Source organism: Hyphomicrobium sp. (assembly GCF_036262015.1).
Lineage (GTDB): Bacteria > Pseudomonadota > Alphaproteobacteria > Rhizobiales > Hyphomicrobiaceae > Hyphomicrobium_C.
On sequence record NZ_DATAJR010000007.1, the window covers coordinates 113,337 to 167,527 of the forward strand.

Consider the following 54,191-nt stretch of genomic DNA (forward strand, 5'->3'; position numbering starts at 1 on the left):
CGCAAGTGGGCGTACAGCCGACGCTCGCCGTCGGCACCGATCTTCTCTTCGCTTCCATTACCAAAGCGTCCGCCGCCGCGCCGCATCACACGTACGGCAACGTGAACTGGCGCATCGTGCGTTGGCTTGCGGCGGGCAGCGTGCCCGGCGCCGTGGCGATGCTCGTGCTCATCGATTGGCTGCATCCCGACATCGCGGCGATGGGCCACGTCATCAAGATGGCGCTCGTGTCCGCGCTCGTTCTCAGCGCGCTCGCGATCCTGATCTATCCGTTCATTGTTCGCGGAAAGGCTATTGCTGGCCCTATCGATCCCCATCAAGAGGCGCGGCCGTTCTCGACGCTCCTGCTCGGTCTCTTGCTGGGTTCAATCGTGACGCTGACATCCGTCGGCGCCGGCGCCATCGGCGTCGTGGTGCTGACGCTGCTCTATCCGGCGCTGAGGACGCGGCACCTGATCGGCACGGACATCGTGCACGCGGTGCCCCTGACGCTCGTTTCCGGGCTGGGCCACCTCAGCATGGGGAATACGAACTTCACGCTGCTCGGGCTTCTGCTCGTCGGCTCGCTGCCCGGCATAGCCATAGGCTCGCGCCTAACCGGGCGCCTGCCCGATTGGCTCCTCCGCGCTGCTCTCTCCCTCATCCTCCTGTTCGCGGCCCACACGCTTTACTCGAAGCTGTAAGGCACGGGCCGCCATCCTAGGCTCAAGCCTAGGATCCAGTATCGCGTTGAAGCCGAGACTGTCCTTCGCGCCTCCGATGGATCCTCGGGACAAGCCCGAGGACACAGTTATTGTGCACGAAGGCGTCAGGCGAGCGTGACGTCGCTGTGGAAGCTGTTGCCGCCGAGGGTCGGTTTCACGACTCCGGCGCGGATGACGAAATCACCAAAGCGCTCGCCTTCGTTCCGCTCTTTCGCGTAGCGTGCCAGCAACGGGTCGAGCAGCTCCACGATACGCGCCTTGCCGACATCCTGAGCATAGAGCTTGTTCAGACGCGTACCGTCGAAGGCAGCCCCCAGGTACAGGTTGTAAAGGCCAGGGGCGCGACCGACGAAACCGATTTCAGCCATGTAGGGACGGCCGCATCCGTTGGGGCAGCCCGTCATGCGGATGACGATGTCGTCGTCCCTGAGACCGGCTTTGTCGAGCGAGTCCTCGAGCGCGGTGATCAGCTCCGGCAGGAAGCGCTCGCTCTCGGCAAGCGCGAGAGCGCAGGTCGGCAGCGCGACGCAGGAGATCGAGTTGCGGCGCATGCCCGATGAGGTCGCAATGGCGATGCCATTAGCCTTCAGGATCTGCTCGATCTTCGTCTTCTGCTTTGCCGAAACGTTGCAGATGATGACGTTCTGGTTTCCGGTGATGGAGAACGTCACGCCGCCCGCCTCGGCAATCTCGCGGATCGCCGTGCGCAGATGGTGGTCGGGCGTGTCCTTAATGCGGCCGTTCTCGATGAAGAGACCCAAGTGCCACTTCTTGTCCGGCCCCTGATACCAGCCGATGGGATCGCCCATGGACGTGAACTTGAACGGCCTTGCCTCGCCGAGCTTGTAGCCGAGACGGCTCTCGACCTCGGCGCGGAACTTCTCGATGCCGAAGCGCTCGATGGTGTACTTCAAGCGCGCGTTCTTGCGCAGCTCACGGTTCCCCCAGTCGCGCTGCACGAGCATGACCTTCTCAGCCACGTCGACAGCCTGCTCCGGCGTGCAGAAACCCATCACGTCGCCCGTGCGCGGGAAGGTGTCGGTTTCGCCGTGCGTCATCCCCATGCCACCGCCAACGGACACGTTCCAGCCGACGAGCGCACCCTTGGCATCCGTGATGGCGATGAAGCCGAGATCGTGAGCGAAGACATCGCCGTCGTTGTGCGGCGGCACCGCGATGACGACCTTGAACTTGCGCGGCAAGTAATGGACGCCATAAAGCGGCTCGGTGTCCGGAACGGCCGGACGCGTCATGTCCGCGACTTTCTCGCCCTCGAGCCAGATCTCGTGATAGGCGCTGGTTTTCGGGAGCAGGTGGTCGCTGATCTTGCGCGCAAGGTCGCCTGCTGCAGCGTGCACCGGCGAAACGAAGGGATTGCCCACGCACATCACGTTGCGGTTGACGTCGCCGCACGCCGCGATGGTGTCGAGGCAGGCGCCGTTGATCGCCTGCATGGTGCGGCGCAGGTTCGACTTGATAACGCCGTGGTACTGGAACGTGGCGCGCGTCGTGAGGCGTAGCGAGCCATTGGCGTAGGTACCGGCGATGTCGTCGAGCTTCAGCCACTGGTCGGGCGAGACAAGGCCGCCCGGCAAGCGCAGGCGGATCATGAAGCTGAAGGCTTTCTCCAGCTTCTTTTTCGCGCGCTCGCCACGGACGTCACGGTCGTCCTGCATGTAGGATCCGTGGAACTTAATGAGCTGCGTATCGTCATCGGCGATGGCACCGGTCTCGACGTGCGAAAGCCCATCAGCGATGGTGCCGCGGAGGAAGTGGCTCTCTTCCTTGAGGAACTCGTTCTTGGAGCGCTTGTCGGTCATGGGTTGTCTCGGCAGTAGGAAGCAAGGCTGTCGGCAGTCGGGCAACGGCGCGTTTTACGACGGCCGACTGCCTCTCACTCACTGCCTCTAATAAACGTCGCGTTGGTAGCGGCCGGCTTTCGTGAGTTCCTTGAGCTTGGCGCGGCCGGCTTCCTCGTCTCCCTTGGCAGTTTCAGCGAGGATCTTCGCCAGGGTGGTATCGACGTCTTTCGCCATACCCTTCTCGTCGCCGCACACATAGATGTGTGCGCCTTCGTCGAGCCATTTCAGAAGCTCCTCGCGGCGCTCCCAAAGGCGTGTCTGAACGTAGATCTTCTCCGGCTGGTCGCGCGAGAAGGCAACGTCGATGCGCGAGAGCGCGCCCGAGGCAAGATGATCCTGCCATTCGAGCTGATAGAGGAAGTCGTAGGAGAAGTTGCGCTCTCCAAAGAACAGCCAGCTCTTACCCTTGTCACCGTTCTCAGCGCGTTCCTCTATGAAGCCGCGATAGGGGGCAACACCGGTACCCGCACCGATCATGATGATCGGGCGATCGCCGTCCGCCGGCAGGCCGAAATGGCGGTTCGGCTTGATGTAGACGCGCGCCTTGCCACCCGTTTTGCAGCGGTCGGCCAGATACGTGGAGGTGACGCCCTTGCGCGTGCGGCCGTGCGACGTCCAGCGCACCGCGCCGACGAGCAAGTGCGCCTCGCCCGGATGCGCCTTGAGGCTGGATGCCACGGAATAGAGCCGTCCCGGCAGCGGACGCAGCAGTTTGACGAACTGGTCGGCCGACAGTTTCTCAGGGAAGGACTCGAACAGATCGACCAGCTGACGGTCGGCAGAGAAGCGCGCCAGCTCGCCGTCTTCGAGCAGCTTGGCCACGTCCTTGCGCCCCGTGAGCTTGGCATAGCCATCAACGAGCGGACGCGAGAGCGTCGTGATGTCGAAGCTATGGACGAGCTTCTGCTTCAGCGCGGCATCGCTTTCGAGGCCAACGGCCTTCAGCAGATCGCCGGCGAGTTCGGGGTCGTTTTCCGGATAGAGGCCGATGGCGTCACCCGGCTTGTAGACGAAGCCCGGATCGTCGACGGCGAACTCGGCGTGCCAAGTTTCGCGCGTGGAACCGGTGCCGTTGAGATTGATCAGCGCGGAAATCTCGGCCTCGATCGGATTTTCGGCCGTAAAGCGTGGCTCGTCGTCCTCATCGGCTGCTGGCGCACCCTTGAAGTCCACGTGCACAACCGTGTTCGGTGCTGTGTCCGCAGGCGCGAGAACCTCGAGTGCCTTGTCGGTCCAGGCCGCTGCTGCCTTCTGGAAATCGAGATCGAGATCCTCACGGTCCGCCACGCGGGTGGCGCCGAGTGCCTCGAGGCGCGCATCGATCTGCTTACCCGTCTGGCAGAAGTTGACGTAGGCGGTGTCGCCCAGCGCGAGAACTGCGAAGCGGACACCGTCGAAGCGCGGCGCGTCGTCGGACATCAACGCCTTGTGGAAGTCTACGGCGCGCTGCGGCGGGTCGCCCTCGCCCCAGGTCGCAATGTAGACGATCAGGTTCTTAGATTTGGCGATGGTCGCAAGATCGGCGTCCGCCATGTCGACGACTTTGGCGTCGAAATTCTGCTTCGCGGCGAGCTTCTTTGTTTTGAGCGCGAGGCTCTCACTGTTTCCGGACTCACTGCCGTAGAGAATGGTGAGGGGCTGACGGGGACGCGCCTGGGCGGCGGGCGCTATAGCTGCGCCCGCAGAAGACTGGCCCTGGGCCGCGTCGAGGCCAGCCAGGAACCCCGACAGCCAGCTCCGCTGCAGCGGCGTCGACTTCTGCACCAGCTGGTTCAGCAAATTGATCTCTTCGGCCGTGAACGGCGCATTTTTCGGTAAAAATGGGACCGCGGTCACCCGCTCCTCCTCCGTCATTCTCCGGCTTCACGGGCGCAAATATCGGCACCGCGCGATCAAACGGAGACCTTATCAGTCTTTGGTAAAGTGCGCCCTACGACGGCCGCCTGCTCCCTGGCGCAGGTCGTATACCAATGTGGAATTATTTTCCATTGGTTTAAGGTCGCAAGGTGCAAATCGCAAATTCGTTTCTGTTATTAGATGACAATTGGCATGTCTTTACAGAAATGTGCCCTTAGCCTCACCAATTTTGAGCCTACCCCGTCCGAAAGCCAATTCCGGAGCGCTAAGCAGGGCTAGTTGCAGCTACTTCGCAGTCCTCTATGCGTACTCGCGCGATAGGCCGCAAGTGCTGCCGCTGTCACACGAAGTCGTGACGCACTGTTACTTTCCGACGTTGTCGGACTGTGGTTACCTACCCTCATCGGGATCGTGCTTGACAAGCAAGGCACCATCCGCAGACTGAGGCGGTCTAACCAAGACTGATATCCTCAGGGGGGCCCTCGGCGGGGTGCTCCAAAAAAGGTAAGCAGCTTGCCGATTGAAGGAGGAATCTATGAAGATCTGGACCAAGCCCGCAGTTCGTGAGCAGGAAGTTGGCCTCGAGGTTACCTCGTACATGCCGGCTGAGATCGATCTCATCTAAATCGATCCGCTCGCAACGCGTTTGAGCAATTCTGGCGCGGCGGTCGAGATGTTCGGCCGCCGCTGCTGTTTGCAGCCCGAGATACATGGCTTCTAGATACAGTCTCGAGTTGCAGCCTCAATCTGTTCTTTGGCCTCCGGCGCCTTCGGCGAGGCACGCCGACAAATAGCGATAAGACTTCATGCTGATCAGGATCCTGGGGGCGGCTGCTGGCGGCGGTTTTCCTCAGTGGAACTGTAGCTGTCGCAACTGCGCCGATGTAAGAGCCGGGAAACCTGGGTTCCGTGCCCGGACCCAGTGCTCACTCGCGGTGTCTGCGAACGGCTCGGATTGGGTGCTCCTCAATACGGCGCCCGATCTCCGCCAACAAATCAACGAGACGCCCGAGCTTGGCGCGCGGGCCGACGGCGGACTGCGTAACAGCCCCATCAAAGCGGCTGTGCTCACAGGCGGCGACGTTGATTTCATCGCCGGGCTTCTCAACCTGCGCGAGCTGCAACCGTTCACGGTGTACGGATCGTCACGCGTGCTGGCGACGCTCAAGGCGAACTCCGTCTTCAATGTGCTCGATGCCTCGGTCGTGCCCCGGCGCGAACTGCCGCTCGGCGCCGCGACGGCCATCGACGGTGCGGGGCGCGACACCGGCCTCGTCATCGAGGCCTTTGCCGTCCCGGGCAAGATCGCGCTCTACCTCGAAAGCTCGGCAGCTTCCGACAACTATGGAAGCCGCGAGGGTGACGCCATCGGCCTCAAGATCACGGCGCCGGCTACCGGCAAGTCCTTCTTCTACGTGCCCGGCTGCGCGGTGGTCGACGAGGACCTTGCGGGACGGCTCAGCGGCGCACCGCTCGTGTTCTTCGATGGCACGCTTTACACGGACGACGAAATGATCCGGCAAGGTCTGATGAAGAAGACTGGCGCACGGATGGGGCACATCAGCATTTCCGGCCCCGAAGGATCCATCGCGTCGTTCGAAAAGCTGAACGTTCAGCGTAAGATCTACGTGCACATCAACAATTCCAACCCGGTGCTCGACGACAATTCGCCCGAGCGCCGCGCGACGGAAGCCGCCGGCTGGGAGGTCGGCTACGACGGAATGGAGATCAGGCTATGAGCGAGCGTCGATTGGGGAATGAGGCCGGCGCGCTGTGGAGCCCCGAAGAGTTCGAGGCAGCCATCCAGGCGGTCGGCGCCGAGCGCTATCACGACAAGCACCCGTTCCATAAGCTGCTTCACGGCGGCAAGCTCAACAAGGGCCAGGTTCAAGCCTGGGCCCTCAATCGCTACTGCTATCAGTCGGCTGTACCCCGCAAGGATGCCGCCCTCGTCAGCCGCGTGCTGGACCGCCAGTTGCGGCGCGACTGGATTCATCGGGTGCTGGAGCACGACGGCATGGGCGAGGATCCCGGCGGCATCGAGCGCTGGCTCGTCCTGACCGACGGTCTCGGCCTCGACCGCGATTACGTGATCAGCATGAAGGGCGCGCTTCCCGCGACGCGCTTCGCCGTCGAAGCCTACGTGCGCTTCGTCTACGAGCAGCCGCTGACGGTGGCCGTCGCGTCGTCGCTGACCGAACTCTTCGCGCCCAAGATCCACAAGGAGCGGATCGCCGGCATGCTCGAAAACTACGACTTCATCGACGACAAGGTGATGGCGTACTTCAAAAAGCGGCTCGTGCAGGCGCCGTTCGACGCGGACTACGCACTCAACTACATTAAAACGCATGCGCGCACGCGCGAGGAGCAGGAAGCCTGCGTGGAGGCGGTGCGCTTCAAGTGCAACGTGCTCTGGGCCCAGCTCGATGCGCTGCACCATGCCTATGTGACGCCAGGCTGGATACCGCCGGGCGCCTTCAATCCGGAGACGCTCGATGGCTGAGACGTCCGAGCCCAGGCAAGTACCGACCCGGTTGATCGTCACCGGTGAGACAGTTCTCGTGCTGCCCCGGCACATCAAGCTTCGGCACGACCCGGGCCGCGGGCGCTGGATTATTCTGGCGCCGGAACGCGTGTTCAACCCGGACGAGACGGCCGTCGAAGTGCTCAAGCTCATCGACGGACAACGCTCCGTGAACGCCATCGCGGAAGCCTTGTCTCAAGAATATCAGGCCCCACTTGAAGTTGTAACAAACGACATTTTGGTCATGGCCCAGGACCTTGCCGACAAAGGCGTCCTGGTGAAGGCCCAGAGGAGCGACCCATGAACGAGATCGCACCACCCACCCACATCACCGAAGCGGCCATGCCCATGTGCGCGCGGACGCCGGATGGGAAGCCCGCATCGGACGAGGTGACGGATCCTGCGCTGTGCGCACGCGCACCCATCGGCATGCTGTGCGAGCTCACCCATCGGTGTCCTCTCCAGTGTCCGTACTGTTCGAACCCGGTCGAACTCGAACGCGCGAATACCGAGCTGACAACCGCCGAATGGCAGGACGTGATGCGGCAGGCCGCATCGCTCGGTGTCCTGCAGATTCATCTCTCGGGCGGCGAGCCGACGGCGCGCAAGGATCTCGAGGACATCGTCAAAGTCGCGGCGGAGGTCGGTCTTTATACGAACCTCATTACCGCGGGCGTCACTCTCACCCGGGAACGCCTGGCGAAGCTGGTCGAGGTCGGCCTCGATCACGTGCAGCTTTCCGTGCAGGACGTCGATCCGGAGAACGCCGATCGCATCGCTGCGTATAAAGGCGGCATGGCGAAGAAGATCCAAGTGGCGGGGTGGGTGAAAGAACTCGGCTTGCCACTCACGATCAACTGCCCGATCCATCGTCAGAACATCCACAACGTGCCGCGTATGATCGACTTCGCGGTCGAGATGGGGGCGGGCCGCGTGGAGATCGCCCACGTGCAGTATTACGCGTGGGCCCTGTTGAACCGGGCGTCGCTGATGCCGACCAAAGAGGCTTTCCTCATCGCCGCCAAACAGGTCGAAGAGGCACGCGAGAAGTACAAGGGCGTGATCGTCATCGACGCTATCGTGCCCGACTACTATGCCAAGTTCCCGAAGCCCTGCATGGGCGGATGGGCGCGCGGCATCGTCAACGTGACGCCGTCGGGCCGGGTCCTTCCCTGCCATGCCGCCGAATCGGTCAAGACGTTGACATTCGACAACATCAAAGACAGGCCGTTGGCTGACATCTGGCTCAAGGGCGCCGCCTTCGAAGCCTATCGCGGCACCAGCTGGATGAAGGAACCTTGCCGGAGCTGTCCGCGCAAGGAGATCGATTACGGCGGATGCCGGTGCCAGGCGTTCGCGCTTACAGGCGACGCCGCCAACACCGATCCGGCCTGCTCACTGTCGCCGCATCATGCGCAGTGGCAGGCTGTGGCGGAGGTCGAGAGTCATAGCGCACCTCCGGAGTTTACCTACCGGCGCGTGGGCGGTGCAGCAAAGAAGCCTGAGACTCACAACGTCTCTTGAGCGGAACCTATCGGTCAAGTACAGGTTGGGAATGGGCTCGGGTGCGGCATCATGTTCACCCCGGGTTCAGGCAAATCTTGCCAGTATGCGACACTTGCTGAGACGCCTCGGGAGGCCGTTCGGCAGGTCTTGGTTCGAATAAAGATTTCGGAGGATTCGGAAGATGCTCAAGTGGGTTGTGGCGGCTGCTGCGCTGGTGGCCGTGCCCGTTACTGCGTCGGCACAGGATGCCGAGGCGGGCGCTGCGGTGTTCAAGAAGTGCGCGGCGTGCCACCAGGTCGGCCCCGACGCGAAGAACGGTCTCGGTCCGTCTCTCCAGTGCGTTGCTGGCAAAGCGGCTGGCCATCATGAGGGCTTTACGTACTCGGATGCCGTGAAGAACTCCGGCATCACCTGGACCGACGAAAACCTCCTCGCTTGGTTCGAGAAGGATGACGCCGTGATCAAAGGCAACAAGATGATCTTCCCGGCTGGCGTCAAGAACGAGGACGATCGCAAGAACCTGCTGGCTTACATCAAGTCGCAGTGCAAGGAATAAGCACGCGCTTGCTGTTGTGAATTGGACGCCGCGGATGACGCCATCCGCGGCGTTTTTCATTGCGATTCCCGCTCGAAGGGAACGACGTCGCGTGCATCCACCCGCGCGAGCCAATTCGCGACCGGCTCTCCCGCAATCTTTATGTCGGGCGCGACATCGCGCATCGGAACCAGCACAAAGCCGCGCTCCTGAATGCGGGGATGCGGCAATATCAGGTCGTGCTCGTTCATCGCGACATCCCGATAAACAAGCACGTCGAGATCGATCACCCGTGGACCCCAGCGCCGCTCGCGGACGCGTTGCATGGTGTCCTCTACGCCAAGGCAGCGCGCGAGGAGCTCGTGAGGGGGGAGCGCCGTCGCAATCGCAATGCAGGCGTTGACGAACCAATCCTGATCGAGAACGCCCCACGGTGCCGTGCGATAGAGCTTCGAGGACCGAAGCAGCCGAATGTCCCCTGGCGCAGTCAGCAGCTCGACGGCGCGCGCGATGTTCGCCGCCTTGTCGCCGACGTTCGATCCGAGACCAATCAAGGCATCGAAATCCGATGGTCGCGCAGCGTTTCCGTTCATGACACGAACCGGACGAAGCTGAACCACCGATCACGTGTCACATCAGTCATATTTGATGTACGCGAACCGCATGTCGCCTGTCGGCGTGCCTTCGAGCTCGTTGTCTTCCTTCGCCGGCTGCCAATGGATGACGTCTTCAATCTTTCTCGCCAGCGCCAAATCCTTGCCGGTGATGCCTTTGGCGGAATGGGTCACAAGCCGGACCTCGACCCAGGCATAGGACGCCGTGATGTCGGGATGATGCCAGGCAGCCTCGGCGAGATGGCCAACAGTATTGATGACCATCAATGTGCCTTTCCACCCAGACGTCTTGTATGTGCGTCGAATCCAGCCATCCTCCAGGCGCCATTCCGGGAGATTTTTTGCAAGCCACTCTTTGACTTCACTGTCAGGAAGCGCCTTTTCGCGCGGGCTGCTCATATTGCTCTCTCCTCGCCTTTCGTAGAGAAATACCCTTTGGGCGGAACCCTAGTCGCCGTCCCCTGCCGACGCAATCGGCCAACCCAATCTTCCAAGGAAGCCCCGCACGATGCATGACACCTCCCCGGTCAAAGGCTGCCGCGTTTCTGCACCTGCGCGCCTGCACCTGGGCTTCCTCGACCTCAACGGCGGGCTCGGACGCCGCTACGGATCGATCGGGCTCGCGCTCGACTTTCCCAGTACCGATGTCCAGGTCGAGCGCGCAGAGACGACGTCCGCGTCGGGCCCGGAGCATGATCGCGTCCTGACCGTCGTCCACCGCTGCGTGGAGGCCCTCAAACTCAAAGGGCATTACAAAGTCGATGTCGCCCAGGCCATTCCTGCACATGCTGGGCTGGGTTCAGGCACCCAGCTCGCGCTCGCCATTGGGTTCGCTCTCATGCGGATCGAGGGGCTTTCGCTTTCGCCGCAGCAGATCGGAGACCTTGCAGGGCGTGGCGCGCGTTCGGCCATCGGCATGGCTGCGTTCGAGGGCGGCGGTTTCATCGTGGACGGCGGTCGTGGGACGCTCGATCGGCCGCCACCGGTCCTGATCCAGATGCCGTTCCCCGATGCGTGGCGCTGCCTTCTCGTGCTCGACCCGCGCGACCAGGGCGCACACGGCGACCGCGAAACGAAGGCTTTCTCCGCGCTTCCACCGTTCCAGGACGCATTGGCCGACCGGCTTTGCCGTCTCGTACTGATGCAGCTCGTCCCCGGCCTCAAAGAGCAGGACATCACCGCTTTCGGCGCGGCGTTAACTGAGATCCAGCGGATTGTCGGGGGGCATTTTGCTGCGGCGCAAGGCGGAAGTCCCTGGACTTCACCGGCCGTCGGCGCGTTACTTCAACGTGCAGGTGAGCAAGGCGCCACCGGCATTGGCCAGACCTCGTGGGGGCCGACCGGCTTCGCCTTTGTTCGCTCTGAGGATGTGGCAGCTCGTCTCTATCATTCTTTAGTCGAAGACGCTAAAGCGAGTGGCCTTGAAATCGTGATCGTTCGCGGCCGCAACGCCGGGGCCACGATAGCGACCTACCCCTAGCGCCGGATCGAAGAAACGAGCCGCCCACCTGACACGAACGGGAGACGACCTATGAGTGACGCCACGCCAATTCTGCACATGCTCTCGCCGCAGAAGCATATGAGCCCGTTCGACGTGAACATGGCTGCCGACGCCGGCTTTAAGGTCATCGTCCCCTATATCAACGTCACGCTCGAAGAGACGACCGCGCTCGTGCAGGACGCCATTTTCTCGCGTCCGCCGGAATACGGTGTGCGCACGGGCGTCTTCATCGGCGGCAAGGACGCCATTCTGGCCCTCGACATGCTCGAAGCGGCGCGCAAGGCGATGGTTCCGCCGTTCCAGCTTTCGGCGTTTGCTGATCCGGCCGGCTCATTCACGACGGCGGCCGCGATGGTCGCCTGCGTCGAGCGCGTGTTGAAGTTCAAGTTCGGTCGCGGCTGGAAGGGCACGAAGGTCGCCGTATTTGGCGCGACCGGCGTCGTCGGCTTCGCGTCGTCGATCATCACGGCGCTCGAGGGCGCAGAAGTTCAGCTCGTCGCGCATCGCGGCGTCGATCGCGTCATCAAGTCGGCTGCGGTCTCGAAGGAGCGCTTCGGCGTCGACCTTACGGCTGTCAGCGGCGAGACCGAGGCCCAGAAGCGCGAGATTCTCGCCAATGCCGAAGTCGTGTTCGCAGCGGCAGCAGCAGGCGTTCAGGTGATCTCGAAGGCAGACAAGGAGTTCGCCAAGAACCTTCTCGTCGTTGCCGACGTCAACGCCGTCCCGCCGGCAGGTGTCGAGGGCATGGAGCTGTTCATGGATGGCGCGCCGCTGCCGGACTGCAACGCTCTCGGCGTTGGCCCGCTGGCCATCGGCGACATCAAGTACAAGACAGAGTCTGGCCTCTTCAAGCAGATGATCGCCTCCAAGGAGCCCCTGCTGCTCGACTTCCGGCACGCCTTCGCGCTGGCCCGCCAGCTCGTGGCTTGAGCGGCGAAACTGTCCTCATCGCGGCATTCTCCGCGCGGGCGCTTGCTGCGTCCGCGCGGAGGGCCGGTTTTCGACCTCTCGTCGTCGACTGCTTCGGCGACGACGACACACTCGCGCTCGCGGAATCTGCCCGTTGTCTACCAGCCCGCGTGCAGGTCGGCTTTACATACCGTCCCTTGCTCGCCGCCCTCGAAAGCCTCGTTGCCGAAGCGCCATCGCCGCCGATCGGTCTCGTGCTTGGCGCGGGTTTCGAATGCAATCCGCGGCTCGTCGCAAAGCTCGGCGAACGCTTCAACCTGATCGGCAACGACGCCGAGACGATCAGCCGGGCCAAGGATCCGCAGCAGTTCTTCTCGGTTCTCGACGATCTCGGCATTCCGCACCCCGAGACGCGGCTCGACGCCCCTGCGCACTCCGACGGCTGGTTGATGAAGCGAGTCGGCGGCAGCGGCGGACTACACATTCATACTTGTCCTGCAAAGCCACGTCCCGACGCGCGCCGTTATTTCCAGCGTCGCGTCGCAGGGGAGCAAATCTCGCTCATGGGCCTGGTGTCGGACAAAAGCGCAGCCTTCGCTGCGAGCCGTCAATGGACGAATCCGCTTCCCCGGCGCCCTTATCGCTATGGCGGCGCCGTCGGCTCGCTGCCACTCGACGAAGATCTTGAAGCGCGCTTGATCGAAATGTCACTCGCGGTGTCGGAGGCCCTCTCGCTCAAGGGTATCGTGTCGTTCGACTATCTCGTCGACGATGGGGCCCCATCGCTGCTCGAGGTCAATCCACGGCCAGGAGCGACGCTCGACGTGTTCGACGACGCGTCCGGCACCGTGTTCAAAGCTCACGTCGAGGCTGCCCTGGGTGGCGATCCCGCGGCCCTTTTGGCTGCCCAATGGCATCCTCACATTGCCCGCGCGGCGGCCTTTCTTTACGCAGACAATGGACCACTCTCCGTCGCTCAAGTCGACTGGCCCGAGTGGGCGGCCGATCGGCCACGCCCCGGAAGCTCGATCGGTGCCGGCCAACCGCTCGCCACCGTCTTTGCCGAGGGCGATGCCGTTGACGAAGTCCAGGCCCTTTGCGTTCAGCGCTTGGGCCAGCTCGAAACTTTGCTGTATGACACTTCAAACAAAAAGGGAGCTCAACAATGAGCAGCACTCACGGCAGCGCGCCGAGCGTCAATGCGCGGGCGGGCAAACTGGTCGACGATCTGGCTGCGGATGCCCAGGCGCTCCGCTGCTCCGTGACGACCGGCGAGGCCGGCGAGCGGCGCATCGATCTTGGCGCGAGCGTGCCCGGCTGCCTTGAAGCCGGACGGCGCCTCGGCGAGATCTGCATGGGAGGCCTCGGCACTGTTTCTCTCACGTCGTCCTCGGGTGTCGAGCGCTGGCCGCTCGGTGTCGTGGTGCACTCCTCAAATCCAGTCATCGCCTGCCTCGGCAGTCAGTACGCGGGGTGGACGATTACGGACGAGAGCGGGTTCTTTGCGCTCGGTTCGGGACCAGCTCGTGCGCTCTCGCGCGTCGAGGAGCTCTACAAGGAGCTCGGCTACATCGATCATCACCACAAGGCCGCCCTTGTCATCGAAGGCGACAGCGCGCCGCCGCCGGCAGTCGCGACCAAGATCGCGGCGGCATCCGGCGTGAAGACGAGCGACCTCACGGTGCTCTACGCGCCGACGGGCAGTCTCGCCGGCACGGTGCAGATCGCCGCGCGCGTGCTCGAAGTCTCGCTGCACAAGGCGCACTCGCTGCATTTCAACCTCGACAACATCATCGACGGCTACGGCGTCGCACCGATCGCGCCGCCGATCCCGGATTTCGTCAAGGCGATGGGACGCACCAACGACGCCATCATCTACGGCGGCCGCATTCAGCTCTTCGTGCGCGGTAGCGATGCGGAGGCACAGAAGCTCGCCAACGAGCTTCCCTCGAACACGTGCTCGATTTACGGCAAGCCGTTCGCAGAGATCTTCTCGGAGGTTGGCGGCGACTTCTACAAGATCGACGCGTCGCTCTTCAGCCCGGCCGTCGTGACGGTTTCCAACCTTGATACCGGCTCCTCGTTCCATGCCGGCAAGCTTGCGCCGGACATCGTCGACGCGAGCTTCCGGTAAACAGCCAATCCGCTCCTAAAGCGGGGATGTCATGAACAAGCCTGTGCCATCGACGGATTTGCGCGACGCGACCCCTAGCGGGCCGCGGATTGCGCTGTTCGTCGAGGACGGTTCGGGCGACTGGCATGCGCGCCGCCTCCGGAAGGCGATGGAGGCGCGCGGCGCGCACGTCGTTACGACGACGCTCAGCGCTTGCGCCTTTGACACGTCCTGCCCCAGCGGACTCGATATTCCGGGCTTCGACGGCATGCTTCCGGACGGCGCGTTCGTGCGCTCGGTCTCCACAGGCTCGCTCGAGCAGATCACGTTCCGCCTCGGCATCTTGCATGCGCTCCGCGAGAGCGGCGTGCGGGTGTGGAACGATGCGCGCGCGATCGAGCGCTGTGTCGACAAATCGACGGCGACGTTCCTGTTTCAGAAGGCTGGTCTACCGACGCCGCCGACACGGGTGGTCGAAACCCGCGATCGCGCTCGCGCACACCTCACGGCCGTTCCCACGCCCTTCGTGCTGAAACCCTTGTTCGGCAGCCAGGGGAACGGCGTGCGGCGCGCACATGGTCCCGACGAGCTGCCACCGCCGGAAGACGTCGGCGACGTCTATTACATGCAGCACTATCTTCGCGCGCCGGACGCGACGCTGTTCGAGGACTGGCGCGTGTTCGTCTCGCAGACGCGAATCCTCTCCAGCATGGTGCGTCGCGGCAAAAGCTGGATCACGAACGTGCACCAGGGGGCGGAACCGATCGCGCACGAAGCTTGCGACGAGATGAGCCGGTTGGCGCTCGCCGCCGTCGCCGCCATCGGGGCCGACTATGCGGGTGTCGATCTCATTCGCGACCAGAGCGGCCGCCTTATGCTGCTCGAGATCAATTCGAACCCGGCCTGGAAAGGCCTGCAAAGCGTCACCGCGACCGACATTGCCGATACTCTGGCCGCGGATTTTCTTCAGGCTGTCACAAAGGTCACGGCGTGACGCAATGGGATTTCCGCTCGACCGCGCAACCATCGAGGCGGCTTTCCTCAGGGCCTGCCACGCAGAACTCGAAGCGCTGAAACCCGGCAACGTCCACATCCATGGCGCGGGCCATGGTATGGACACGGAGCATTTCGAGCGAGCGGCCGCGGCGGCAGCGCCGTTTTTGGCCGACCCGACCCGGGGCGTAGGCGCCCGCATCCTCGGAGCCGTCGGAGCCAGCGTCGCGGAGACCGGCCTCAACACCAACCTCGGCATCGTTTTGTTGTGTGCACCGCTGGCCGCGGCGGCAGGACTGCGCGACGGGGCGCCTGATCTCCGGGACCGTCTTGCCCGCGTTATCGACGCTCTCGATCGCTCGGACGCGGATCAAGCCTTTCAGGCGATTGTCATCGCCAAGCCTGCTGGGCTCGGACGCGCAGAACAGGGCGACGTCAACGTTCCGCCGACGATGACGCTGAAGGAGGCAATGGAGATCGCATCAAAGCGCGACCGCATTTCCCGTGCCTATGTCACACGCTTCGAAGACATCTTCGAGCATGGCCTGCCCGAGCTTTACGCAGCACGCCGCGCTGCCGAAAACGAGAGCCTGGCCATTACTGCGCTGCACATGAGCTTCCTGGCATCGTTTGCCGACAGTCATATTTCTCGTAAGTATGGGATTGAAGTTGCAGAGGCCGTGCAACGGGAGGCACAGGAGGCGGAGGCGCTGTGGCGCCCCGCGCCGCGGCCCGAGACGTGGCCTGGACTTCTCAATTTGGACCGGAGCCTGAAAGCCCGCGCCCTAAATCCCGGTACGACGGCCGACTTCGTCGTCGGCACCCTTTTTGCCGATATGCTCATTCGTCAGAGTGCGACCAACAGGCTCTCCTAACCTCTTGTCGAACGCGCAATCCTGAGGCTATTAAGGGGCGGCGCTCAGCGCCGCTATCTGGCCAACCGGACCGGTGACCCCAATCGCCGTTCGCTGCAACTGGGATAGCTTCAGACTACCGCCGGCCCCCACACCTCGGGCAGACGCTCCATGCGAACGTTTCCAACGGACGCAAGGGGGCGTGTCGGTTTTCGTTTAATCAAGGAAGGGAACCCCCTAATGGCCAAGATCAATCGCGTACTGGTCGGCGAATCGCTCGTCGGTGACGGCAACGAAGTCGCTCACATCGACCTCGTCATGGGCCCGCGCGGCAGCGCTGCCGAGACCGCGTTCGTTAACGCTCTCGCCAACAACAAGGACGGCTTCACGACGCTTCTCGCCGTGATCGCTCCGAACCTGCCCTGCAAGCCGAACACGATCATGTTCAACAAGGTCACCATCAAGGACGCTCGTCAGGCCGTCCAGATGTTCGGACCTGCTCAGTACGGCGTCGCTAAGGCCGTTCAGGACTCGGTCGCTGAAGGCGTCATCCCGGCTAACGAGGCTGACGACATCTACATCCTCGTCGGCGTGTTCATCCACTGGGAAGCTGCCGACGACGCTAAGATCCAGGACTACAACTACCGCGCCGTCAAGGAGTCGATTGCTCGCGCAGTTGCCGGCAAGCCGACGGCTGCTGAAGCTACCGCTCAGCGCAACTCGGTCGCACATCCGTTCGGTGCGAAGACTTGAAGCGGAAACCGTCCACAGCAGGATAATGCCCCTCCCATGAAGGGGGGTCTGCTGCAGCGATTGGGAAGACTACTCTCCGGCCGTTGGAACGGCTGACACTACCGGGTGGACCTTCACTAGCCACTCGCAAGTGGACTAAAACTTCGGAGCCTGACTGCGAAAGCAGTCAGGCTCTTTTTCGTGGCCGCGTGTGTGTTCAGCCTGCGATCTCTTGCAGATCGCGACGCGCGATTTGCCCGCGATGCAGCGCCGTCGCGACGAGCGCGCCTGCCGCACCGATATCGCGAAGTGCGCGCAAGTCATTCGCATCACGGACACCGCCTGCAGCGAAGACTTTGCGAGCACCGGACCGTGCGATGATCGATCCGAGGCGCGCCAGATCCGGCCCCTCACCGCTGCCCACGCGCGCGAGTGTCATGACGATTAGGCGATCGGGCCAGAGCGTTGCATCTTCGAGTAGCTCGGGCGGGCCGAGAAAAGCGTCCCCGCGGAAATCGAGCGAGAGTGGTGCCGAGGCTCCTGTTGCCGAGCGGGCGCAGGCGTAGTCGTCAACACTGCCGAGCGATTCAGATCCGAGCACATGACTTTTGGTCACGTGCCCGAAAGATGTCGCTTCACCCGCATCCCCGTCGTCGATCCACACCTCGCGACCGGGCCAGGATTCGCTCAGGCGCTGTTGAATGGCGACTCCTGCGCCACGCCCTTCAATTCCATCCAAATCGGCAACGTAGAGCGTTTGAAAGGGAAAGAGCGTTCTCAGGCCCAGCGCGACGGCGACGGGCTCCGGGCTGGCGGCGAGAGGACTTTCGAGCGGGCGGTAGCGCGCGCGATCGCCCCGCACGGCCGCGACCGCGACGCCTCCGCGCACATCGATGACCGGAATGATCTCCATTGGGCTTTCCTCCGGTCTTCCTTATGTGCTTCTTGTCGGAAAACCGCTTCACACTCTTCCGGAAGCACTCTTGCGGGTGATGTAACACAGGGGGCGGCTATCACCAGAGACGAGCTTACCTCGCCATGACTTTGACTGCCGGACTCGACGTGGGGGGCGCCCATCTCAAGATTGCGCTCGTGGAACGCGGCCGCACGATCGATGTGCGCCAATTCCCGTGTCCGCTGTGGCAGGGGCTCGACAAGCTCGATGCCGCGCTCGCTGCTGCCCGTCCCCTGCTCTCGCGCGCCTCGCGTTTCGCCGTGACGATGACGGGTGAGTTGTCGGATCTGTTTCCAGATCGGGAGACCGGTGTGGCGACCCTCGTGTCGCGGCTTACAAAGGAGTTGGTTGGCGAGGTTCAGTTCTGGATGGGACTGCGCGGGTTCGGAGACGCGAACGCCGCGCGCCAGCATCACACGGATGTGGGCTCGACGAATTTCCTCGCGACGGCAACGCTCGTGGCGCGTGAGCTTCGAGATGCGCTTCTGATCGATTTCGGATCGACGACGGCGGATATCATTCCGGTCGTGGCCGGCAGCCCTCGGCCGCGTGGCCTTTCGGACGCCGAGCGGCAGATCACGGGCGAACTTGTCTACACGGGCCTTACGCGAACAGCCGTGATGGGCGTGACGACGGAGACCCTGTTCCGGGGGCAGCGCGCAGGCCTTGCCCGCGAGTATCTGGCGACGATGGCCGATGTGCGCCGCATCCTTGGCGCGGATCTTACAGATATCGATCAGCACGCAACGGCGGACGGGCAAGGCAAAACTCTCCAAGAGAGCATTACCCGCCTCGCCCGGATGCTCGGGCGCGATGCCCGCGACGGCACGGAGTCCGAGTGGCGCAAGGTTGCTGGCCAGATCCGCGAGATCCAGCTCCGCTCGCTCTACGATGGAGCGGCGCAAGTTCTTTCCGCGGTCGATCTTCCTGAGGCGTCCCCGGTCGTGGCCGCCGGTATCGGGGCAGACGACATCGCCGAAATCGCCCAGCGCCTGGGCCGAGAGGTGATCCGCTTCGGCGCACTCGCCGGCGCGGACCCGGCAGTGGAAACCTGGTCGACCGGGTGCGCACCGGCCGTCGCCGTGGCGCTTCTTCTCGATCCGCAGGCCAGCTCCTGAGAGCAATTGTCAGCGCTCGTTCTTAGTGCGGCGCAATCGCAACTTCTTGAAGAAGTCTTAAAAGTTTTCCTCTGATACGTGCGGCCATCTGAAGCGGCCTCTAATTCCTCTCTGCTAGAGTTTCTCCAGAATCAAGAAACAGCCTCCAGCAGGGAGGGGCCATGAAGACGGCGCTTACCATTCTTGCAGCCATTGTCATGCCGGGCGGATTTATTGTTCTGGGCGTTGCACTGGCCACGTTTTTTGTCACCCGCCACCGGGCACGGGCCAGGATGGCCCAGCCAATCCCCGCCTGAACCAAGCAACCACCCTTACTTTTTCCGTGCAGCCTCGGCGTTACCGCTGCGGAAGGCTGTCACACGGTCCATCAGCCAGCCCCAGGCCTCAAGCTCGCGCGGGCCGGCTGTCTTCGAGATCGCGATTTCCAAGTATTTCAGCTCGGCGTCGATCTTCTCCGGCGGGAGCATGTTGAGGCGCGTAGACAGAACAGCCAGCTCCAGCACCGCGGCCTCGGCACGGTTGTAGCCGCTCCAGACAGCATGGCTTGCTTGATGGACGAGCCGGCAATGGAAGCGCGGGCGCTGCGGGTCCTCGGCTACGTGCGCGACCTCCAGCTCCCAGTGCGAGACGGCCTCTTTCAGGCGCACGCCCTTCACGACATCTGCCGGAACGGTGGGCCAGTCCCTGCGACCGGTCACGCAACCCGCGATGACACGCACATCACCGGTGTGCGTTGCAACAGCGTACGGATTGGCGATGAGATTATCGAGAGTCCGCGATGGCCTGAACGGCGCGATGATCCAGTGATCGCCGTCCTGAATTAGTCCAAGCGGCGCGATGTGCGGGGTCCCGGATGCGTCGATGGTGGTGACGACGGTCTCGACGATGCGTGGCATCTGTCAGCTCCTATGCTCGTGCGGCCGCCCGGCTGCTGCTCTTTCGGCGGACCGGCGGCAGCGCGCGTTGCTGCGACGAAACACGCGACGGGACCTTTGCCGCAACATCCAGCAGCTCGGCGAGGACGGCTGCATCGTTCCGGCCAAGCACACGCCACGCGAGGCCCGCCCGTTCGACAATCGCCGGAAAAATGGGATCGACGATCCCCTGACGCGCGAGCGTCTTGGCGGTGGCTCCGCGCTTCACCGCGCATGACTTCAGGAGCACAAGCTCCACATCGCCCAGCCGTTCCGCCAACCGCGCGGCGAGGCCGTCGGAGGTGATCGTCCAGTTGCGCGGAATGCGGCGATCGCCAGCGCAGAGCTTCATGGGCTGCCAAATCGGTACTCGACGCCGGCGCCAGGCGCGTTCGATGCCAACGAGCGTGTCGGCGCATTTCAAGCGTGGCTCAAGAGCGGCCATGGCTTCCGCCATCTGGTGCATGGCAAGAAGCGCCATGTCGTGAGCGGCTTCATCGGAGAAGCGCAACTCTCGCTGCATGTCCCGCACGGCGTCAGCGAACGGTCCGCCGCCCGGCACAACGACAACGGGACGGCGCGCGCGTTTCACCAAGCCAAGAACCGTGCGGAGACGACCGCTTTCCGCGAGGCTGCCTCCGAGCTTGAGAACAAGGGGTGTCATTTTGACGATGCGCGCGTGCGGAAGATCTCGACGCCGCGCACCGGGCCGCGTTCAAGCTTCTCGATGCGGATGCGCATGGCGCTGAGGCGCGGATCACGAAGGCATCGCTCGGCGATTTCCTCCGCGAAGGTTTCGATGAGGTTGATATGGCCGCTGGCTGTGATGTCGTTCACTGCATCGATGATGTCGGTGTAGGACGGCACGGTATCCATGTCATCGCGCGCGGCGCGTACTGCTTGGGCGAGATAGGCGTCCACCGTGAGGCGCACCTTCTGCGTGACACCTTTCTCCTCGGCGTAGACGCCGATGTTGCAGTCAATCACCCAATCTTTGAGGAAGATGCAATCGCGCCCCAGGTCTTCAGTCGCTTTTGCTGTGGTGGCATCCTTGAAAATCGGCGCCGCTTTCGTTGTGGTCATCGTGTTTTTTCCAGCGCAAGTTCAGCAGTTGTCCGACGAATTTGAGGAATGGCGCGACGCACCGATGCGAGAGCCGATGCGCTCAGCGCGCCCCGGCGATCTGATGCTTCGCAGAGAGCACCTCGGAAGCCGAGCACGTCGGGTTCGAATTCTAAAAGCTGTGGGATCTGATGAAGGCGTAGCGAGCCCGCCAATCCGGCGAACAACCCGGCGGCGCGTGCGGCGGCGATAAAGGCGCGGATCTCGTCGGTGCTGCGATGGTCCAGCAGCGTGCGGCCGTCCTTCGACGCCGTGTCGAGCATCACCCCCTCGAAACCCGCATCCCCCAGCGCGGGCACGAGCGCGAGATCGAGCGGGGCATCGGCGATCAGGACCGCGACCAGCGATGTTGCCGGCGTCAGCTCTTCACCCAGGCGGCGAATGGTTGTGTGCGCATCGCCTCCTGGGAAGACGCCGATTTTAACGATGTTGCAGCCCGTCTCCGCCATAGCGCGGGCGGCTCGCGTCACGCGCTCAGGGTCGGGCTGCAGATCGCCGATGGTGGCGCTGACGAGGATGTGTGCGGGGACGGCCTTGTGGATTGCGGACACGACGGCGGGCGGAAGCGCGCCCAGCGCGCCTTCCGATGGATTTTTGCAATCGATGATGTCGGCGCCCTGCTCGGCAGCAAGGCGTGCCTCGGCTTCGGAGGTCACGCTGGCAAGAAGGCGGACCATCCGATGCGTCGTCGTCGTCATTACCAGGGGCTCACGTCTCGCGGAATATGCGCTGCTGCTCGGCCAAAACCTTGTCCCGGTCAGTCCGTTCGGATGGGGACAGGCGGACGGTTTCGTCCTGAACGATAGTCGCATTTGCGCCGGACATGCGCAAGATACGGGTGCCCAGCATCACCGCCTCGGTCCGGTCGTGCGTGATGAACACAACCGTGGTCGGGCGGCGATTCCAAAGTCCTATCAAAAGCTCGCGCAGGCCCTGAGCCGTCGGATCATCGAGCGAAACGAAGGGCTCGTCCATGAGGAGGACATCGGGCTCGCTGATGAAGCCGCGGGCCAGCGCCGCGCGCCTCTGCATGCCAAGGGACAGGCGCTCCGGATACTGCGAGGCGAAGCCTTCGAGGCCCACCTGCCGCAGCGTCTCATCGATACGGCCGTGCCTGGGATCGCCATCGGGCAGTGCGAGCGCAATGTTCTGTCCGACCGTGCGCCAGGGCAGGAGACGCGGCGACTGGAAGATATAGCCCACCTTGGTGTCGGCGCCTCCGAGGACCACCTCGCCTTCGTAGTCCTTGTCGAGTCCAGCGATGATGTTCAGCAGCGTCGACTTTCCGCACCCCGACGGGCCGGTGATGACGACGAACGAGCGCGGCTCAATGTCGATCGCGATATCTTTCAGCACGGGCTGCGCTTCGCGCACACCCGAGGCCGGATAGATCTTGCGTTTGACCCTGACCTTCAGGCTGCCGCTCGGGGCATCATCTAGCGGCGCCATCTGTTCACCCGTGCCGCAATCGGTTGAAGAATGCCGAATTCGATCAACTGGACAATGATGATGAACGCCAGGGCGTAGGCGAGGATCATCGATACGTCGAACATCTGGAAGTAGGTGCCGAGCTGGAAGCCGACGCCGTTGGAGCGGCCGAGCAGCTCGACGACCAGCACGATCTTCCAAACGAGCGAAAGCCCGGTGCGGGCGGAGGCGAGGAAGAACGGTGCAAGCTGAGGCAGCGTGACGTGGCGCAGCGTCTTCCACCAGCCGAAGCGATACATGTGCGCCATCTCGGCGAGATCGCGCGACAAGCTGCGCGCGCCTTCGCGCACCGTAACGGCAACGTTCGGAATCTTGTTCACAGCGACGGCGGTAATGGCGGCGACTTCCGTGCGCCCAAACCAGACGTAGCAGAGAATGATGATCACAAGAGCCGGCAGATTGAGGAACAGGATCAGCCAAGTGTCGAAGAACCTATCGATTCCGCCGTTGCGCCCCATCACGATGCCGATGGTCGAGCCGATCAGCATCGCAATCACGAAGGCAACTACGACGCGATAGAGCGTCATGCCGATGTGGAACATCAATTCGCCGCTCGCGAACTCACGCGCCATGGCAGAAAAGACGGCAGTCGGCGGCGGCAAGTGGCGGTGCTGAATGAGCAGCGCCATCACCTCCCAGAACAGGAGAAAGCCAACGATCGATCCGACGCCCCAGGCGATCCTGAAAAGCGGGCTTTGAGCGGCGCTCGTGCGCGGAGCCGTATTAAGTCGCTGCATTGTGGAACAGCTTGGCGTCGAATGCTGTGCCGTGACCCATCAACTCGGCGTCACCGGCGTCGATGAGGACTTGCATGAGTTTCTCGGCCGACTTGAGCTCACCTGCGCCCCAGGGTTTTGGAATACCTGTGCGGTAGGCCGCGATGATCGCCTTGAACTCTCCGTCGGACGCAGGCTTCACGAGCGGCCGCAACGGCTCCCATGCGCTATCATCGCTGGCAAGGATCGCATTCGCTTCTTCGACTATTTTCAGGAGAGTTGCGATGTCATTTCCGTGCGCGGCCTCGTAGTCTTCTTTCCAAACAAAACCGACCAGCGACGGCACGGGATCGATGCCGAGGTTCTTCATCACCTCGTTGATCGACAGGATCTCCTTGAACCCACTGCCGGTGAGGCGCGCGGCATACGTCCAGAAATTCAAGACAGCATCGATACGGCCTGAGCGGATCTCTTCCGCCAGGAGCGGCGCTGCACCGAAAGAGGGGTGCGCGTATTGGGCCATGTCCTGCCCGATGGTCTTTTTTGCGTAGGCGCGCAGCAAGAGCCAGCTCTTGTCGATTGCGGAGCCAGCGACACCCAGCGCCTTTCCTTGCAACCCACCGATGTTGGACACTTCACTTTTTGCCGGCACGACGACCGAACCAAGGGCGGACGAGTACGGCGAGAATTTCAGCTTTTCACCGAGGGCGCGCTGCCGCATCGCCCATGTCCAATCCGACACGATGACATCGGCGCCATTCGCAAGGAGTGCAACTGGGCCGGCCTGATTGGACGCGACATCGACAACTTCGATTGTGAGACCGGCCTTCTTATCGAGCTCCCGCTTGCGGATCGTATCGATCACCCACGACAGAGAGCCGAACTTGACCGACGCCAGGCGCAGCGGCGCACCGGCCGCACGCAGCGGCACCGGCAAGGCGGCGGCAGCAAGTGCTAGCCCCGTCCCGGCCAGAACCCGGCGACGATCGATCATTGGGATTTTCCCTCTCCCAGGAGACGGTTCTTGCTGAGCCAGCGCACGCCGTGCATCCAGGATTCGTCTGTATTGCCCTGAATGAGCACGCTGTCATTGCTGACCAGCTTGCCCTTGGCCACGTCGACGATCGCAACATTGAGGCTGAGGTGCGTTTCGGAAATCTTGTCGACCAATCCGGTCATCACGAGATCGGCCTTCGCTTCGCTACCAAGGTCGACCTCGCAGCCGTTGCAGGTGTAGAAGGGGCGCACAGCCGTCATTTTTTCAGTCAAAGCGGTGGTATCGACGATATCGTAGCGTCCGTTCGCACCCAGCAACTTCTTCAGTTCCGCCTGCACCATATCGAGCCTGCGCTGCTCGTCAGGAGTCGGCCCTTTCGTTCCCGAGAAGAAATCCTCCTCGCTCTGCGGAAACGACATATCGATTGGGAAAACTGCCAGTTTCTGTCCGGCATCGGCGACCGCCGTAAAGGCCGTCATCGACGCTATCAACATCGCTGGCCAAGCCGCCACTCGACCCATTCTCATCTCGATTTTTTGCCCTTGTTGGTGCCCGGAGTGCTTACACTATAACGTGCGTTCGATGCACCCAGATTTGCAAGGCCATTGTCCCCCTAGTGGCACTCACGGGCTGTAACAAAACCGCGAGGGCGCGAGGGGGCGAACTTGACAATTGGCAATTCGATGCGATCTTCCGGGGTGAGATGTTACAATATACCGGTTATGCGGCGCTGCCGTAAAAACTGCCGGGAGGAAATGGAATGATGGTGCAAGCTGGGCCGGCATACCGGCCCGCCCGGTCTGATGTGTGTTGCCTGCGCGGATCTTCCCTTAGGGGAGTTTCCCTCCTCGGAGCAGTCCTCTTCCTTCTCGCTGCGCCGATCGCTGCGCGCGGGCAAACCGACAACCCACCCGCAGAACCAGCTCCCAAGGAGGCGCCCGCCGCGCCTTCGCCCGCTCCGTCCGCCGCTGCGCCGAACGAAGAGGCGAAGAAGGACGAGGCAACGCTGAAGATCCGTATTTTGATGGCGCGCGAAATCCGAGAGGACCGCCTCCCGCCGCTGTCTCTCCTGGATATCCCTCCGCCTGACGACGGCGTTGCGGGCGCTAAGCTTGCTATTTCCGACAACAATACGACCGGCCGTTTCCTCAAGCAGGAGTTCGACCTCGACATCGTGCAGAGCGCCGTTCCGGCGGAATTGGTGGCAGAGGTCACCAAGCGGGTGGACGGCGGCGTTGCTTATGTGGTGACAGACGCTTCGCCCACTACGCTGCTGGCGCTCTCGGACGCACTTAAGGACAAAGATGCCGTCATTTTTAACGCTTCTGCGCCGGACGAAGCGCTGCGGGAAGAACAGTGCCGCGTCAATATCAAGCATACTGCGCCGTCGCGTTCGATGCTTGCCGACGCGCTCGGCCAGTACATGGCGTGGAAGCAATGGCGCAAGTGGCTGCTGGTGGTCGGTCCGGCACCCGAAGATAAGCTCTATGCAGACGCGATCCGGCGCACGGCGAAGCGCTTCGGCCATAAGATCGTGGAAGAGCGAACGTTCAACTACGACCCCGGCAGCCGCCGCTCGGATGGCGGTTTTGAGCAAATTCAGCAACAAATACCTGGCTTTATGCAGGGTGCGCCAGAGCATGACGTGGTGGTCATCGCCGATGAAGGCGACCTGTTCGGCGAATACTTCCCGTACCGCACCTGGATCTCTCGGCCTGTTGTCGGAACGGCTGGCCTGATCGCCACGTCTTGGCATCCGGCCATCGAGCTATGGGGCGGCACTCAGTTCCAAAACCGCTTCAAAAGACTGGCCGGGCGCACCATGCGTCCGCTCGATTACAACGTGTGGGCCGCGGTGCGGTCTGTCGGAGAAGCGGCGACCCGAAAGAACACGGCAGATGCAAAGACCCTGATCCCCTACATGCGATCTCCCGAGTTCGAGCTCGCGGCGTTCAAGGGCCAGAAGGTGACTTACAGAGCCTGGAACGGCCAGCTGCGCCAGCCGATCCTGCTTGCAACACCCAAGATCCTCGTTTCGGTCTCACCGCAGCAGGGCTTCCTGCATCAGGTTACAGAACTCGACACGCTTGGTGTCGACCAACCCGAAACGAAATGCACCGCTTTCAAAAAATAGTTCGATCCGAAGACCAAGGAGCCTCGACGTGACAAGACAACGGCACGGCCTCGTTTTTGCGCTGGCTGCTACCCTGCTGGCGCTGACCGGAACAAACGCGCTGGCCTATAAAGTGTTCATCTCGAATGAGAAAGAGAACACCATCTCCGTCATCGACAGCGAGACCCTGCAGGTTGTTCACACGATCAAGACCGGAAACCGGCCGCGCGGCATCATCCTGGCCAACGAGGGCAAGTGGGTGATCGTTTGCGCGAGCGACGATCACAAGATGCAGGTGTTCGACACGAAGACCTACGAGTTCGTGAAGGACCTCCCGTCGGGTCCGGATCCGGAGTTGCCGATCCTGCATACATCCGGGAATCCGCTTTACGTCTCGAATGAAGACGACAACCTGGTGACGGTCGTCGACATCTTCAAAGGAACCATCATCACGGACGTGCCCGTCGGCGTCGAACCCGAGGGCATGGGCATGAGCCCGGACGGTAAGATGCTGGTCAACACCTCCGAGACCACCAACATGGCGCACTTCATCGATGCGCATACATATAAGAGCATCGATAACGTGCTCGTCGACAACCGACCTCGTGTTGCTGAGTTCACCTCCGACGGCAAGCAAATCTGGGTCAGCGCCGAGATCGGCGGCACGGTGACCGTCATCGATACCGAGACGCGCAAAGTTCTCGGCAAGGTGAACTTCGAGATCCAAGGCATTACCAAAGATGCCATTCAGCCTGTTGGCGTGCGCATCACGAAGGATGGCAAGAAGGCCTTCGTGGCGCTTGGCCCAGCCAACCGTGTTGCGGTTGTCGATGTTGCGACGCGCAAAGTCGAAAAGTACCTGCTGGTCGGCCAGCGCGTTTGGAACCTCGGCTTCACGCCGGATGAGAAACTGCTATTCACAACCAACGGCACGTCGAACGATGTATCGGTGATCGACGTTGCATCTGAGAAGGTTACGAAGTCGATCAAGGTGGGCCGTTATCCCTGGGGCGTCGTCGTCGCTCCATAGCGATCGACGAGCACCGGGATTTCGGTCAGTTTTTCGACACGATCTACGTACGCAAAGTGGAGATCAACACGGTCGAGGTAAAGCAAGCTGGGCTCAAGGAGGAGAAAGGGGCGACGCCGCGCTTTTCTCTTTGTCGCGATCAAGCCGGGCGAGTATCCCTGGACCTGCCCTAATCTCGCGGAGAAGGGCTTGACCGGAAAGTTCGTTATCAAGTGAGCAGCGCCAACATACAAACCATCGCTCCCGCTCCGTCGACCTCAACGGGGCAGCCGGATGCGCTTGTCGTGAACGGCGTCAGCCACAGCTTCGGCGACAAGCGCGTGCTCGATAACGTCTCGCTGACCGTGCCGCGCGGCACATTTGCCGTGCTGCTCGGCCTCAACGGCGCGGGCAAGTCGACACTCTTCTCGCTGATCACGCGCCTTTACGACAACATCTCGGGTGAGATCCGCATTCTCGGTAGCGACGTGCGGCGCAAGCCGGGCGCAGCGCTTCAACGCCTCGGCGTGGTGTTCCAGTCAAAAACCGTCGATTCCGATTTGTCGCTGCAGCAGAACCTTCTCTATCACGCGGCATTGCACGGGATCGGCCGCAGGGATGCCAAGCGCCGCGCGGTTGAAGCGCTGACGACCGTGGGGCTTGCGGATCGTGCACATGAGAAAGTGCGTAACCTTTCCGGTGGTCAAAGCCGGCGCGTGGAAATCGCGCGGTCGCTGATGCACCGTCCCGGCTGCCTGCTCCTCGATGAGCCGACCGTTGGCCTCGATATCGGCTCGCGCGAGAGCGTGATCAATATCGTGCGCGGCCTCGTCCAACGCGAAGGTCTCGGCGTCCTCTGGGCCACCCACCTTATCGACGAGATTGCGGAGACAGATCAAATCGTCGTGTTGCACAAGGGAAAGGTCATGTTCACCGGGCGACTCCCAGGCTTCCTGGAGCACACAGGGGCCAGTTCGCCGCGCGAAGCGTTTCGAATCCTGACCGGAACGACATCGAGCGAGGAGTCCGCATGAACGTCGATATCGTGCGAGCAGACATGGGGCTTCAAGCACAGTACGTCAACGATGCGCCGCGCCCGCTCGGCCTGCTCGGTTATCTCGCATGCTTCCGCGGGATCGTGTGGCGCGAGGTGCTCCGCTTCCTTCACCAGCGCGAGCGCTTCTTCTCGGCGCTCGTGCGGCCGCTGGTCTGGCTCTTCATCTTCGCAGCCGGTTTTCGGACGGTGCTCGGCGTCTCGATCATTCCGCCCTACGAGACGTACGTTCTCTACGAGGTCTACGTCGTGCCAGGGCTTGTCGGCATGATCCTGTTGTTCAACGCCATGCAGTCGTCGCTGTCGATGGTATACGACCGTGAGACGGGCGCCATGCGCACGCTGCTCGTCAGTCCCTTCCCACGCTCGTTCCTGCTGCTTTCGAAACTCATCGGCGGCGTGACCGTGGCGGCGATCCAGGCCTATGTGTTTCTGGCCATCTTCTTCTTCTGGGAAGCGGACGTCCCGACGTACAGCATTCCCTACGATGCCTCCAACGGCTCCATCTCCGCCATCGAATTCCCGGGACAGCTCCTCTTGCTTGTGGTGCCAGCGCTCTACCTGGCGCTTCATATCTTCAATGCGGCGACCGACAAGTTCTCGGAGGCGGCCATGTCGCGGGCGCTGTGGATCGCCACTGCGCTCGAGCTTGCGGTGCTCGTCGTAGCGACCCTCCATTGGCAGCTCTCGCCGCCCTCGATGAACTACATCACCGTGCTTCCAGCCCTTCTGCTCGCGGGCCTGATGCTGGGATCGATCTCACTCTTCCTCTCGTCAGTGATCAAGCAGCTCGAGAATTTTGCGGGCGTCATGAACTTCGTGATCTTTCCGATGTTCTTCGCCTCATCCGCGCTCTATCCGCTCTGGCGCGTCCGCGAGAGCAGCCCGCTCCTGTACGAGATCTGCAGGCTCAACCCGTTTACCTATGCGGTCGAGCTCATCCGATTTGCCCTCTACGGACAGATCGGTCCCAGGCTTGAGGACGGCAGCCTCGACCTTACAAACCTTTATGTTGTTCTGGGATATACGGTGTTCTTCCTTGGAGCGGCGGTCTACGCGTATAACCCCTCCAAGGGGCTCATCGCCCGGCGTGGCGGACCCGGCGGCGCGGGTTAAGCCACAACATCGGAATTCGGCGAACCGGACCTACGTGAGATAAGAAAAATGACCAGAAACGTTCCTTCATTCCGCACGCCGCTGATCATCGGTGCGCTCCTTCTCGGCTCATCGTTCGCAATGGCCGGCGGGCCTCCCGGCGCAGCACCTGCCGCCCCGGAGGCGGCGATAGAAGGCGCTCAAGACGCTGCCCCGCCGCCGCTCGACCCGACGAAATCCTGGCCCTGCGTACAGGGCAAAGTCGAAACACTTTCCGTGACGCAGGTTTGGGATGGGCCCTCGATCGATGGACTGAAGGGCTGGTTCCGCGACAGCGAACTCGTAACGTTGATCGATCTTCTCTCGTCGCGTCGCGTGCCTCTCGATCAGGCGGAGGCTGCAATCAAGAAGTATGCAGAGGCCCAGCCGGAAAATGAGCGCGATGCGAAGCTCTCAATGCTGTTTGCCGGCCTGTTCGAAAAGGTGAACGGGCAACGGCGAACGGTGATGTCCGGCATCGAGAAATACCAGAAATCCCAGATCGCACGATCCAAGGAACTCGAGCGCCAAAGCACGGAGATTGCCAAGCTCGAGAGCACGCGCGATCCAAACGCGACGGAGGATACACCTGACCTCGCTGCAGCCCGCGAGAAGTTCAACTGGGCGCAGCGCATCTTCCAGGAACGTCAAGGCAACGTTCCCCTGGCATGTGAACTCCCGATCCTCATCGAGGAACGGCTCTTCGCTTTGTCGCGCTCGATCCGAGAACAGATGAAGAGCTAAGTCTGGCCGCTGATCATGGCACGGGGGCGGCCTTTACGAGATCGAAGCCCGCCTCCTGCCACGCATCTGTTCCTTCCGAAAACCAGATGACGCTGGTGTAGCCCCAGCCCAGTGCGCGCTTGCCGGCGTTCCACGACATCCAGCAGTTCTTCAGGCAGAAGAATACGATCGGCCTCGCAAGGTCGCCCTGCGTCAGCGCGGCCAAGCGAGACTTGAAGTACATTTCGAAATCGGCCGATAATGCGCCATAACCGACATTCGGCAGCCAATGGGCACCCTCGATAGTCATGTGTGTCGGATCGCGCCACACCGTTCCGGCGGGCAAATTCGGCGGCTTGGGTGCACGCGGAAATACGTCGATGAAAACGGCCTTTCCGTCTTTCAGAAGTCCTTCTGCCTCGTCGGCGCCGATCACCCGCGCACCCGAGAGCGTCTTCGGAACCGGCATCCGGTAGCCGTCCGTGCGATAGCCTTCCGGCTCCGCCACCTCAGCCTCTTCTGCTGCGGTCCCTGCGCACGCTAGAAACATGGCGCAAAAAATAAGCGCGGCGGTTGGGAACATCCCAGCCAGCGCCGCGCCTCGTGCAAGCCGTTTTGCCAAGGCCTCTCTAGCCACGTCTATCGTTCCGTTTGCAGAGAGGATGGAGCGAGATGCCGGCGCGGGAATGCCTTCGGCACCTCGGATAACCTCGTCTAGTTGGTGCTCTTGGCGTAACGCGGCTCGGTGATGAGCTTGTTGTCCTCGTCGATGATCGGCACGCCGTAGTCGAGGAGGATCTTATCGATGTCACCCTGGCGCTTGGCAATCACGTTGTTGATCTCGTGCTTCCAGGCGGTCTCGTTGACGCGCACGCCCATGGTGATGCGGTACTCGAGCCGCGGGAGACCAGGCTGCTTCTCCTCCAGCATTGGCTGGACATTAAGCTTCTCGCCGCCCTGCTTTGCGTACCAACCCGCGTGAGGACCCCACAGAATGCCGACGTCGATCTCACCCGACCGCACGTCATTCACCATGTCCTGCATCGGGTTCTGGTAACGCGTGTCGACGATGAAGAGGTAAGATTTGGCATTCTGCATCAGGCCGGCTTTTGCCACATAGTCCGCAGCCGGCGCGCCGGCCTGGATGCCGACCCTCTTGCCCTTGAGCTTCGGATCCAAGATGGAAGTGACGCCCTCAAGGTCCGAACCGGGCTTCGTCACGAGCGCATATGTCGTGCGGTAGTACGGGTTCGTATTGAGCGTGAATTCGTCTGCCTGAACCGTGCCCATAATCAGGTCGCAACGCTTCTCGGAAAGCGTCTTGCGGACGAAGCCCACGCCCTGGGGGAACCAAGTGTTTTCAACCTTTGCACGCTTCAACTCGTCGGAAACGAGCTGCGCGATTTTGTTTTCGAAGCCCTCGCCCTTTTCATCGGAATAGGGAAGGTTCGCTGGGGTGGCGCAGACGCGGAGAACGTTGCGGTTCACAGCGTCTGCCAGATGGCCTTCGGCAGCCCCGGCGCCGCCAGGAGCGGCGACAAGGCTACCGAGAAGAAGTGCGAGTGCGGCGTGCGTTCTCATCATTGTTCTCTCATAGAGTTACGAGGCAGCCGCCGAACTGCCCAAGCTTAGTCGCCGATGCAGGCCTTCTCTTGCTCGATGGCCTCTTTCGGCTTTTCCGCGCGCTGATCGGCGCTGAGGCGGCCGCCCTGCAGGGCGTCCGTCGAACGAGCGCGGAGATAGATGTAAAGATCGTCGATGTAGCACATGACGTTCTTGTTATCGCCAAGCGCGGGCATGATGTACTTCGTGCCGGCGACGTCGCGGGTCTGACCGCTCGAGACGACCTGTAAGAATTTCTCGTAGGTCATGTGCTTCAGCGAGTCGTGCAAGGCCGGAGCGAAGGACGAGCCTTCAGCGTTCGGGCCGTGGCAGACGTGGCACTCGGCATGATAGCGGCGCCAGCCGGAATAGGTGTTCCAGTCAACCTGGATGACGTGATCGGTGTTTTCCTTGTCACGGATGACATTGTAAGTCGGCGTGCCGTCGGGGAGCATCCACTTACCGTCTTCGAACTTCTTGCCTTCCTGGAACTGCTTTTCAAAAGCCGGATCCGGAACGGGAGCCTTCTCATCATCGGCCATCGCCGGAGCAACTGCAAACACCGCAAGTGCGGCAAGCAAACCAAAACCAGTTTTTTTCACGCGCTTCCCCTGTTTCTGAAGCTTTCACATAAACGCCGCGTTCCAAAATCTCAACACCCGATACGGGAATTTGGATTTCACAAAGCGGTGTAAATTTCCCGGTTTAATCTTCAAAACTTGGTGACGCCCCCACGCCCCGCAAGCCTGCTCGAAGATTATTATTACGCAACAAACCGGCGCGGGTTTCCCCGCGCCGGTCCGATCTTTTATGCGACCCGAATTAGGGCAGCGTGTAGACCGTGAACGTGCCACCGAGATCGGTGTACGACTTCAGGCCTGCGTAGTTGCCGACTGCGCCGAGGCCGTCGGTCGGCTTGTCGAGACCAGCTGCGAGGCCGATGCCAGCCCAGCCACCGACGCCCGAGAAGAGGCCGATGTACTGCTTGCCGCCCTGAGCGTAGGTCATGACGTTACCGATCGAGCCCGAAGGCAGACGATGCTTGAAGAGCTCAGCACCATCCTTCTGATCGCGGCACTTGAAGTAGCCTTCAAGAGTACCGTGGCAGGCGAGGCCGCCAGCAGTCGTCAGAACGCCCGACCAGACCGAGAAGGGCTCGTCATGCTGGTGAACGATCTTGCCAGCAGCGCCATCCCAGATCGTGAAGTGGCCGGTGTTCGTCTTACCCTCAGGCGGGAACATCGACAGCGTCGCGCCAACGTACGGCTGGCCAGGCGTGTACGAAACCTTGAAGGGCTCGTAGTCCATGCAGACGTTGTTGACCGGCACGTAGAACAGGTTCGTCAGCGGCGAGTAGGCAGCCGGCTGCTGATCCTTGAAGCCGAGAGCGGCGGGGCAGACGTTCTTAGAGTTGACGTCCGGACCGTTGAGGAACGTCGACTTCGAAGCGACGACGGTCGGACGACCGTAGTTGGGCTTCGACTTGTCGAGTTCAACACCCGTCGACCAGTTCAGGTCTTCGTCGTAGGGCTGAGCGACGAGCGGCTCGCCGGTGAGGCGGTCGATCGTGTAGCCGAAGCCGTTACGGTCGAAGTGCGTGAGAACCTTGCGATCAGCGCCACCGATCTTCTGGGTGGTGAGGATCGACTCGTTCACGCCGTCGTAGTCCCACTCATCGAACGGGGTCATCTGGTATGCCCAGGCGGCCACGCCGGTGTCGGGGTTACGAGCGAACAGGGTCATCGACCACTTCTGGTCGATCTGCTTGCCGTCCGGTCCAGCGCGCTGAGCCGGGTTCCAGGTCGAGGGGTTGCCCGTGCCGTAGTAGAAGAGGTTGGCTTCCGGATCGTAAGAGGCATAGCCCCAGGTCGAACCGCCACCGATCTTCCACTGGTCGCCGGTCCAGGTCTTCAGAGAAGAGTCCTTGCCGACCGGCTTGCCGAGCGACATGGTCTTCTCCGGGTCGACGAGGATGTCGGAGTCCGGACCCATGGAGTAAGCACGCCAGGCGCGCTTGCCATCCTTGAGGTTGTAGGCAGTGACGTGGCAACGGACGCCGAACTCGGCGCCGGACGTGCCCATGATCACCTTGTCGTTGATGATGATGACGAAGCCCGTGTGGGTCTCGCCCTTCTTGGGATCGCCGTTGACGGCCTTCCACTTCTCTTTGCCCGTCTTTGCGTCGAGGGCTACGAGGGTCGTGTCAGCCTGGCCGAGGATGAGCGTATCGCCGGCGATCTGAACGCCACGGTTGACCGTGTCGCAGCACATAACCGGAATAACGGACGGATCCTGCTTCGGCATGTACTTCCAGAGGATCTTCGGGCCCGACGGGTCCGAGATGTCCAGAGCGAACACGTTGTTCGGGAATGCCGAGTTCAGGTACATCCGGTCGCCAATGACGATCGGCGAACCTTCGTGACCACGAAGAACACCCGTCGAGAACTGCCAAGCAACCTTGAGGTCCTTGACGTTCGACGTGTTGATCTGGTCGAGCTCCGAATAACGCCAGCCAGAGTACTGACCCTGCTGCATCGCCCAGTTGTTCTTGTCAGCCGTCGCCTTCTTGACATCGTCGTTCGCCAACACGGGCGAAGTCAGAGCAACAGAGGCGAGGAGACCGTATGCGAGTGCACTTCTGCGCATCGCGCTTCCTCCTTAAAGTTCTTGCCACGCTTGCAAGCGGCAGCGAACGACAGCGTGTCACAGCCCAGGTTACGGTTTATGTGGGAATTTTTCCCTTGTTATTCCGCTGACTTACGAGTGAGGACCTCCGCACTGAGAAGGTCTTCTGAAGCCATCGCTACCGTGGCACCCTTTTAGACACTTTCTCGTGAGGTCCGCAAGACAATCCGTGAGACGTTTTTTCTTGCCACACCAATAGGACAAGCATTCTGACCCAAAAAACGGGCCATTTTATTGGTGTTTTTGCGCTGCAGCGCGATTTGCTGCGACGCACGCCTAAATTTTTCCATGGCAAGGCGTCGCGTGGCCGTATTGCGTTCACCTTTATTCTGTGCAGAATATTTGCCCCATTAAATTTATTTTTGTAGGTATTTTTCCCTCCTAACCCCCTGTTTTTCGTGTTGTTTTTCCAGTTCCCCTCAGGACAAACTCCCGCACATCGCGTCCGAGCGCGGCAAGTTGCGTGGCCAGACGCGGGCGCCTAGATCATGCTTAGACTTTCAAGGGGTTGACGTTATGCTCACGAGGGACTCAATCGCTCCGGATCGGCGGAGTTTACTCAAGGGTGCCGCAGCCCTTCTTGGCCTCCTCGGCGGCCCTTCGCGAGGCGCCCCCCCTGCCCTCGCCGGCGCCCCAAAAGCCCCTCCAACTGCCACCTCCTTTGCCACTGAAATCGCGCCGCAAGTCTATGCTCACCACGGGCAGGTGGCCCTCTACTCGCCGAACAACGAAGGGGACATTTCCAACTGCGGTTTCATTGTGGGACGTGATGCGGTTGCCGTTGTCGATACCGGGGGCAGCGCGCGCGTGGGGACCCGCTTGCATGACGCGATCCGTACCGTCACGCAGCTCCCGATCCGGTACGTGATCAATACTCACATGCACCCGGACCACGTGTTCGGAAATGCATCCTTCGAAGCCGATCAGCCGGCCTTCGTCGCCCATCACAAAATGGCACGCGGCCTCAGCGCGCGTGCGGAGCGGTACATCGCCATCAACAAGGAGGCGCTCGGCGAAGAGGCCTTTGCCGGGACGAAAATCGTGCTCCCGACCCTTCCAATCAGCGCGCCCACAAAACTGGACCTCGGCGGGCGCGAGATCGTTCTCACGCCGCAGAAGACCGCTCACACCGACAACGATCTCATTGTCCGAGACAGCGCGACGGGCACACTTTTTCTCGGTGATCTCGTGTTCTCAGAGCATGTGCCGACACTCGACGGATCGATTCTGGGCTGGCTCTCGCTTCTCGATGCGGAAGGCAAAGAGCCCGCCCAGCGCATCGTGCCGGGGCATGGGCCAGTGTCGATGCCGTGGCCGGATGCGGCAAAACCCATCCGCCACTATCTACAGACGATCGCGGACGAGATTCGCGTGCTGATCAAAGACAACCGCTCGCTTTCCGAGGCGACAGCAACCGTCGGCTTCTCGGAAAAGAGTGCATGGAAGCTGTTCGCAGACTATCATGCGCGCAATGTTTCGGCCGCGTTCGCAGAGCTCGAATGGGAGTGATGCGCGGTACCGATAAGCACCCTAGAGCGGGATCAAACGCCGGGATTGGAGGACAAATGATGGTCCGCACTGAGATTGGTACGACACTTCTTCGCGGTATGCGGCTGTTCGCAGCCGTCGCCCTATGTGCGGCTGCGGGGGCGGGCGCACACGCGGCCGATGAGGAAGACAATTGGTTAGCCCTGCAAAAAGACCTGTTCGGCGCGCGAACCGTCGTCGAAGACACATCTGCGGTTGTCCTCGAAGCACCTTATCGGGCCGATGATGCCGCGCTCGTCCCGCTTACTGTCCGCATTCCCGCCTCCGTCGCTGGGTCCGTGAAGAAGCTTTCGCTCGTCATCGACAAGAACCCCGCGCCCCTGGTTGCCGATTTCAACTTCGGCCCCGCCGCCGGAACTGGTGAACGGGTGCTCGAGACGCGCGTCCGGATCGATATGTATTCGAACGTCCGCGCGATCGTCGAAACGGCGGACGGCAAGCTTTTGATGGCGACTAAGTTCGTGAAGGCTGCGGGTGGATGCTCCGCCCCCGCTCTCAAGGACACGGACGCTGCATTGGCCGAAGCCGGCAAAATGCAGATCAAGTTCCTCGCAAACGCGGCTGACGGCCAGCGCGAAGGGCAAATCAAAATTCGCCATCCGCAGTATTCAGGCCTGCAGCTCAATCAGGCCACCGGCTATTACATCCCGGCAAAGTTCCTGCGCGTGATCGACGTGGCGCGCGGTGGCGAACGTGTTTTCCGAATGGAGGGTGGTATCTCGCTCTCTGAGGATCCGAACATCCGCTTCACCTATGCCGGTGGCGGTGACGAGACGCTTCAAGTGACGGCCGAGGACACGGACGGCAAGCAGTTCTCCGGCCGCGCCGTTCCGAAGGGTTCGTGATTACGCTGCTGAGACGGCATCGGCTCAATATGAAAAAGGGCGCCCGACCGGGCGCCCTTTTTCATCGCACTGATGCGCAGCTCAGAAGCAGCGGATCTCGCCCTCGACCTGGGCGCGCTTCAGGTTCTTGATCTTCTCCTGCATCGCGGGAGCATAGAGGAACGCGACACTCTCGCCGCCGCGCTGGCGCACCGACATGACGGTCTCCGCTTCCTCGTATTCCTTGAAGGGCAGTGCGGTCGCGATCACGTCGATCGAGCACGAGCATTTCTCGAGCACGTCGCGCGTTTGCCCGTTGGCCAGCATGCAGCCGTAAATGTAATCGGCGCGCGTCACGGTCGGATAGTCGTTCGCGTGCTGTGCTGCTGTCTTGTCGATGCATTCCTCGCCAATCGCCGCGGCACCGGCAGCAACAAGGGCAGCAGCGGAGATGATCAGAACGCGGCCCAGATTCTTTACTCTCATTTTGCTTCTCCCATACCGACGACCTTGATGTGCTCCTTGAGCTCGGGACCGGCCGCCTGAGTGCTTACAAAGTCCGACCGAAGATCAACGAAGTAACCGGGGACTTGGTTGCTGACCACGATCGTGAAAGCCGATTTGTGAAAGCCCTGCATCTTCGATGAGCTGGGATCATCCGCGAATGGGGTGACCGCGATTTTCAATGCGTCGATCGACTTCCCCTCGTAGTCGACCTTCACCTCTTCAGCCGTCGCGTTGCCAAGGGCCTCGCGGATCTTGTGCTTGAGATACATCTGGCTGCCGCCGGCGAGCGAATTGAATGTGCCGACCGCGCGGTCCAGATACCAGATGAACAGCGGATTGATCGTAAGGTCCGGCCAGTTCTGCGGGTCACGCGCATTGTCGCCGGTGAAGACCTTGAAGATCACCTCACGCTCGCCCTTGTCGCCGACTTTGGCGACGCTGAGGCGGATGTCGTCGGCGTAGTTCTTGCCCACGAGGCGCTCGTCGGAGCCGACCTTCTCGAAGCGGTAGGTGACCTCATCGCCTTTGTTGACCATGTCGAGCTGGCGGCTCTCGAACAGGATCGGCTGTGCTTTCTGATCAGCCGCCGCAACAGCGGCTATCGGCAACAGCGCAAGGCACAAGGCAGCCGACACACGTGCAATAATAGGCATAGTAACGATTTCCTCCTCCTGGGCGCCATTCTGGCAGCCTTCTTGGGAATTCTTCTAGCCTTATGGGCCATGTGCGGGCAATCACCCGAACATGAATTCTCTGCAAGGAAGGTATTAGAGGCGCGCTTAACCAATGGGCAGCCGTCCCCGCAGTCTCGAACTATGCGGAGCTAGCGCAGGAAGCGGCCAAAGGCTCGGGGGCCGTCACCGACGGTGATCTTCTGGGTCACTGCCAAAGTTGCCGTATCAATTCGCTCGAGCGTGTTCGACTCCCAGCAGGCCACGTAAACCGCCGTCCCGCTGGGATCGGTCTCAATGCCCTCGGGGTAGTCGCCAACCTCAATGGTCTTCACAATGGACAGCGTGTCGAGGTCGAACACCGTGACCGTCGAACCGTATTGGTCCGTCACGAAAGCGTGTTTGCCCGCGAGCGCCACGGCATAGGGCCGATGGCCAACTTTGACCGTGCCAACGACCTTTCCGGCGGCGAGATCAACGATGCTTACGTCATCGCTGCCGACGTTGGCTGTGTAAGCGCGCTTGCCCGCGCGGTCGACCGTAACGCCGAACGGGCGTTCACCCACCTTGACGCTGCCGGTGCGCATGAGGGTACTCGCATCGATCACAGAGATCTCGTTGCTGTCGCGATCCGCGGTGACAATCCGGGTGCCGTCCGCGGTGACGGCAACGCCGGATGGCGACTTGCCCACCTCGACGCTCCCGCTGATCTGCCGCGTGTCGGTATCGACGGCGTAGAGTTTGTGCTCGTACCAGTCGGCGACGTAGACGCGATCCCCCTTGGGATGAACCGCGATGCCAAGCGGACCCTTCCCAATGGTGAGACGGGACGCGATCTTGCGCTCGTTGGCATCGACGATCACCAACTCCTTGCTCTCGGGAGAGGTGACGTAAGCAAAGCGCCCATCCGGCGCCATGGAGATGCCCGCCGGTTTTCCGCCGATCTTGATTTCCGTCGCCTGAGCACCGGACGCCAGATCCACGATCGAAAGGGAATCGCCGGTCTGGTTTGTGACAAATGCCTCGCGGGCCGGGCCGGCGTCTTCCGTGGCGAGACCCAGCGCCGCAAAGCAACCCAGAGCGGTCACCCCCACAATGGCAAAAGCCAGATGCTGCGCTCTCGTTCGCAGCACCCGGCTTCGCTTTTTCAATGCGCGCCGCAGCGCCAGCATCAGCCGCCTTCCAGCTTCTTCTTGAGAGCAGCAAGGCCCGACTGATAAACGCCCGTGATGGCCTTCACGGCAGCCTCGTCGCTGAGCTCCGGCGGCGGGTCGTTGTTGACATATCCGCGGTAGAACGCGCCCTTCCATTCAACCTTCGATTTGTCGCCGTCCGGGGTGACGGTGAACGTGGCTGAATAGTTGGTGACAGGGACGACCTTCACGTCGACCTCAGTGATCTCATAGCCGAGCATCTTGCCCTCGGCATTGTACTTGGTCAGCTTCTCATGAATCTGGCCACCGCCCTCGACAGTCAGCGTCCTGGTCGCGCCGACGTCATTGCCGCCGGTTCCTTCGGTCTTCTTGAACGCGGGATGCCAGCCCATGTCCTGAAAGTTGCCGACGACGGCCCAGACCTTGTCGGCCGGCGCGTTGATCTCGACCGTCTCGACGACCTTCTGGCGCGAGGGGCCGTGCGCCGAAGCAGTGAGCGGCATCAGGCACACAAGTGCCAGCAATGAACCAAACAATCTAACCATTCGTAGTCCTCCGGGAATTCCGTCGTTGGCAAGCCTATCTCAAGCCGGCGCCGGACAATAAGTAAGAGACGGGACCTGCGCAATCGGTGTGCGCATTCCCAACCCTGCGATGCAACATTTTCGGATGTTGTTTTAAGGGCCGGTCCATGCTTTTGTTCCGCGCCAATATCAAATCACGAGTCCCATGACATGACGAATTGGACCCAAAACTCGGGTTCGGGCGACGCGCCCAAGTCCAACGCGATCACCGATGTCGCCTGCCCATTCTGCGGTCTCGTGTGTGACGATCTCGAACTGGCCCGAGACGAGAACGGCCTTCGAGTCACCAAGAACGGCTGCGAAAAGGCCATTGCCGGCTTCGAGCGGAAGGTGGATGGCGCCAAGCCGCAAGTCGACGGCCGCGATGTCGATCTCGAGACGGCCATCCGGGCCGCTACCGAGCTCATCCGCAAGTCGGCCCTGCCGCTCTATGGCGGTCTCGGCACGGACGTGAACGGCATCCGCTCCGTCATGGCGCTGGCCGACAAGTCAGGCGGCGTGGTGGATCACGCGCTCTCCGAGGGCCAGTACCGGAACTTCCGCGTGCTCCAGACCCGCGGCTGGATCATGACTACTCTGACGGAAGCGCGGAACAGGGCCGACGTCTTCGTCGTGGTCGGCAGCGATCTTCATAAGCTGCACCCCCGCTTCTTCGAGCGGATCGTCAATGTCGAGCAGTCTCTCGTCTTCGAGCAACCACCCAAGCGCACGGTCGTCTTCATCGGCAAGGGGCTGGACCAATCGGCGGTGAAGGGCCCGCGCATCGGGGAAATCATCACGCTCGGATGCGATCTCGATCGCGTCGGCGAAGTGGTCGCCGCGCTGGCAGCGGAAGCCCGGGGGACACCGGTTACAGTCGACAACGTCGCCGGTGTGCCGATCGCGCAGATCCGTGACCTGCTCGAGCGCTGCCAGAAGGCGCACTACCCCGTGTTCGCCTGGGCGCCGCCGAGCCTCAACTTCCCGAATGCGGATCTCGTCGTGAGCACCGTCTCCGACCTCGTCAAGGAATTGAACGTGAAGGGTCGCGCCGCCGGCCTCGCGCTTGGAGGCAACGAGGGCGCCATCTCGGCCGGCGCCGTTGCCTCTTGGCAGAGTGGCTACCCGCTTCGGGTCTCATTCGCGAGCGGCAAGCCGGACTACGATTTCACGCGCTACGCCATTCCGAAGATGCTCGCCAACGGCGAAGGCGATCTTCTCGTCTGGCTCGCCTCGTTTACTCCCGATCTTGGGCCGCCGGCGACGAAGATCCCGACCATCGTGCTCGGCACCCCGGGCATCAAGCTCGCAACGCCACCCGCCGTGTTCATTCCTGTGGGCACACCCGGCGTGGACCATGGCGGGCGCATCATCCGCGTCGACAACGTCGTGAGCCTGCCGCTCCGCAACCTCGGCCGCTCCAACTTGCCGAAGGCCGCGGACATCTTCGCGGCTATCGAACTCGCTCTTTAATCCCGCCCCGAGGACCTAGGAAATGCTCATCAAGTTCACCGGCGGAACCGTTTACGACCCTATGAACGGGGTCAACGGCGAGGTCCGGGACATCTACGCACGCGACGGCCGTATTGTCGCTGCTCCGCCTCCCGGAACGAAGGTCGACGCGGAATACGCGCTCAACGGCCGGATCGTGATGGCGGGCGCCATCGACCCGCACAGCCACATCGGCGGCGGAAAGGTCACCATCGGCCGCATGATGCTACCCGAGGACCACCAGGGTCACGAGGTGGCACGGACCGATCTCTTGCGCTCGGGCTGCGGACACGCTGTTCCGTCCACGATGACGACCGGCTACCGTTACGCGGAGATGGGTTACACGGCGGCCTTCGAGCCGGCGATGCTGCCCGCCAACGCACGCCAGGCTCACCTCGAGATGGGCGACACGCCCATGATCGACAAGGGCGCGTTCGTGATGCTTGGCAACGATGACTTCTTCCTGCGCTCCATGGCGCAGAAGAAGGACTTCTCGTTCATCAAGGACTACATCGCCTACACGATGCACGCAGCGCAGGCGCTGGCCGTCAAGATCGTGAACCCGGGCGGCATCAACGCCTTCAAGTTCAATCAGCGCCAGCTCGATCTCGACGAGAAGAACGAGCACTACGGGCTTACACCGCGCGACATCATCCTCTCGCTCGCACGCGGCATGAAGGAGCTCGGCGTTCCGCACCCGATTCACATTCACGGTTGCAACCTTGGCGTCCCGGGCAGCCTGCATTCGACGCTGGCCACGATCCGTGGCGCCGAAGGGCTGCCGATGCATCTGACGCACATCCAGTTCCACAGCTACGGCACGGAAGGGGACATGAAGTTCTCGTCCGGCGCGCCGCAGATCGCCGAGTTGCTGAACCAGCATTCGAACGTCTCGATCGACATCGGCCAGATCATGTTCGGCCAGACGTGCACGGCGTCGGGCGACAGCATGCGCCAGTACGGCAACACGAAGTCCGCCAACCCCAAGAAGTGGGTGGTGATGGACATCGAATGCGACAACGGCTGCGGCGTGGTGCCGATGAAGTACCGCGACAAGAGCTACGTCAACGCGCTGCAGTGGGCGATCGGCCTCGAGCTGTTCCTGCTCGTCAACGATCCTTGGCGGATCTTCATGACGACGGACCATCCGAACGGCGCGCCGTTCTACTTCTATCCGCACCTGATCCGTCTCTTGATGGACCGCACGTTCCGCAACGAGATGCTCGAGAAGCTGCATCCGGGGGCGCAGGCCGCGACCATTCTGAAATCGCTCGACCGCGAATACTCGCTCTACGAGATCGCGATCATGACGCGTGCGGGTCCCGCGAAGAGCCTTGGCCTGCGCGACCGCGGCCATGTGGGCCCGGGCGCCTCGGCCGACATCGTCGTGTACGAGGACCTCGCCGACCGCGAGGCCATGTTCAAGACGCCGCTGTTCGTGTTCAAGAACGGCGAGCTGATCGTTCGCAACGGCAAGGTCGTCAAAGTCGTCGCGGGTGCAACGCACGTCGCGCGGCCCGAATACGACCGCGCGATCGAAAAGCCGCTGCGCGAGTATTTCGACCGCTACCATACGGTCAAACTCGACAACTTCCGTCTTTCCGATGACGAGATCGTCGACAGCAACTGCGGCCATACCGGCGGCGAATGCGGCTGCGTCATCGTTCAGCCGTGCGGACCAAGGACCTCCTGACAATGAGCGCCCAGACAAGAAACGGCGTCGTAATCGACGACACTTTTGCCGAGGCGTTCGGCATGAGCGCACTCGGTCTCGTCATCACAGCCGACACGCTGAAGTGGGCCAACATCTGCGCCACCGTCATGACGGGTTTCGGCACATCCGTCATCGGCGCGGGAGCTGAGTGCGGCATCGACCGCGAGCTTTCGCCTGACGAAACGCCGGACGGACGGCCGGGCGTGCGCGTACTGATGTTCGGCTTTTCGCCGGACGCGCTCGTTCCACAGCTCCGCAACCGAGTCGGCCAGTGCGTGCTGACCAGCCCGGGTTCGGCCTGCTACAACGGACTTAATAGCCCGACCACCATGGGCCTCGCAGCTGGTCCCCGCTTCTTTGGCGACGGCTGGCAGACGGCTAAAAAGCTCGGCAACCGCCGCTTCTGGCGCGTGCCCGTCATGGACGGCGAGTTCGTGATCGAGGACGTGTGCGGCGTGACGACTGACGCCGTCGGTGGCGGCAACCTGCTGATGCTGGGACGGGATCGTGCGGGCCTGCTCGAAGCGGCTGAAGCCGCAGTTGCAGCGATCGCCAAGGTTGACGATGTCATCACGCCGTTCCCCGGCGGCATCGTGCGCTCGGGTTCGAAAGTCGGATCGAAGTACAAGGGCGCCGTTGCTTCGACAAACGACGCCTTCTGCCCGACGCTCAAGGGCGCGGTCAAAACCGAATGCAGCCCCGACACCATCTCGGTGCTGGAGATCGTCATCGACGGTCTGACGTCGAAAGCTGTCGCCGAGTCGATGCGAGTGGGTCTGAAGACCCTCATCGAGGTTGGTCCCAGCAAAGGGCTCACGCGGGTCTCTGCCGGCAACTACGGCGGCAAGCTCGGTCAGCATCACTATCACCTGAAGGATCTGCTGCCATGAGCACGCTGAGCTTCACTTTGCGGCAGGCTCCGACGCAGGCGCTGGATCTCTCCGCGCTCATTCCGAGCCGGCTTGCCGGACTGTCGACAAGCGATATCGAGAACCTCACTCTCGGCGACGATCCGCACATGCCTCGCGTCGGTGACATCTTCGCAGTCAGCGGCTCGCTGACCGACGCCGTTGCGATTTCCGGCAACTCTTCTTTTCTGGATTACGTGGGCGCCGGGCTCGACGGTGGGTCGATCACTGTCGAAGGACGTGTCGGCAACTACGCGGGCCGTGGCATCAAGAGTGGCAAGCTGACGGTCTCCGGCGATGCCGGAGCCTTTCTCGCTTCCGGAGCCAAGGGCGGCCTAATCCATGTTAAAGGGTCGGCTGGCGATTTCCTCGGCGGTGCCCGGCCTGGCGACAAATTCGGCATGCTCGGCGGCACGGTGCTCGTCGACGGCAGCGTCGGCGAACGCGCTGGTGAGCGGATGCGGCGCGGCGTCGTTGTCGCGAAGGGCAAGTTCGGCGCGGCTGCTGGTTCGCGCATGGTGGGCGGCACGCTTTGGACCGAAGCGGGCTTCGGCGCACATCCGGGCCCCCTTCTCCGCCGCGGCACCCTGATCGGCCCCTCGGTCGAAGTGCTGTTGCCGACGTTTGCGGATTGTGGACACATCGATCCCGTCATCCTGCGCATCCTCTCGCGGTACATCGCCGATACGCTCGGCCCGCTTGCTCCCAAGCCCCTTCCAGCTCAGGTGCGCAAGCTCGCAGGCGATCGCGCGACCATCGGCAAGGGCGAAATTCTCCTGACGGCTTAACCGCGTTGGCCTTTTTTGGGGGCCGGGTCTAAATCTGGACGGGTACCCGGTGCGTATCTCACGCGACCGGGTATTTTCAGATGCCGGTACCAGGAGGCACCTAGATGCTCAGTATTATCCTTTCCGCCTGCCTCGTCGCCGACCCGAAACAGTGTCGGGACTTCAAGATCCCACTCGACGTGAACATGGACGCGATGCATTGCGCCATGGCGGCGCCGCCCTATTTCGCGCAGTGGGCGGAAGAACATCCGCTGTGGCAGATCCGTCGATGGAAATGCCAACCGAACACGCTCAACGATACCTGAAGGCCGCGAGCAACTGCGGCTGCAGACTTAATCTGATGCGCGCGCTTCCTTGATGGGAAGCGGATTGCCGCTGATCTCGATCATGAATTTCTGGCGAATAGCGCGGCCGAAGTCGCCGAAGCCGTTTGCCGGGAGGATGAATGATCCCGGACCGCCCATCACGTTCTCGCGGTACCACTGTTCGAGCGTGGCGCCTTCGTCTCCTTCGAGAATGGGCAGGCCGTTCACAGTGACGCCGGACGCGTTGAGCTCGTCGCGCACGCTAGCCGGCGGCTCATCCGGATTGCAGTTTTCGCGGCCATCACCCGACACGTCGACGATGACCCTCATGGCTTTCGCGGGAATCTGCGGCACGACCTTGTCGGAGATCGAGCGCAGCATTCCGGAAACGCACGTGAACTCGCCCGTCTGGCGCGGCAGGGCGCGGACTTTCGCGGCGACAGCCGCCGCATCAGCGGCGCTGGCGATGCGCTGCCACGGCAGTGCGAGCCGAGGCTTGTCGGCCCACGTCACCATTGAGACGAGAATGCCGCCTTGGGGACCGTTCAAAATCGCCTTCAGGACCTCCGGATCTTCGAGCGCCTTGGCGATGCCCTCCATCTGAAGCTTGTAGCGGTTCTCGTCGACGGAGTTCGAGACATCCACAGAGACGATCAGAGCGGTATCCACCTCGGGCTGCTGCTCCACCACTTGGGCCGTGGAGACCGAAATGGCAGCCAGCGTCGCCGCCGCGAGCCCCACGAAAAGGCCGCCGAGTGCTTTTGAGATCATGTTTCTTGCTCTTTTGCTCGGATCATCCCGCGTTCATCATAGCCTTGCCGCCCGCATCGCGACCAGTGGCTCAAAAGGCCAAGGCAGGGCTGCAATGACCCGCTGGCCCCAAAACTGTGGCATCGATAACACGGCGCGACCAAACGGCCGCCTCAACGTGCTTGCCAAGCTTCGTGTACGCCCTTAGCGTTCGCATCGCCCTCTCATCAAGGGGCCGAGGATTTTCCGTGCCCATACGCACTGCCGTAAACATCATTGTGCTGTTGGTGCTGGCGCTCCGTAGCCTGCTGCCGGCCGGCTATATGGTGCAGGCTTCCGATGCTACGGCAGGATCGTTCGAGATCGTCATTTGTACGGGGTCGGGAACCCATTTGATGACCGTCGGCGAAGACGGCACGCCGCTTCCCGCGTCGAAATCCCAGCACCTCGAAAAGGGGCTTTGCGCATTCGCTGCGGCCGGTGCTGTTGCCTTGAACTCCGAGGCACCGCACAGCCTCGCCAGCGAGGTTGAATTCGCGGCCGTTACCTACACGCTCGCTGCGGCTCTCTTTGCCGAGACACCGAAACCAGGGTCCACCTCCGCCCGCGGTCCGCCTTCCGAGTTGATCTGATCTCACTTTCGTCAGTGGCCGTGCGTCTTTTCCGTTGAAGGAAGTGCGCGCCGCTCGCTTCAGATTCAATTCGGAACTTCCGTCATGTCATCGATCATCCGGTTCAGGGCTGCGGCCCGACCCATCGCGGCCATTGTGCGCGCCAGTGGTGTGCTTTCCATCGCCGCGCTTTCTGCCACCCTGTCTTCGCCCTCCTTCGCCCAAAACGCCGTCACGGAGCTGCCCGAGGTCAAAGTCACTACGACTGCGCCAGCCGCACCGAAGAAGGCTACAAAAAGTGCCAGCGCGGCCCCCGTGACTGCTGTGGAGCCGGCGACGGATGACAGCGAAGTCCTGCCGAACGAGGACAGCCTCCCCTCTCCCGGCACGCGCTCAGGTAGCCTTTCCGTTCCCTCGACAGCCGAAGCTACGGCGGACATTCAGCTAACGCCGGGTGGCGTCGAGGTGGTTCCGGACAAGGCCTACAAGACGTCTACGCCTTCGGTCACCATCAAGGACGCGCTCGACTATGTGCCGGGCGTGTGGGTGCAGCCGAAGTGGGGCGAGGATGCCCGCATCTCCATTCGCGGCTCGAGCCTGTCGCGCAATTTCCATCTGCGCGGCATTCAGCTCTACATGGACGGTATTCCGATCAACACCGCCGACGGTTACGGCGATTTCCAAGAAATCGATCCGACGGCCTATCGCTACATCGAGGTCTTCAAGGGCGCGAACGCGCTGCGCTTCGGAGCCAACTCACTGGGCGGCGCGATCAACTTCGTCATGCCAACGGGCTATGATTCCGATCTCTTCGGCGCGCGCGTCGACGTCGGCAGCTTCGGCTTCCACAAGCTGTCCGCCAGTTCTGGCGGCGTCTATGGCGCGGCCGATTACTTCATCACGGGCACTTGGCAGGAGGCCGATGGGTTCCGCGATCATAGCGACGGCGAGAGCGTGCGCGGGTCCATGAACGTCGGCTACCGGCTGACGGAGAATGTCGAGACGCGTTTCTACCTCAACGCCAACCACGTGGAGCAGCGCATTCCGGGCAGCGTGACGCGCGAGGCAGCCCTCACAGATCCGAAAGCTGCAGCTTCGAACAACGTTAAAGATGACTGGCAGCGCAACATCGACACTGTGCGCATTGCCAACAAAACGGCGATCCGTCTAGCTCCCGGGACGCTGCTCGAGCTTGGCGCGTTCAACGTCGATCGTCACTTGATGCATCCGATCTTCCAGTGGCTCGACTATCGCTATGACGACTACGGTGGGTTCGCACGTCTCATGGACGAGAGCCGCATCGGCGGCTTTGCAAACCGCCTCATTGCGGGCGTCAACCTGCACAATGGCACGGTCGACGTTAGGCAGTACAAAAACACTGGCGGCGAGAAGGATGGCAAACCTTTGGTCGATGCCGACGACACCGCCAAAAACTTCAGCGCCTATTTCGAGAACCACTTCTACGTGTTGCCGAATGTTGCCCTGGTTGGAGGCACGCAGTTCCTGCACGCAACGCGGGATCGCGATGCAAAGGTTGGTGCAACGAGCGGCTCCACGGAATTCAACATCTGGAGTCCGAAAGGCGGCATCGTTTGGGACGTAACACGTGAGTGGCAGGTGTTCGGAAACATCTCGCGGAGCGCAGAAGTGCCGAGCTTTGGCGAGAGCGTTTCGGGACCGCCGTTCCTGAATCTCCCAACCATCCCCTTCTACGACATCAAGGCCCAGCGTGCGACGACCTATGAGATCGGCACACGCGGCGGCACAGAGGACTATCGCTGGGACGTCTCGCTCTATCGCGCCAACATCGATAACGAGCTGCTTTGCTTCTATAGCGCATTCGGCAACTGCAACGTCAGCAACGCAGACAAGACCGTGCACCAGGGCGTCGAGCTTGGGCTCGGCCTCGCGGTGATGAAGTCGATGCTAGCGGGGGGCAGCAACCCCGACAAACTGTGGCTCAACACGGCTTACACGTTTAGCGACTTCTTCTTCGATAACGACGCTACGTTCGGCGACAACGAGCTGCCCGGTGCCCCCCGACACTATCTGCGGGCCGAACTGCTCTACAAGCATCCGAACGGCATCTACTTTGGCCCGAACGTTGAATGGGTGCCCGAGGCCTACTACGTGGATAGCGCCAATACGCTCGAGACGGAGGCTTACGCCATCTGGGGCGCGAAGATCGGCTTCGACAATGGCGGTCCGATCACGGCTTATCTCGAAGGTCGCAATCTGGCGGACGAAGCCTACATCGCCAGCGCAAGCATCATCAATCAAGCGAACGCGAATTCGACGCTGTTCGAGCCGGGCACGGGCCGCGCCATCTACGGCGGCGTTCAGGTGAAATGGTGAGAAACATGCGCCGTCTGCGTCACGCTCCCGTCTCCCGAACGCTCGTGGCGCTAGTTGCGCATGCGTGGATGGCGCTCACGTGCGCCATCCACTTTTCCGGCTCGGCACACGCGCAAGATCACGAGACGCACGCCATTACATCCTTAATCGGCGCGACTTGGGACAAACCCGATAGCAAGGTTGAAACAGACCCAGTGGTGATCTCGGGTCAATTCGCTGTCGCCAGCTGGACACAAGGCGACCGGGGCGGGCGAGCGCTCTTGCGCAAGGAGGACGAGCGTTGGAAGGTCGTCCTCTGCAGCGGAGACCCGCTCAAGAGCGCTTCGGGGCTTGTAGAGGCTGGCGTCCCAGCACCGGATGCCAACAAGATTGCGGAGGATCTATCCGCCGCTGAAGCGCGCGCGCCGGCCGAACGGCGCGCGAAGTTCTCACTCTTCGAGGGCACAGTTTTTGGTGACGCGGACACGCATCACCCGGATGCCCATCATCAACACAATCATTAAACAAAGGTGTCGTCATGACTTTTCGGCTGCCCCGCCCCTTACAATCGCTCGCGCTATTTTTGCTGGCGCCATTCGTCTCTCAGGCGCAAGCGCACGTGGGCCTCGAACGCGGTGAAGCGCCGCGCGGCGCCTCGTACAAGGCGGTGCTCAAGATTCCGCATGGTTGCGACGGATCGCCGACGCACACGGTGCGCGTCGAGATCCCCGAAGGCTTCATCGGCGTGAAACCGATGCCGAAGCCGGGTTGGACGCTCAAGACTGTGCGCGGCCCCTATGCGCAGAGCTATGGGTTCTATCACGGGCCGATCAGCGAGGGGGTCAAGGAGATCGAATGGTCTGGCGGGGAGCTGCCGGACGACTACTACGACGAGTTCGTCGCTTCGGGCTTCCTGGCGAAAGAGCTCGACCCCGGTGTGAACCTCTACTTCAAGGTGGTACAGGTGTGCCCGAAGGGCGAGCTCAAGTGGGTCGAGATACCTGCCGCCGGTGTCGATGCGCATTCCCTCAAGGCTCCGGCAGCGGTGCTGAAAATCGCCGCCGAAACGGGCGGCGTCAGCGCGAAAGCAGCCGATGCCGGTTCGGCCTCGATCGGCTCGCTCGCGATCGAGGGTGCTTGGACGCGTGCCACCGCGGAGGGCGCAAAGGTGGGCGCCGGGTATCTCACCATCCGCAACACCGGCACGACCGCTGATACGCTCGTCTCTGTGACGACGCCCGCTGCGGGTAGCGGCGAAATTCACGACATGACGATGACCGACGGCGTTATGCGGATGCGCCGCATGGCCGACGGCATCGAGATCCCGGCAGGCGGAATCATCGAGTTCAAGCCCGGCGGAATGCACCTCATGTTCATGGATCTGAAGCAGCCACTCGCCGAGGGAAGCCGAATCCCCGTCACGCTCATGTTCAAGAGTGGCGCGACCGGGACCGTGGAGCTTCCCGTTCGCGGACTCGGTGCAAACGATGCGAAAAAGGGCGGTGATGAGCATAGCGGCCACAGCCACCATTGAGTGGCTGCGGCAGTTCGCGATCTGGCTTTTCAGCTTTCAAATTCGAGGTCGCAAAGTGCTGACCTCAATGTCGATACTTCATCGACCTCATGACGCGCGCTAGTCGCGCGTCATCGTCTCTTTGAGACCTGTGTCGTCGCCTCTCCAGCGGGCAACGGCTCTGCGGCGGCGTTCCAATTCCTCGGTCCAGGGAAAGCGAATTGGCTCGTAGTTGACCGTCGTGAATTTGCGATCCTTCAGGGGGAGATAGGTGACAGTCGCGGCTGTCTTCGTATGAGCGGCTGAGTTTTTCATGCAGCGGATTACTCCGTTTCGATTGATCTGCTCAGTTGCCCGGCGAAAACTCATTGGTTCGTAGCCGGTTCCCTCGTCTCTGTCTGGCGTTGTTGGCTCCTTTCTTCTCTTTCCCCCGAGCTTCGAGTACATACCCAAGCGAACGTGCGGCAAAAGTGAAAATATCTTCTGACTATTTCACAACCGTGTCATGACGCGCTGCGCAATGGCACGGGTCCTACGTCCGTCACGTCAGACCATCGAAAGCGGGAAAAAGTTCCATGTCAGGATTTGTGCGCCTCTCTGCCGATGGTGACGGGCAGCTCGAGGACTGGGGGCGGATGCCCAGCGACGAACTGATCGCGGGAACCGGGCAACAATACGGCCACCTGTGGCTCGACGATGCGTACACCGGACTCCTGGTCGGCGTGTGGGCGTGCTCACCGATGACGGGCCGCATGGGACCGTGGTCGACGAATGAAGTTATGCTCCTGCTTGAAGGTTCTGTGACAATCGACCACGCCGATGGAAGCAGCCTCGATGTGAAAGCAGGCGAAGCGTTCTTCATCCCGAAGGGCACGGTGTGCTCCTGGCGGCAGGAGGGCGACCTTAAGAAATTCTTTGTCATACACAGCGACAGCTCCGGGCTCGCGTCGGAGAATCCCGCGGCTCTTCGCGCGCAGAAAATCGACGGAGCCCTGCCTTTCGCACCTGCACAAGGGCCTGATGCCGCGCTTCTCGAGGGCCCCGCTCCCGTGTGCCGCGAGGCCACCGCCTTCACCGACCTCACCGGACGACTGACGACGGGGCTGTGGTCGGCGTCTCCTTACCGAAGACAAGCGATCGCGTTTCCGCATCACGAGCTGATGCATATCATCGAAGGCGCCGTGACGCTCTCCGACGACAAGGGGCGCGAGGAAACATTCGTTGCGGGCGATACGTGCTTCGTGCCCAAGGGCGCGACTGTGGGCTGGGCCAGCACCGCGCCGGTTCTCAAGCTCTTCGCGAGCTTCACGCCCAGCGTGTAGACGACAAACAAAAACGGCGGCTGCTTTCGCAACCGCCGCTCGAATTCGACTGAAAGCCGATCGACTTAGACGAGATCGATCTCAGCCGGCATGTACGAGGTCACCTCGAGGCCGACTTCCTGCTCGCGAACCGAGGGCTTCATCCAGGTCTTCATGGGGCGTCTCCTTGGGTTAAACGCGGACTTTCTTCATCCGCCGGTCTTATAGCTTCAACATACGCGAGCGGCGGCGCGCCCAGCCAATCGTATTTTCCATGACGCCTCATAAGTGACACTGATGCTATGGTGTAACACTGGGGACGCTGAAGCCATGACACCCTGGCCCCCTAGGCAGATGCCTGTTTCTTACGGCTCGGTACAACGAGCCGCGCGGTCATGATCTGCACGACCTCGCCCTTCTGGTTCAGCGTTTCGGTGCGGACTGTGACCATTCCGCGGTCTGGCCGCGATGCGGATCGCTTTGCGTCGATGACCTCACAAACGGCGTGCAACTCGTCTCCGGGCTTCACCGCACGCGGCCATTGTACCTCGCCACCCGCGCCGATCACACCGCCCGCGATGGGCAGTCCGCTCGTGACCAGGAGACGCATGGTGAGCGAGGCGGTGTGCCAACCGCTCGCGACAAGGCCACCGAAAAAGCTTTTCTCGGCGGCTGCCTCGTCGAGGTGGAAAGGTTGTGGATCGAAGCTCGCCGCGAATGCTTTGATGGCCTCGGAGTCGACGGAGACCGACGCCGTGGTGAAGCGTCGTCCCTTGGGCAGGTCTTCGAGGTAGAGCCGCTCGGCGGTATCTGGATTGCCCATGCGTTTTCTCAATTCGGGCTAGCGGACGTGGCCCCGCCGGTCGCCAGTTCGTAGCCGGGCGGCGCCTTGTGCCACTGGAAACCGCCCGAACCCTTGCGATAGCCGAACTCGAAAAGCGTGTTCATGTAGGTCTTGTCGAAGGGACCTACGTAGGGAACGGCGAATTCGTCGTCGAGATACACGAGGTTATAGTCGATGCCGTCACGTTGTGTCGTGAGATAGATCCGGTAGAGGTCGTTGGCGCCGTTGGCGGCCGTCATAGTTGCGATGGCCTGACCGGCAATCGCGAGCGTCTGCCGCTTGACCGACTGCTCTGGCCGGAACAAGCGGCCGTTGCGGATGATGTAGGCCACGTCCTTGTGACTCTTCGAGTTGCGCGTGACCGACTTCAACTGAAACGACGGGGGGTAAAGAAACATCTGGCTCATGGCGCCGCCGTCGACGTGCATCTCCTCGTAGCGTCTTCCGTCCACGGTAACGTCCAGCATGACGGGCGGGAACGCGCCGGGAATCGAGGCCGATGCGCGCAACACCTCAATGATGAGATCGCGTGCGCGGGGATCCGTGCTTTTGGCAATCGCGCCGATATTCCAGATGACGGAGCGGGCTTGATCGAGATTTGTGGTGGCGACGAGCAGCAAGCGGCCTTTGTCATATTCGACGGCAATGCGCCGGATCATTTCCTCGTTGACGAACTTGCTGATCAGGTTCTTGAGCGGTGTCGAGTCCGTGACGGCATCGCCTGAAAGCAGACCGAGGATTGGCTCTTTGCTGAATATGTCGTCCGCGCTGGTCTCGGTGTAGACCTGCTTCAGCTTGTCGTCGTACTCCGGCCCAAGGAACGCAAAGGGTGCCGACAGCGCGCCCGTACTGATGCCGGTGACGACGTTGAATTGCGGGCGGTCGCCACGAGCTGTCCAGCCGACCAAGAGCCCAGCGCCAAATGCGCCGTCGTCTCCACCTCCGGAGATGGCAAGGAAGGTGGTTGTCGACGCATCGGCTTTCTGACCCGCTGCGACGCGCGCGGCACGCGCCTTGGCGATCACTTCCTTCGCAAGCGCGTGCATGTCCGCCGGATCGCCGTCGGCATAAAAGCGGGCATAGGGAATATCGAGGGGTCTGATCTCGGAGGCGAGCGCTAGAGGTACGGCCGGCAGCCGGTCGATCGTTGCGCAAGCGGACAACAGTATCGTCGCGATAAGAACCCCAGCGCCAGCCGCGAGCGAAACAAGGCGACCAGACGCACGGAGATCCGTGGGCTGTGCCCCTATCGACGCCGTGTTGGATACGTGAACTCGTGACATTGCACGCCGGCCCCGTTGCCCGTGCTCTCGCCCGGATCTTTTCAGCGTACCTTATGTCACTTTAGTGGCTTACCCCGGCAGCGGCCACCTTGCCGCAAGTTTCTGCCCGCTAAGTTGCAGGGCCTTCATCCTTTTCAGGCGCGGCTCCTTCCGCTATGTCCCAGCCGTTAACCAGTTCGGCGGACACCGAGATGAACCAGCCTCAGCCTTTATGGGACCGCGACGTGACCCGGGTCTTTCCCGTAACGGGATTGGATTTTCGGGTCTCGGATGATCGGTGGTCCTTCGCCGACGTCCATAGCGCCGAGATCGATGCACACTGGGCGCAGCGGCTTCGGCAAACGCCGAATTTTTTCAACGGTACTGTTCATCTGCTTGCGGCGTATTCCGTTTCCGCGGCCGGGCTCCTTTCCGCACGCTTCGTACGCACGGACTTCAAGAGCTTCCTCTATTGGCGTGAATCGGGATGGCCAGATCGAAGTGTCATGGACGCGTTTGGGTCGGCGCTCATCGTTTCGCTAACGGGGCAAGTGCTGCTCGGACGGCAGCGAGATGGCAACCTCAACAGCGGGCTCTGTTATCCGCCGAGCGGCTTCATCGACCCGGCGGACGTCCAGCCGGAGGGGACGATTGACATCGAGGGCGGCGTGCTCCGCGAGGTGCGGGAGGAAACCGGGCTAGGCTCAGTCGCCCTGCGCCGGTCTGGTGGCTACCTGATTGCCGTTGCAGGGCCCGTACTTTCAATCGC

General features: G+C 61.9%; 60 protein-coding genes (2 of these 60 cut by a window edge). 34 read left to right on the top strand and 26 right to left on the bottom strand.

Features of this window, described 5'->3' with window-relative positions; translation table 11 throughout:
* A protein-coding gene (locus tag VHO05_RS07430) for a sulfite exporter TauE/SafE family protein (protein ID WP_329645966.1) crosses the window boundary here: on the top strand, positions 1 to 683 show its 3' portion. The gene continues 121 nt to the left of window position 1, outside the view; only the last 683 of its 804 coding nucleotides appear in the window; the start codon falls outside the window, past its left edge; it ends in the stop codon at positions 681 to 683.
* A 125-nt stretch (positions 684 to 808) separates the two neighbouring features.
* Here VHO05_RS07430 and VHO05_RS07435 read toward each other — a convergent pair whose 3' ends face one another.
* Positions 809 to 2,524 carry an NADPH-dependent assimilatory sulfite reductase hemoprotein subunit gene (locus VHO05_RS07435; protein WP_329645967.1) on the bottom strand — a complete coding sequence of 572 codons (1,716 nt, stop codon included), beginning with the start codon at positions 2,522 to 2,524 and terminating at the stop codon, positions 809 to 811.
* An 87-nt stretch (positions 2,525 to 2,611) separates the two neighbouring features.
* Positions 2,612 to 4,402, bottom strand: a complete 1,791-nt coding sequence (locus tag VHO05_RS07440; protein ID WP_414653714.1) for a diflavin oxidoreductase — start codon at positions 4,400 to 4,402, stop codon at positions 2,612 to 2,614.
* A 556-nt stretch (positions 4,403 to 4,958) separates the two neighbouring features.
* Here VHO05_RS07440 and pqqA (VHO05_RS07445) point away from each other — a divergent pair.
* The 6 genes from pqqA (VHO05_RS07445) (at position 4,959) to VHO05_RS07470 (ending at position 9,009) form a co-directional block, all read left to right on the top strand.
* Positions 4,959 to 5,048, top strand: a complete 90-nt coding sequence (gene pqqA, locus VHO05_RS07445) for a pyrroloquinoline quinone precursor peptide PqqA (RefSeq protein ID WP_329645969.1) — start codon at positions 4,959 to 4,961, stop codon at positions 5,046 to 5,048.
* Between the two features lie 181 nt (positions 5,049 to 5,229).
* The gene (gene pqqB, locus VHO05_RS07450) at positions 5,230 to 6,162 is read left to right on the top strand and encodes a pyrroloquinoline quinone biosynthesis protein PqqB (protein ID WP_329645970.1); all 933 of its coding nucleotides are present in this window, start codon (positions 5,230 to 5,232) and stop codon (positions 6,160 to 6,162) included.
* Entirely contained in the window at positions 6,159 to 6,926 is a 768-nt protein-coding gene (pqqC, locus tag VHO05_RS07455) for a pyrroloquinoline-quinone synthase PqqC (RefSeq protein ID WP_329645971.1), read from the top strand. Before pqqB ends, pqqC begins: the two co-directional genes overlap by 4 nt.
* The gene (pqqD, locus tag VHO05_RS07460) at positions 6,919 to 7,251 is read left to right on the top strand and encodes a pyrroloquinoline quinone biosynthesis peptide chaperone PqqD (protein WP_329645972.1); all 333 of its coding nucleotides are present in this window, start codon (positions 6,919 to 6,921) and stop codon (positions 7,249 to 7,251) included. Before pqqC ends, pqqD begins: the two co-directional genes overlap by 8 nt.
* On the top strand, positions 7,248 to 8,471 hold the full coding sequence (gene pqqE, locus VHO05_RS07465) for a pyrroloquinoline quinone biosynthesis protein PqqE (protein ID WP_329645973.1): 1,224 nt from the start codon (positions 7,248 to 7,250) through the stop codon (positions 8,469 to 8,471). The genes pqqD and pqqE overlap by 4 nt, the downstream gene beginning before the upstream one ends.
* A gap of 163 nt (positions 8,472 to 8,634) precedes the next feature.
* Positions 8,635 to 9,009 (top strand): cytochrome c family protein, encoded by a 375-nt coding sequence (locus VHO05_RS07470; RefSeq protein ID WP_329645974.1) that lies wholly within the window; start codon positions 8,635 to 8,637, stop codon positions 9,007 to 9,009.
* A gap of 56 nt (positions 9,010 to 9,065) precedes the next feature.
* Here the strand turns inward: VHO05_RS07470 and folK are convergent, their stop codons facing one another.
* Together folK and VHO05_RS07480 are read right to left on the bottom strand one after the other, a co-directional pair.
* Positions 9,066 to 9,581, bottom strand: coding sequence for a 2-amino-4-hydroxy-6-hydroxymethyldihydropteridine diphosphokinase (folK, locus tag VHO05_RS07475; protein WP_329645975.1), 516 nt, complete (start codon positions 9,579 to 9,581; stop codon positions 9,066 to 9,068).
* Between the two features lie 42 nt (positions 9,582 to 9,623).
* On the bottom strand, positions 9,624 to 10,001 hold the full coding sequence (locus VHO05_RS07480) for a 4a-hydroxytetrahydrobiopterin dehydratase (protein WP_329645976.1): 378 nt from the start codon (positions 9,999 to 10,001) through the stop codon (positions 9,624 to 9,626).
* Positions 10,002 to 10,110: 109 nt separating this feature from the next.
* Here VHO05_RS07480 and VHO05_RS07485 point away from each other — a divergent pair, with 109 nt between their 5' ends.
* The 7 genes from VHO05_RS07485 to fae all read left to right on the top strand — a co-directional run bounded on the left by VHO05_RS07485 (position 10,111) and on the right by fae (position 16,725).
* Positions 10,111 to 11,082, top strand: a complete 972-nt coding sequence (locus tag VHO05_RS07485) for a beta-ribofuranosylaminobenzene 5'-phosphate synthase family protein (RefSeq protein ID WP_329645977.1) — start codon at positions 10,111 to 10,113, stop codon at positions 11,080 to 11,082.
* A gap of 51 nt (positions 11,083 to 11,133) precedes the next feature.
* Complete coding sequence (locus VHO05_RS07490; RefSeq protein ID WP_329645978.1) at positions 11,134 to 12,033, top strand: NAD(P)-dependent methylenetetrahydromethanopterin dehydrogenase; 900 nt, start codon at positions 11,134 to 11,136, stop codon at positions 12,031 to 12,033.
* Complete coding sequence (locus tag VHO05_RS07495) at positions 12,030 to 13,181, top strand: ATP-grasp domain-containing protein (protein WP_329645979.1); 1,152 nt, start codon at positions 12,030 to 12,032, stop codon at positions 13,179 to 13,181. The genes VHO05_RS07490 and VHO05_RS07495 overlap by 4 nt, the downstream gene beginning before the upstream one ends.
* A complete protein-coding gene (gene mch, locus VHO05_RS07500; protein ID WP_329645980.1) occupies positions 13,178 to 14,146 on the top strand; it encodes a methenyltetrahydromethanopterin cyclohydrolase in 969 nt (322 codons plus the stop codon). The genes VHO05_RS07495 and mch overlap by 4 nt, the downstream gene beginning before the upstream one ends.
* Before the next feature lie 31 nt (positions 14,147 to 14,177).
* On the top strand, positions 14,178 to 15,119 hold the full coding sequence (locus VHO05_RS07505; RefSeq protein ID WP_329645981.1) for an ATP-grasp domain-containing protein: 942 nt from the start codon (positions 14,178 to 14,180) through the stop codon (positions 15,117 to 15,119).
* A 4-nt stretch (positions 15,120 to 15,123) separates the two neighbouring features.
* Positions 15,124 to 15,993, top strand: a complete 870-nt coding sequence (locus VHO05_RS07510) for a triphosphoribosyl-dephospho-CoA synthase (protein ID WP_329645982.1) — start codon at positions 15,124 to 15,126, stop codon at positions 15,991 to 15,993.
* A gap of 219 nt (positions 15,994 to 16,212) precedes the next feature.
* Positions 16,213 to 16,725, top strand: coding sequence for a formaldehyde-activating enzyme (gene fae / locus VHO05_RS07515; protein ID WP_329645983.1), 513 nt, complete (start codon positions 16,213 to 16,215; stop codon positions 16,723 to 16,725).
* 196 nt (positions 16,726 to 16,921) lie between these two features.
* Here fae and VHO05_RS07520 read toward each other — a convergent pair whose 3' ends face one another.
* Complete coding sequence (locus VHO05_RS07520; RefSeq protein ID WP_329645984.1) at positions 16,922 to 17,617, bottom strand: HisA/HisF-related TIM barrel protein; 696 nt, start codon at positions 17,615 to 17,617, stop codon at positions 16,922 to 16,924.
* 125 nt (positions 17,618 to 17,742) lie between these two features.
* Between VHO05_RS07520 and VHO05_RS07525 the strand changes: the two genes are divergently transcribed.
* Together VHO05_RS07525 and VHO05_RS07530 are read left to right on the top strand one after the other, a co-directional pair.
* The gene (locus VHO05_RS07525) at positions 17,743 to 18,777 is read left to right on the top strand and encodes a hydantoinase/oxoprolinase family protein (RefSeq protein WP_329645985.1); all 1,035 of its coding nucleotides are present in this window, start codon (positions 17,743 to 17,745) and stop codon (positions 18,775 to 18,777) included.
* A gap of 161 nt (positions 18,778 to 18,938) precedes the next feature.
* Positions 18,939 to 19,073 (top strand): hypothetical protein, encoded by a 135-nt coding sequence (locus tag VHO05_RS07530; protein ID WP_329645986.1) that lies wholly within the window; start codon positions 18,939 to 18,941, stop codon positions 19,071 to 19,073.
* Positions 19,074 to 19,088: 15 nt separating this feature from the next.
* Here the strand turns inward: VHO05_RS07530 and VHO05_RS07535 are convergent, their stop codons facing one another.
* From VHO05_RS07535 to VHO05_RS07570, 8 genes are read right to left on the bottom strand one after another with little or no spacing between them, the layout of a single operon-like run.
* A complete protein-coding gene (locus VHO05_RS07535) occupies positions 19,089 to 19,673 on the bottom strand; it encodes a DUF447 domain-containing protein (RefSeq protein ID WP_329645987.1) in 585 nt (194 codons plus the stop codon).
* Between the two features lie 10 nt (positions 19,674 to 19,683).
* Positions 19,684 to 20,355 carry a uridylate kinase gene (locus VHO05_RS07540; protein WP_329645988.1) on the bottom strand — a complete coding sequence of 224 codons (672 nt, stop codon included), beginning with the start codon at positions 20,353 to 20,355 and terminating at the stop codon, positions 19,684 to 19,686.
* Entirely contained in the window at positions 20,352 to 20,774 is a 423-nt protein-coding gene (locus tag VHO05_RS07545) for a dihydroneopterin aldolase (RefSeq protein ID WP_329645989.1), read from the bottom strand. The genes VHO05_RS07540 and VHO05_RS07545 overlap by 4 nt, the downstream gene beginning before the upstream one ends.
* Positions 20,771 to 21,511: a (5-formylfuran-3-yl)methyl phosphate synthase gene (locus VHO05_RS07550; RefSeq protein ID WP_329645990.1), complete on the bottom strand. Its 741-nt coding sequence runs from the start codon at positions 21,509 to 21,511 to the stop codon at positions 20,771 to 20,773. The genes VHO05_RS07545 and VHO05_RS07550 overlap by 4 nt, the downstream gene beginning before the upstream one ends.
* A 10-nt stretch (positions 21,512 to 21,521) precedes the next feature.
* Entirely contained in the window at positions 21,522 to 22,262 is a 741-nt protein-coding gene (locus VHO05_RS07555; RefSeq protein ID WP_329645991.1) for an ABC transporter ATP-binding protein, read from the bottom strand.
* On the bottom strand, positions 22,250 to 23,038 hold the full coding sequence (locus VHO05_RS07560) for an ABC transporter permease (RefSeq protein ID WP_329645992.1): 789 nt from the start codon (positions 23,036 to 23,038) through the stop codon (positions 22,250 to 22,252). Before VHO05_RS07560 ends, VHO05_RS07555 begins: the two co-directional genes overlap by 13 nt.
* Entirely contained in the window at positions 23,025 to 24,011 is a 987-nt protein-coding gene (locus tag VHO05_RS07565; protein ID WP_329645993.1) for an ABC transporter substrate-binding protein, read from the bottom strand. Before VHO05_RS07565 ends, VHO05_RS07560 begins: the two co-directional genes overlap by 14 nt.
* Positions 24,008 to 24,493, bottom strand: a complete 486-nt coding sequence (locus tag VHO05_RS07570; protein ID WP_329645994.1) for a DUF3280 domain-containing protein — start codon at positions 24,491 to 24,493, stop codon at positions 24,008 to 24,010. The genes VHO05_RS07565 and VHO05_RS07570 overlap by 4 nt, the downstream gene beginning before the upstream one ends.
* Before the next feature lie 281 nt (positions 24,494 to 24,774).
* Between VHO05_RS07570 and VHO05_RS07575 the strand changes: the two genes are divergently transcribed.
* The 5 genes from VHO05_RS07575 to VHO05_RS07595 all read left to right on the top strand — a co-directional run bounded on the left by VHO05_RS07575 (position 24,775) and on the right by VHO05_RS07595 (position 30,068).
* Positions 24,775 to 26,148, top strand: coding sequence for an ABC transporter substrate-binding protein (locus tag VHO05_RS07575; protein WP_329645995.1), 1,374 nt, complete (start codon positions 24,775 to 24,777; stop codon positions 26,146 to 26,148).
* Positions 26,149 to 26,176: 28 nt separating this feature from the next.
* Positions 26,177 to 27,157, top strand: a complete 981-nt coding sequence (locus tag VHO05_RS07580; RefSeq protein ID WP_329645996.1) for a PQQ-dependent catabolism-associated beta-propeller protein — start codon at positions 26,177 to 26,179, stop codon at positions 27,155 to 27,157.
* Between the two features lie 212 nt (positions 27,158 to 27,369).
* Positions 27,370 to 28,170, top strand: coding sequence for an ABC transporter ATP-binding protein (locus tag VHO05_RS07585; protein WP_414653717.1), 801 nt, complete (start codon positions 27,370 to 27,372; stop codon positions 28,168 to 28,170).
* Positions 28,167 to 29,306 carry an ABC transporter permease gene (locus VHO05_RS07590; RefSeq protein WP_329645997.1) on the top strand — a complete coding sequence of 380 codons (1,140 nt, stop codon included), beginning with the start codon at positions 28,167 to 28,169 and terminating at the stop codon, positions 29,304 to 29,306. Before VHO05_RS07585 ends, VHO05_RS07590 begins: the two co-directional genes overlap by 4 nt.
* Before the next feature lie 48 nt (positions 29,307 to 29,354).
* Positions 29,355 to 30,068, top strand: a complete 714-nt coding sequence (locus VHO05_RS07595) for a hypothetical protein (protein WP_329645998.1) — start codon at positions 29,355 to 29,357, stop codon at positions 30,066 to 30,068.
* Between the two features lie 13 nt (positions 30,069 to 30,081).
* Here the strand turns inward: VHO05_RS07595 and VHO05_RS07600 are convergent, their stop codons facing one another.
* The 4 genes from VHO05_RS07600 to VHO05_RS07615 form a co-directional block, all read right to left on the bottom strand.
* Positions 30,082 to 30,630, bottom strand: a complete 549-nt coding sequence (locus VHO05_RS07600) for a PQQ-dependent catabolism-associated CXXCW motif protein (RefSeq protein WP_329646186.1) — start codon at positions 30,628 to 30,630, stop codon at positions 30,082 to 30,084.
* A 131-nt stretch (positions 30,631 to 30,761) separates the two neighbouring features.
* Positions 30,762 to 31,631, bottom strand: coding sequence for a substrate-binding domain-containing protein (locus VHO05_RS07605; RefSeq protein WP_329645999.1), 870 nt, complete (start codon positions 31,629 to 31,631; stop codon positions 30,762 to 30,764).
* A 44-nt stretch (positions 31,632 to 31,675) separates the two neighbouring features.
* Complete coding sequence (locus VHO05_RS07610) at positions 31,676 to 32,251, bottom strand: c-type cytochrome, methanol metabolism-related (RefSeq protein ID WP_329646000.1); 576 nt, start codon at positions 32,249 to 32,251, stop codon at positions 31,676 to 31,678.
* Between the two features lie 220 nt (positions 32,252 to 32,471).
* Complete coding sequence (locus VHO05_RS07615; protein ID WP_329646001.1) at positions 32,472 to 34,295, bottom strand: PQQ-dependent dehydrogenase, methanol/ethanol family; 1,824 nt, start codon at positions 34,293 to 34,295, stop codon at positions 32,472 to 32,474.
* A gap of 555 nt (positions 34,296 to 34,850) precedes the next feature.
* Between VHO05_RS07615 and VHO05_RS07620 the strand changes: the two genes are divergently transcribed.
* Together VHO05_RS07620 and VHO05_RS07625 are read left to right on the top strand one after the other, a co-directional pair.
* A complete protein-coding gene (locus VHO05_RS07620) occupies positions 34,851 to 35,843 on the top strand; it encodes a quinoprotein relay system zinc metallohydrolase 2 (protein ID WP_329646002.1) in 993 nt (330 codons plus the stop codon).
* 56 nt (positions 35,844 to 35,899) lie between these two features.
* Positions 35,900 to 36,727, top strand: a complete 828-nt coding sequence (locus VHO05_RS07625; protein WP_329646003.1) for a quinoprotein dehydrogenase-associated SoxYZ-like carrier — start codon at positions 35,900 to 35,902, stop codon at positions 36,725 to 36,727.
* An 81-nt stretch (positions 36,728 to 36,808) separates the two neighbouring features.
* Here the strand turns inward: VHO05_RS07625 and VHO05_RS07630 are convergent, their stop codons facing one another.
* The 4 genes from VHO05_RS07630 to VHO05_RS07645 form a co-directional block, all read right to left on the bottom strand.
* Positions 36,809 to 37,192: a hypothetical protein gene (locus VHO05_RS07630; RefSeq protein WP_329646004.1), complete on the bottom strand. Its 384-nt coding sequence runs from the start codon at positions 37,190 to 37,192 to the stop codon at positions 36,809 to 36,811.
* Positions 37,189 to 37,866, bottom strand: a complete 678-nt coding sequence (locus tag VHO05_RS07635) for a hypothetical protein (protein ID WP_329646005.1) — start codon at positions 37,864 to 37,866, stop codon at positions 37,189 to 37,191. Before VHO05_RS07635 ends, VHO05_RS07630 begins: the two co-directional genes overlap by 4 nt.
* Before the next feature lie 170 nt (positions 37,867 to 38,036).
* Positions 38,037 to 39,014, bottom strand: a complete 978-nt coding sequence (locus tag VHO05_RS07640) for a glutaminyl-peptide cyclotransferase (protein WP_414653727.1) — start codon at positions 39,012 to 39,014, stop codon at positions 38,037 to 38,039.
* A gap of 41 nt (positions 39,015 to 39,055) precedes the next feature.
* Positions 39,056 to 39,583, bottom strand: a complete 528-nt coding sequence (locus VHO05_RS07645) for an SRPBCC family protein (protein ID WP_329646007.1) — start codon at positions 39,581 to 39,583, stop codon at positions 39,056 to 39,058.
* A gap of 189 nt (positions 39,584 to 39,772) precedes the next feature.
* Here VHO05_RS07645 and VHO05_RS07650 point away from each other — a divergent pair, with 189 nt between their 5' ends.
* The 5 genes from VHO05_RS07650 to VHO05_RS07670 all read left to right on the top strand — a co-directional run bounded on the left by VHO05_RS07650 (position 39,773) and on the right by VHO05_RS07670 (position 44,807).
* Entirely contained in the window at positions 39,773 to 41,074 is a 1,302-nt protein-coding gene (locus VHO05_RS07650) for a formylmethanofuran dehydrogenase (RefSeq protein ID WP_329646008.1), read from the top strand.
* Positions 41,075 to 41,096: 22 nt separating this feature from the next.
* Positions 41,097 to 42,785, top strand: a complete 1,689-nt coding sequence (locus VHO05_RS07655; protein ID WP_329646009.1) for a formylmethanofuran dehydrogenase subunit A — start codon at positions 41,097 to 41,099, stop codon at positions 42,783 to 42,785.
* 2 nt (positions 42,786 to 42,787) lie between these two features.
* A complete protein-coding gene (gene fhcD / locus VHO05_RS07660; protein ID WP_329646010.1) occupies positions 42,788 to 43,696 on the top strand; it encodes a formylmethanofuran--tetrahydromethanopterin N-formyltransferase in 909 nt (302 codons plus the stop codon).
* The gene (locus VHO05_RS07665; RefSeq protein ID WP_329646011.1) at positions 43,693 to 44,502 is read left to right on the top strand and encodes a formylmethanofuran dehydrogenase subunit C; all 810 of its coding nucleotides are present in this window, start codon (positions 43,693 to 43,695) and stop codon (positions 44,500 to 44,502) included. Before fhcD ends, VHO05_RS07665 begins: the two co-directional genes overlap by 4 nt.
* A 104-nt stretch (positions 44,503 to 44,606) precedes the next feature.
* Positions 44,607 to 44,807 carry a hypothetical protein gene (locus tag VHO05_RS07670; RefSeq protein ID WP_329646012.1) on the top strand — a complete coding sequence of 67 codons (201 nt, stop codon included), beginning with the start codon at positions 44,607 to 44,609 and terminating at the stop codon, positions 44,805 to 44,807.
* 27 nt (positions 44,808 to 44,834) lie between these two features.
* On the opposite strand, the gene VHO05_RS07675 is transcribed toward VHO05_RS07670, so the two are convergent.
* Positions 44,835 to 45,578, bottom strand: a complete 744-nt coding sequence (locus tag VHO05_RS07675; protein WP_329646013.1) for a DUF1194 domain-containing protein — start codon at positions 45,576 to 45,578, stop codon at positions 44,835 to 44,837.
* 227 nt (positions 45,579 to 45,805) lie between these two features.
* Between VHO05_RS07675 and VHO05_RS07680 the strand changes: the two genes are divergently transcribed.
* The 4 genes from VHO05_RS07680 to VHO05_RS07695 all read left to right on the top strand — a co-directional run bounded on the left by VHO05_RS07680 (position 45,806) and on the right by VHO05_RS07695 (position 50,036).
* Complete coding sequence (locus VHO05_RS07680) at positions 45,806 to 46,189, top strand: DUF2946 family protein (protein ID WP_329646014.1); 384 nt, start codon at positions 45,806 to 45,808, stop codon at positions 46,187 to 46,189.
* Between the two features lie 84 nt (positions 46,190 to 46,273).
* The gene (locus VHO05_RS07685; RefSeq protein WP_329646015.1) at positions 46,274 to 48,523 is read left to right on the top strand and encodes a TonB-dependent receptor family protein; all 2,250 of its coding nucleotides are present in this window, start codon (positions 46,274 to 46,276) and stop codon (positions 48,521 to 48,523) included.
* Between the two features lie 5 nt (positions 48,524 to 48,528).
* Positions 48,529 to 49,026: a copper uptake system-associated protein gene (locus tag VHO05_RS07690; protein WP_329646016.1), complete on the top strand. Its 498-nt coding sequence runs from the start codon at positions 48,529 to 48,531 to the stop codon at positions 49,024 to 49,026.
* Positions 49,027 to 49,040: 14 nt separating this feature from the next.
* The gene (locus VHO05_RS07695; RefSeq protein ID WP_329646017.1) at positions 49,041 to 50,036 is read left to right on the top strand and encodes a DUF1775 domain-containing protein; all 996 of its coding nucleotides are present in this window, start codon (positions 49,041 to 49,043) and stop codon (positions 50,034 to 50,036) included.
* A gap of 99 nt (positions 50,037 to 50,135) precedes the next feature.
* On the opposite strand, the gene VHO05_RS07700 is transcribed toward VHO05_RS07695, so the two are convergent.
* Entirely contained in the window at positions 50,136 to 50,330 is a 195-nt protein-coding gene (locus VHO05_RS07700) for a hypothetical protein (RefSeq protein ID WP_329646018.1), read from the bottom strand.
* 260 nt (positions 50,331 to 50,590) lie between these two features.
* On the opposite strand from VHO05_RS07700, the gene VHO05_RS07705 reads away from it, so the two are divergent.
* Entirely contained in the window at positions 50,591 to 51,337 is a 747-nt protein-coding gene (locus VHO05_RS07705) for a cupin domain-containing protein (RefSeq protein ID WP_329646019.1), read from the top strand.
* 65 nt (positions 51,338 to 51,402) lie between these two features.
* Here the strand turns inward: VHO05_RS07705 and pqqA (VHO05_RS07710) are convergent, their stop codons facing one another.
* From pqqA (VHO05_RS07710) to VHO05_RS07720, 3 genes are all read right to left on the bottom strand, one after another.
* Positions 51,403 to 51,492 carry a pyrroloquinoline quinone precursor peptide PqqA gene (gene pqqA, locus VHO05_RS07710; RefSeq protein WP_329646020.1) on the bottom strand — a complete coding sequence of 30 codons (90 nt, stop codon included), beginning with the start codon at positions 51,490 to 51,492 and terminating at the stop codon, positions 51,403 to 51,405.
* A gap of 170 nt (positions 51,493 to 51,662) precedes the next feature.
* Complete coding sequence (locus VHO05_RS07715; protein WP_329646021.1) at positions 51,663 to 52,139, bottom strand: MaoC family dehydratase; 477 nt, start codon at positions 52,137 to 52,139, stop codon at positions 51,663 to 51,665.
* An 8-nt stretch (positions 52,140 to 52,147) separates the two neighbouring features.
* The gene (locus VHO05_RS07720; protein WP_329646022.1) at positions 52,148 to 53,443 is read right to left on the bottom strand and encodes a patatin-like phospholipase family protein; all 1,296 of its coding nucleotides are present in this window, start codon (positions 53,441 to 53,443) and stop codon (positions 52,148 to 52,150) included.
* A 191-nt stretch (positions 53,444 to 53,634) separates the two neighbouring features.
* Between VHO05_RS07720 and VHO05_RS07725 the strand changes: the two genes are divergently transcribed.
* Positions 53,635 to 54,191 carry the 5' portion of an NUDIX hydrolase gene (locus VHO05_RS07725; protein WP_329646023.1) on the top strand. The gene runs 193 nt beyond the window's last position, so only the first 557 of its 750 coding nucleotides appear in the window; the start codon lies at positions 53,635 to 53,637; its stop codon lies off the right edge, out of view.

Coding starts and splice junctions, on each gene's coding strand:
- VHO05_RS07520 (WP_329645984.1), bottom strand. CDS start 17,617: ATGGAGATCATTCCGGTCATCGATGTGCGCGGAGGCGTCGCGGTCGCG.
- VHO05_RS07690 (WP_329646016.1), top strand. CDS start 48,529: ATGCGCCGTCTGCGTCACGCTCCCGTCTCCCGAACGCTCGTGGCGCTA.
- VHO05_RS07630 (WP_329646004.1), bottom strand. CDS start 37,192: ATGAGAGTAAAGAATCTGGGCCGCGTTCTGATCATCTCCGCTGCTGCC.
- VHO05_RS07575 (WP_329645995.1), top strand. CDS start 24,775: ATGATGGTGCAAGCTGGGCCGGCATACCGGCCCGCCCGGTCTGATGTG.
- VHO05_RS07650 (WP_329646008.1), top strand. CDS start 39,773: ATGACGAATTGGACCCAAAACTCGGGTTCGGGCGACGCGCCCAAGTCC.
- VHO05_RS07705 (WP_329646019.1), top strand. CDS start 50,591: ATGTCAGGATTTGTGCGCCTCTCTGCCGATGGTGACGGGCAGCTCGAG.
- VHO05_RS07625 (WP_329646003.1), top strand. CDS start 35,900: ATGATGGTCCGCACTGAGATTGGTACGACACTTCTTCGCGGTATGCGG.
- pqqA (WP_329646020.1), bottom strand. CDS start 51,492: ATGAAGACCTGGATGAAGCCCTCGGTTCGCGAGCAGGAAGTCGGCCTC.
- VHO05_RS07600 (WP_329646186.1), bottom strand. CDS start 30,630: ATGTTCCCAACCGCCGCGCTTATTTTTTGCGCCATGTTTCTAGCGTGC.
- VHO05_RS07435 (WP_329645967.1), bottom strand. CDS start 2,524: ATGACCGACAAGCGCTCCAAGAACGAGTTCCTCAAGGAAGAGAGCCAC.
- VHO05_RS07670 (WP_329646012.1), top strand. CDS start 44,607: ATGCTCAGTATTATCCTTTCCGCCTGCCTCGTCGCCGACCCGAAACAG.
- VHO05_RS07570 (WP_329645994.1), bottom strand. CDS start 24,493: ATGACGGCCTTTACGGCGGTCGCCGATGCCGGACAGAAACTGGCAGTT.
- VHO05_RS07700 (WP_329646018.1), bottom strand. CDS start 50,330: ATGAAAAACTCAGCCGCTCATACGAAGACAGCCGCGACTGTCACCTAT.
- VHO05_RS07720 (WP_329646022.1), bottom strand. CDS start 53,443: ATGTCACGAGTTCACGTATCCAACACGGCGTCGATAGGGGCACAGCCC.
- VHO05_RS07605 (WP_329645999.1), bottom strand. CDS start 31,631: ATGATGAGAACGCACGCCGCACTCGCACTTCTTCTCGGTAGCCTTGTC.
- VHO05_RS07685 (WP_329646015.1), top strand. CDS start 46,274: ATGTCATCGATCATCCGGTTCAGGGCTGCGGCCCGACCCATCGCGGCC.
- VHO05_RS07675 (WP_329646013.1), bottom strand. CDS start 45,578: ATGATCTCAAAAGCACTCGGCGGCCTTTTCGTGGGGCTCGCGGCGGCG.
- VHO05_RS07490 (WP_329645978.1), top strand. CDS start 11,134: ATGAGTGACGCCACGCCAATTCTGCACATGCTCTCGCCGCAGAAGCAT.
- VHO05_RS07695 (WP_329646017.1), top strand. CDS start 49,041: ATGACTTTTCGGCTGCCCCGCCCCTTACAATCGCTCGCGCTATTTTTG.
- VHO05_RS07595 (WP_329645998.1), top strand. CDS start 29,355: ATGACCAGAAACGTTCCTTCATTCCGCACGCCGCTGATCATCGGTGCG.
- VHO05_RS07535 (WP_329645987.1), bottom strand. CDS start 19,673: ATGCCACGCATCGTCGAGACCGTCGTCACCACCATCGACGCATCCGGG.
- VHO05_RS07715 (WP_329646021.1), bottom strand. CDS start 52,139: ATGGGCAATCCAGATACCGCCGAGCGGCTCTACCTCGAAGACCTGCCC.
- VHO05_RS07505 (WP_329645981.1), top strand. CDS start 14,178: ATGAACAAGCCTGTGCCATCGACGGATTTGCGCGACGCGACCCCTAGC.
- VHO05_RS07590 (WP_329645997.1), top strand. CDS start 28,167: ATGAACGTCGATATCGTGCGAGCAGACATGGGGCTTCAAGCACAGTAC.
- folK (WP_329645975.1), bottom strand. CDS start 9,581: ATGAACGGAAACGCTGCGCGACCATCGGATTTCGATGCCTTGATTGGT.
- pqqE (WP_329645973.1), top strand. CDS start 7,248: ATGAACGAGATCGCACCACCCACCCACATCACCGAAGCGGCCATGCCC.
- VHO05_RS07645 (WP_329646007.1), bottom strand. CDS start 39,583: ATGGTTAGATTGTTTGGTTCATTGCTGGCACTTGTGTGCCTGATGCCG.
- VHO05_RS07530 (WP_329645986.1), top strand. CDS start 18,939: ATGAAGACGGCGCTTACCATTCTTGCAGCCATTGTCATGCCGGGCGGA.
- VHO05_RS07470 (WP_329645974.1), top strand. CDS start 8,635: ATGCTCAAGTGGGTTGTGGCGGCTGCTGCGCTGGTGGCCGTGCCCGTT.
- VHO05_RS07555 (WP_329645991.1), bottom strand. CDS start 22,262: ATGGCGCCGCTAGATGATGCCCCGAGCGGCAGCCTGAAGGTCAGGGTC.
- pqqC (WP_329645971.1), top strand. CDS start 6,159: ATGAGCGAGCGTCGATTGGGGAATGAGGCCGGCGCGCTGTGGAGCCCC.
- VHO05_RS07665 (WP_329646011.1), top strand. CDS start 43,693: ATGAGCACGCTGAGCTTCACTTTGCGGCAGGCTCCGACGCAGGCGCTG.
- pqqD (WP_329645972.1), top strand. CDS start 6,919: ATGGCTGAGACGTCCGAGCCCAGGCAAGTACCGACCCGGTTGATCGTC.
- mch (WP_329645980.1), top strand. CDS start 13,178: ATGAGCAGCACTCACGGCAGCGCGCCGAGCGTCAATGCGCGGGCGGGC.
- VHO05_RS07620 (WP_329646002.1), top strand. CDS start 34,851: ATGCTCACGAGGGACTCAATCGCTCCGGATCGGCGGAGTTTACTCAAG.
- VHO05_RS07540 (WP_329645988.1), bottom strand. CDS start 20,355: ATGACACCCCTTGTTCTCAAGCTCGGAGGCAGCCTCGCGGAAAGCGGT.
- VHO05_RS07560 (WP_329645992.1), bottom strand. CDS start 23,038: ATGCAGCGACTTAATACGGCTCCGCGCACGAGCGCCGCTCAAAGCCCG.
- VHO05_RS07480 (WP_329645976.1), bottom strand. CDS start 10,001: ATGAGCAGCCCGCGCGAAAAGGCGCTTCCTGACAGTGAAGTCAAAGAG.
- VHO05_RS07550 (WP_329645990.1), bottom strand. CDS start 21,511: ATGACGACGACGACGCATCGGATGGTCCGCCTTCTTGCCAGCGTGACC.
- fhcD (WP_329646010.1), top strand. CDS start 42,788: ATGAGCGCCCAGACAAGAAACGGCGTCGTAATCGACGACACTTTTGCC.
- fae (WP_329645983.1), top strand. CDS start 16,213: ATGGCCAAGATCAATCGCGTACTGGTCGGCGAATCGCTCGTCGGTGAC.
- VHO05_RS07545 (WP_329645989.1), bottom strand. CDS start 20,774: ATGACCACAACGAAAGCGGCGCCGATTTTCAAGGATGCCACCACAGCA.
- VHO05_RS07655 (WP_329646009.1), top strand. CDS start 41,097: ATGCTCATCAAGTTCACCGGCGGAACCGTTTACGACCCTATGAACGGG.
- VHO05_RS07510 (WP_329645982.1), top strand. CDS start 15,124: ATGGGATTTCCGCTCGACCGCGCAACCATCGAGGCGGCTTTCCTCAGG.
- VHO05_RS07615 (WP_329646001.1), bottom strand. CDS start 34,295: ATGCGCAGAAGTGCACTCGCATACGGTCTCCTCGCCTCTGTTGCTCTG.
- pqqA (WP_329645969.1), top strand. CDS start 4,959: ATGAAGATCTGGACCAAGCCCGCAGTTCGTGAGCAGGAAGTTGGCCTC.
- VHO05_RS07525 (WP_329645985.1), top strand. CDS start 17,743: ATGACTTTGACTGCCGGACTCGACGTGGGGGGCGCCCATCTCAAGATT.
- pqqB (WP_329645970.1), top strand. CDS start 5,230: ATGCTGATCAGGATCCTGGGGGCGGCTGCTGGCGGCGGTTTTCCTCAG.
- VHO05_RS07565 (WP_329645993.1), bottom strand. CDS start 24,011: ATGATCGATCGTCGCCGGGTTCTGGCCGGGACGGGGCTAGCACTTGCT.
- VHO05_RS07485 (WP_329645977.1), top strand. CDS start 10,111: ATGCATGACACCTCCCCGGTCAAAGGCTGCCGCGTTTCTGCACCTGCG.
- VHO05_RS07635 (WP_329646005.1), bottom strand. CDS start 37,866: ATGCCTATTATTGCACGTGTGTCGGCTGCCTTGTGCCTTGCGCTGTTG.